Annotated in this window: 42 protein-coding genes (2 of these 42 running past the window's edge); 26 read left to right on the plus strand and 16 right to left on the minus strand. The window is 42.9% G+C overall.

Annotated elements, in window-relative coordinates; translation table 11 throughout:
- Positions 1–343 carry the 5' portion of a DUF4924 family protein gene (locus BGP76_RS19845; protein ID WP_119845946.1) on the minus strand. The gene continues 170 nt to the left of window position 1, outside the view, so only the first 343 of its 513 coding nucleotides appear in the window; its start codon is at positions 341–343; the stop codon falls past the left edge of the window.
- A 246-nt stretch (positions 344–589) separates the two neighbouring features.
- On the opposite strand from BGP76_RS19845, the gene lepA reads away from it, so the two are divergent.
- The 10 genes from lepA to BGP76_RS19895 all read left to right on the plus strand — a co-directional run bounded on the left by lepA (position 590) and on the right by BGP76_RS19895 (position 16,184).
- A complete protein-coding gene (gene lepA / locus BGP76_RS19850) occupies positions 590–2,377 on the plus strand; it encodes a translation elongation factor 4 (RefSeq protein WP_119845947.1) in 1,788 nt (595 codons plus the stop codon).
- A gap of 4 nt (positions 2,378–2,381) precedes the next feature.
- Entirely contained in the window at positions 2,382–3,254 is an 873-nt protein-coding gene (locus BGP76_RS19855; RefSeq protein ID WP_073122668.1) for a bifunctional 5,10-methylenetetrahydrofolate dehydrogenase/5,10-methenyltetrahydrofolate cyclohydrolase, read from the plus strand.
- Between the two features lie 40 nt (positions 3,255–3,294).
- Positions 3,295–3,876, plus strand: a complete 582-nt coding sequence (locus tag BGP76_RS19860) for a 7-carboxy-7-deazaguanine synthase QueE (protein WP_119845948.1) — start codon at positions 3,295–3,297, stop codon at positions 3,874–3,876.
- A 109-nt stretch (positions 3,877–3,985) separates the two neighbouring features.
- Positions 3,986–5,920, plus strand: coding sequence for an OmpA family protein (locus tag BGP76_RS19865; protein WP_119845949.1), 1,935 nt, complete (start codon positions 3,986–3,988; stop codon positions 5,918–5,920).
- 257 nt (positions 5,921–6,177) lie between these two features.
- Positions 6,178–9,321, plus strand: a complete 3,144-nt coding sequence (locus BGP76_RS19870) for a SusC/RagA family TonB-linked outer membrane protein (protein ID WP_084190519.1) — start codon at positions 6,178–6,180, stop codon at positions 9,319–9,321.
- 12 nt (positions 9,322–9,333) lie between these two features.
- Complete coding sequence (locus tag BGP76_RS19875) at positions 9,334–10,824, plus strand: SusD/RagB family nutrient-binding outer membrane lipoprotein (protein ID WP_119845950.1); 1,491 nt, start codon at positions 9,334–9,336, stop codon at positions 10,822–10,824.
- Positions 10,825–10,835: 11 nt separating this feature from the next.
- The gene (locus BGP76_RS19880; RefSeq protein WP_119845951.1) at positions 10,836–11,672 is read left to right on the plus strand and encodes a hypothetical protein; all 837 of its coding nucleotides are present in this window, start codon (positions 10,836–10,838) and stop codon (positions 11,670–11,672) included.
- Between the two features lie 23 nt (positions 11,673–11,695).
- Positions 11,696–12,562: a hypothetical protein gene (locus BGP76_RS19885; protein WP_119845952.1), complete on the plus strand. Its 867-nt coding sequence runs from the start codon at positions 11,696–11,698 to the stop codon at positions 12,560–12,562.
- Between the two features lie 118 nt (positions 12,563–12,680).
- The gene (locus BGP76_RS19890; RefSeq protein WP_119845953.1) at positions 12,681–15,095 is read left to right on the plus strand and encodes a TonB-dependent receptor; all 2,415 of its coding nucleotides are present in this window, start codon (positions 12,681–12,683) and stop codon (positions 15,093–15,095) included.
- A 12-nt stretch (positions 15,096–15,107) separates the two neighbouring features.
- A complete protein-coding gene (locus tag BGP76_RS19895) occupies positions 15,108–16,184 on the plus strand; it encodes a DUF4249 domain-containing protein (RefSeq protein WP_119845954.1) in 1,077 nt (358 codons plus the stop codon).
- Between the two features lie 130 nt (positions 16,185–16,314).
- On the opposite strand, the gene BGP76_RS19900 is transcribed toward BGP76_RS19895, so the two are convergent.
- The 6 genes from BGP76_RS19900 to BGP76_RS19925 form a co-directional block, all read right to left on the minus strand.
- Complete coding sequence (locus BGP76_RS19900) at positions 16,315–17,229, minus strand: ribonuclease Z (protein WP_119845955.1); 915 nt, start codon at positions 17,227–17,229, stop codon at positions 16,315–16,317.
- Positions 17,230–17,259: 30 nt separating this feature from the next.
- Entirely contained in the window at positions 17,260–17,637 is a 378-nt protein-coding gene (locus BGP76_RS19905; protein WP_073122641.1) for an STAS domain-containing protein, read from the minus strand.
- Between the two features lie 18 nt (positions 17,638–17,655).
- Entirely contained in the window at positions 17,656–18,600 is a 945-nt protein-coding gene (locus BGP76_RS19910) for a phosphoribosylaminoimidazolesuccinocarboxamide synthase (protein ID WP_119845956.1), read from the minus strand.
- A gap of 66 nt (positions 18,601–18,666) precedes the next feature.
- Positions 18,667–19,989: a toxin-antitoxin system YwqK family antitoxin gene (locus tag BGP76_RS19915; protein ID WP_119845957.1), complete on the minus strand. Its 1,323-nt coding sequence runs from the start codon at positions 19,987–19,989 to the stop codon at positions 18,667–18,669.
- Positions 19,990–20,099: 110 nt separating this feature from the next.
- Entirely contained in the window at positions 20,100–21,278 is a 1,179-nt protein-coding gene (locus BGP76_RS19920) for an acetyl-CoA C-acyltransferase (RefSeq protein WP_119845958.1), read from the minus strand.
- Positions 21,279–21,324: 46 nt separating this feature from the next.
- Positions 21,325–22,872, minus strand: coding sequence for a hypothetical protein (locus tag BGP76_RS19925; protein ID WP_073122631.1), 1,548 nt, complete (start codon positions 22,870–22,872; stop codon positions 21,325–21,327).
- Positions 22,873–23,017: 145 nt separating this feature from the next.
- On the opposite strand from BGP76_RS19925, the gene BGP76_RS19930 reads away from it, so the two are divergent.
- From BGP76_RS19930 to thrC, 12 genes are all read left to right on the plus strand, one after another.
- Positions 23,018–24,175 (plus strand): 2-isopropylmalate synthase, encoded by a 1,158-nt coding sequence (locus BGP76_RS19930; protein ID WP_073122629.1) that lies wholly within the window; start codon positions 23,018–23,020, stop codon positions 24,173–24,175.
- A 692-nt stretch (positions 24,176–24,867) separates the two neighbouring features.
- Complete coding sequence (locus tag BGP76_RS19935) at positions 24,868–25,758, plus strand: branched-chain amino acid transaminase (RefSeq protein ID WP_119845959.1); 891 nt, start codon at positions 24,868–24,870, stop codon at positions 25,756–25,758.
- A gap of 30 nt (positions 25,759–25,788) precedes the next feature.
- Positions 25,789–27,459: a dihydroxy-acid dehydratase gene (gene ilvD / locus BGP76_RS19940; protein ID WP_073122626.1), complete on the plus strand. Its 1,671-nt coding sequence runs from the start codon at positions 25,789–25,791 to the stop codon at positions 27,457–27,459.
- A gap of 12 nt (positions 27,460–27,471) precedes the next feature.
- Positions 27,472–29,205 carry a biosynthetic-type acetolactate synthase large subunit gene (ilvB, locus tag BGP76_RS19945; protein ID WP_119845960.1) on the plus strand — a complete coding sequence of 578 codons (1,734 nt, stop codon included), beginning with the start codon at positions 27,472–27,474 and terminating at the stop codon, positions 29,203–29,205.
- 14 nt (positions 29,206–29,219) lie between these two features.
- Positions 29,220–29,774, plus strand: a complete 555-nt coding sequence (gene ilvN, locus BGP76_RS19950; RefSeq protein ID WP_073122622.1) for an acetolactate synthase small subunit — start codon at positions 29,220–29,222, stop codon at positions 29,772–29,774.
- Positions 29,775–29,855: 81 nt separating this feature from the next.
- On the plus strand, positions 29,856–31,190 hold the full coding sequence (locus BGP76_RS19955; protein WP_073122621.1) for a pyridoxal phosphate-dependent aminotransferase: 1,335 nt from the start codon (positions 29,856–29,858) through the stop codon (positions 31,188–31,190).
- Positions 31,191–31,193: 3 nt separating this feature from the next.
- Positions 31,194–32,459: a threonine ammonia-lyase IlvA gene (gene ilvA, locus BGP76_RS19960; RefSeq protein ID WP_119845961.1), complete on the plus strand. Its 1,266-nt coding sequence runs from the start codon at positions 31,194–31,196 to the stop codon at positions 32,457–32,459.
- Positions 32,459–33,058, plus strand: a complete 600-nt coding sequence (locus tag BGP76_RS19965; protein WP_119845962.1) for a hypothetical protein — start codon at positions 32,459–32,461, stop codon at positions 33,056–33,058. The genes ilvA and BGP76_RS19965 overlap by 1 nt, the downstream gene beginning before the upstream one ends.
- A gap of 120 nt (positions 33,059–33,178) precedes the next feature.
- On the plus strand, positions 33,179–33,547 hold the full coding sequence (locus tag BGP76_RS19970; RefSeq protein WP_073122617.1) for a four helix bundle protein: 369 nt from the start codon (positions 33,179–33,181) through the stop codon (positions 33,545–33,547).
- Positions 33,548–34,496: 949 nt separating this feature from the next.
- Positions 34,497–36,941 carry a bifunctional aspartate kinase/homoserine dehydrogenase I gene (gene thrA, locus BGP76_RS19975; protein ID WP_119845963.1) on the plus strand — a complete coding sequence of 815 codons (2,445 nt, stop codon included), beginning with the start codon at positions 34,497–34,499 and terminating at the stop codon, positions 36,939–36,941.
- An 18-nt stretch (positions 36,942–36,959) separates the two neighbouring features.
- On the plus strand, positions 36,960–37,883 hold the full coding sequence (locus tag BGP76_RS19980; protein ID WP_073122614.1) for a homoserine kinase: 924 nt from the start codon (positions 36,960–36,962) through the stop codon (positions 37,881–37,883).
- Between the two features lie 33 nt (positions 37,884–37,916).
- Positions 37,917–39,212, plus strand: coding sequence for a threonine synthase (thrC, locus tag BGP76_RS19985; RefSeq protein ID WP_119845964.1), 1,296 nt, complete (start codon positions 37,917–37,919; stop codon positions 39,210–39,212).
- A gap of 741 nt (positions 39,213–39,953) precedes the next feature.
- On the opposite strand, the gene BGP76_RS19990 is transcribed toward thrC, so the two are convergent.
- Positions 39,954–40,769, minus strand: coding sequence for a hypothetical protein (locus BGP76_RS19990; RefSeq protein ID WP_119845965.1), 816 nt, complete (start codon positions 40,767–40,769; stop codon positions 39,954–39,956).
- A complete protein-coding gene (locus BGP76_RS19995; RefSeq protein WP_099597369.1) occupies positions 40,769–41,665 on the minus strand; it encodes a DUF488 family protein in 897 nt (298 codons plus the stop codon). The genes BGP76_RS19990 and BGP76_RS19995 overlap by 1 nt, the downstream gene beginning before the upstream one ends.
- Before the next feature lie 837 nt (positions 41,666–42,502).
- Between BGP76_RS19995 and BGP76_RS20000 the strand changes: the two genes are divergently transcribed.
- Positions 42,503–43,087: a hypothetical protein gene (locus BGP76_RS20000; protein WP_147407529.1), complete on the plus strand. Its 585-nt coding sequence runs from the start codon at positions 42,503–42,505 to the stop codon at positions 43,085–43,087.
- Between the two features lie 59 nt (positions 43,088–43,146).
- Entirely contained in the window at positions 43,147–44,385 is a 1,239-nt protein-coding gene (locus tag BGP76_RS20005; RefSeq protein WP_119845967.1) for a DEAD/DEAH box helicase, read from the plus strand.
- Position 44,386: 1 nt separating this feature from the next.
- On the opposite strand, the gene BGP76_RS20010 is transcribed toward BGP76_RS20005, so the two are convergent.
- Entirely contained in the window at positions 44,387–47,737 is a 3,351-nt protein-coding gene (locus BGP76_RS20010; RefSeq protein ID WP_119845968.1) for a two-component regulator propeller domain-containing protein, read from the minus strand.
- A 315-nt stretch (positions 47,738–48,052) separates the two neighbouring features.
- Positions 48,053–50,287 (minus strand): TonB-dependent receptor, encoded by a 2,235-nt coding sequence (locus BGP76_RS20015; RefSeq protein WP_119845969.1) that lies wholly within the window; start codon positions 50,285–50,287, stop codon positions 48,053–48,055.
- Positions 50,288–50,517: 230 nt separating this feature from the next.
- Here BGP76_RS20015 and BGP76_RS20020 point away from each other — a divergent pair, with 230 nt between their 5' ends.
- Entirely contained in the window at positions 50,518–51,393 is an 876-nt protein-coding gene (locus BGP76_RS20020; RefSeq protein WP_139280986.1) for a PstS family phosphate ABC transporter substrate-binding protein, read from the plus strand.
- Between the two features lie 58 nt (positions 51,394–51,451).
- Here BGP76_RS20020 and BGP76_RS20025 read toward each other — a convergent pair whose 3' ends face one another.
- Together BGP76_RS20025 and BGP76_RS20030 are read right to left on the minus strand one after the other, a co-directional pair.
- The gene (locus BGP76_RS20025; RefSeq protein ID WP_073122602.1) at positions 51,452–51,826 is read right to left on the minus strand and encodes a DoxX family protein; all 375 of its coding nucleotides are present in this window, start codon (positions 51,824–51,826) and stop codon (positions 51,452–51,454) included.
- A gap of 125 nt (positions 51,827–51,951) precedes the next feature.
- On the minus strand, positions 51,952–52,437 hold the full coding sequence (locus BGP76_RS20030) for a hypothetical protein (protein WP_073122600.1): 486 nt from the start codon (positions 52,435–52,437) through the stop codon (positions 51,952–51,954).
- Positions 52,438–52,840: 403 nt separating this feature from the next.
- Here BGP76_RS20030 and BGP76_RS20035 point away from each other — a divergent pair, with 403 nt between their 5' ends.
- Positions 52,841–53,602, plus strand: a complete 762-nt coding sequence (locus tag BGP76_RS20035; RefSeq protein ID WP_119845970.1) for a peroxiredoxin-like family protein — start codon at positions 52,841–52,843, stop codon at positions 53,600–53,602.
- Positions 53,603–53,701: 99 nt separating this feature from the next.
- Here BGP76_RS20035 and BGP76_RS20040 read toward each other — a convergent pair whose 3' ends face one another.
- The 3 genes from BGP76_RS20040 to BGP76_RS20050 all read right to left on the minus strand — a co-directional run.
- The gene (locus BGP76_RS20040; RefSeq protein ID WP_119845971.1) at positions 53,702–56,062 is read right to left on the minus strand and encodes a TonB-dependent siderophore receptor; all 2,361 of its coding nucleotides are present in this window, start codon (positions 56,060–56,062) and stop codon (positions 53,702–53,704) included.
- A 119-nt stretch (positions 56,063–56,181) separates the two neighbouring features.
- Positions 56,182–56,679: a YfiR family protein gene (locus BGP76_RS20045; RefSeq protein WP_073122597.1), complete on the minus strand. Its 498-nt coding sequence runs from the start codon at positions 56,677–56,679 to the stop codon at positions 56,182–56,184.
- 41 nt (positions 56,680–56,720) lie between these two features.
- On the minus strand, positions 56,721–57,671 hold the end of the coding sequence (locus BGP76_RS20050) for a methyl-accepting chemotaxis protein (protein WP_073122595.1). 1,200 nt of this gene lie beyond the right edge of the window; 951 of the gene's 2,151 nt are visible here — the last part of the coding sequence; the start codon falls outside the window, past its right edge — the gene reads right to left on this strand; the stop codon is at positions 56,721–56,723.

Consider the following 57,671-nt stretch of genomic DNA (forward strand, 5'->3'; position numbering starts at 1 on the left):
CATTGGCTACTTGCATGTTTTCGTTGATGTAGGGCTTGGCTTTGAGGTAGACATGGTTGTAGTTTTCGTCAGAGGATTTGAGCTCCTCGTGCAGCTGATCTAGTTGTGCTACGATCTCATTGACCTCAGCGAGGTGGCCCGACTCTTGGATGCCTTGCTCGGTCATTTTCTTCATGAAAGCCTCGTAGTGGTTGACCTCAGCGAGTTTTTCTTTGGGTGTGATGGGAAAGAAGTTAATGACCTGCGTCCCGAACTTCTCCAAATCAAATTTGTAGGCACGCATCAAGTCTTCTTTGCGGTAGATCTCAATGATATATTCTGTGATGTTTTTGTTTTGATCCATAGTTTTTCGATTCAATTTTTTGTGATGAAGTCATCAGGTCATCGCTATAGTGCTACTTTTTCTTTGTCCAGATCTTTTTAATGGCTCACCGCTACTCCTTTTTTTTACTTTGTCTCACAGGTTACGCACCGTATTTCCTTTCTCAATACACAATACTCGACACTAAATATCAAGGGCGTAATCCCTCTTGAACTTTTTGCAAATGTGAAATTTTATTTATCTATTTTTGCCTTCTTTTTAAGAAAAATGGATCATCTAAGGAATTTTTGCATCATAGCGCACATCGATCACGGCAAGTCTACACTGGCCGATCGTTTGCTTCAGAATACAGGTACGGTTACAGGGAGAGACATGCAGGCACAGTTGCTGGATGACATGGATCTAGAGCGTGAGCGTGGGATTACCATCAAGAGTCATGCGATTCAGATGGCCTACAAGCACGAGGGCAAAGACTATACGCTCAACCTCATCGATACCCCAGGTCACGTGGATTTCTCATACGAAGTGTCCCGCTCGATTGCGGCCTGTGAGGGCGCACTACTCATCGTGGACGCCTCTCAAGGTATCGAAGCGCAGACGATCTCCAACTTGTACCTCGCACTGGAGCACGATCTGGAAATCATCCCTGTATTGAATAAAATCGATTTACCCGGTGCACGACCTGAGGAGGTCTCTGAGGAGATTATCGATTTGATCGGTTGTGATATGGAGGACATCATCCATGCGAGTGGGAAGACAGGTTTCGGCGTAGACAATATCCTCGATGCGATCATTAAGCGAGTCCCTGCGCCTAAGGGCAAGCCAGATGAGCCGCTACAGGCGATGATTTTTGATTCGCAGTTCAATTCATTCAGAGGAATCGAAGTGATTTTCCGCGTATTCAATGGTTCGATCAAAAAAGGAGATAAGATTAAATTCGTCGCGACAGGCAAGACCTATGAAGCAGACGAAATCGGGACGCTGGGACTACAGCAGCATCCACAGAAAGAAATTAAAACCGGAGATGTAGGCTACCTTATCTCGGGTATCAAAGTGGCCAAGGAGGTCAAAGTAGGGGATACGATTACGGCTATAGATCGACCTACTACAGAAATGATCAAAGGTTTTGAGGAGGTCAAACCGATGGTATTTGCGGGGATTTACCCTGTAGATACGCAAGATTACGAAGAGCTGCGCGCCTCGATGGAGAAGCTACAGCTCAACGATGCTTCGTTGGTCTGGGAGCCGGAGACTTCTGCAGCACTAGGATTTGGGTTCCGATGTGGATTTCTTGGGATGTTGCACATGGAGATCATACAGGAGCGATTAGAGCGCGAGTTTGACATGACTGTGATCACCACCGTACCATCGGTGCAGTTCAAGGCTTTTATGACGGATGGATCGGTACAGGACATCAATGCCCCATCTGAGATGCCAGATCCGAGTAGGGTCAAGCATGTAGAAGAGCCGTTCATCAAAGCACAGATCATCAGCAAGGCAGACTATGTCGGTCCGATCATTTCGTTATGTATGGACAAGCGTGGGACGATCCAAAATCAAGTCTATTTGACGGCAGATCGCGTGGAGTTGACTTTTGATATTCCCTTGTCGGAAATCGTGTTTGATTTCTTTGACAAACTGAAAACAATCTCTAGAGGTTATGCTTCGCTTGATTATGAGTTGACAGGGTTGAAACAATCCAACATGGTCAAACTTGATATCATGCTCAATGGCGAAGCGGTGGATGCTTTGTCCGCGATCGTACACAGAGACAAAGCCTACGAGTGGGGCAAGCGTCTATGTGAGAAATTGAAAGAATTGATCCCAAGACAGATGTTTGAGATTCCGATCCAAGCCTCTATAGGAAATAAAATCATCTCCAGAGAAACGGTGAAGGCGATGCGCAAAAACGTATTGGCGAAGTGTTATGGTGGAGATATTTCGCGTAAGCGTAAACTGCTCGACAAGCAGAAAAAAGGAAAGAAACGTATGCGTCAGGTGGGGAACGTAGAGATTCCGCAGGATGCATTTATGGCTGTGTTAAAACTGGATTAAGAAAATGCCTACAATCATAGACGGTAAGAAGGTGTCTGGAGACATCAAAGACGAAATCAAACTACAGGTAGAAGCGATGAAGAATGAGGGCAAGCGCGCACCTCATTTGGCGATCATTATCGTCGGAGATGATGGAGCCAGTCATACCTATGTAGGTGGAAAAATTACATCTTGTAAGGCAGTAGGCTTTGATTATACGTTGATGCAGTTTGCAGGGACGATCTCTGAGGACAAGCTGCTCAAACATGTCGATCAACTCAACGCGGATGAGGATATCGATGGATTTATCGTACAGCTGCCCTTGCCAGAGCATATCTCTGTAGAGAAAGTGACCGCTAGCATCTCACCAGAGAAAGATGTGGATGGATTCACGAACGAGAATTTCGGCAGTATCACTTCCAAAGCACCGCTATTGATGCCAGCTACTCCGCTAGGGATCATGGAGCTGATCAAGCGTTATGAGATCGAGACCAAAGGTAAAAACTGCGTGATTATCGGAGCGAGCCGCCTAGTAGGAGCACCTCTTGCACTCATGATGTCCAATGATGCCAATGCTACCGTGACGCTTTGCCATAAATACACCGAGGATCTAGCCGCTCATACGAGACAGGCGGACATCCTCGTGGTAGCAGTAGGCAAGCCCGGTCTGGTGAGCAAAGATATGGTCAAAGAAGGTGCTGTGATCATCGACGTAGGAACCACTCGTGTAGAGGATAAGACGAAGAAGTCAGGTTTTAAACTGTCCGGAGATGTGGAGTATGCCGAAGTAGCACCCATCGCCAGTTATATCACGCCTGTCCCTGGTGGTGTAGGGCCGATGACGATCGCGTCATTACTTATCAATACACTGCAAGCCGCTAAGAACAACCTGAAGTAGTTTGAGTTACGTCCCCAAAATATCTGAGAAGCTCCCCATTATGGAGATTTTCTATTCCATCCAAGGAGAAGGGTACTATGCGGGGACACCAGCGATATTTATCCGTCTAGGAGGCTGTGATGTGGGCTGTGTATGGTGTGACGTCAAAGAGTCTTGGGACGAGAAAGATCATCCGTTTTTTACTATCAAGGAGATCATCGAACAGATCCAGGATTATCCCTGCAAGACGATCATTGTCACAGGTGGAGAACCACTGATGTATGACATGACGGAGTTGACCACTGCGCTCAAGGAGAAAGGGTATCAACTGAATATAGAAACCTCGGGAGCTTATCCTATGTCTGGTGTGTGGGACTGGGTATGTTTCTCCCCGAAAAAGTTTAAAGCGCCAGACCAGTCGGTCTACGCTGCAGCAAGCGAACTCAAAGCCATTGCCTTCAATAAATCTGATTTCAAATTTGCTGAAGAGCACGCGGAGCAAGTCAATGACAGATGCAAACTCTATCTACAGCCCGAGTGGTCCAAGGCTGATAAGATGACTCCAGAGATCATCGAATATGTCAAAGCGCATTCCCAGTGGAATATTTCGCTGCAGACACACAAGTATCTCGATATCCGATAAAATTTTCTTGGTACTTTTGTTTCAGAGGTCAAATGACAAAGGTGCTGACTCCTGAAAGGGTAAGTTGTCTTTAGGTCAGTTTGGCTATCCTAAAAGATACCTGTTCGAAATGCGCTACACACTTCTATTTCTCTTTGTTTTTATTTTTGTTGACTCACACGCCCAGTACACTTCGTATCATTCGGAGGACAAAAAGGCACTTCGAGACTATGAGGAAGCACGGCAGTTGCTCAAGAGAGTACAGTTCCGTGAAGCCATGGAGCCGATGCTGGATGCGGTAGAGCGAGATCCGGACTTTATCGAGGTGTGGTTGGCGCTTGGTAGCGCTAGCAATCGTTTGGGTTGGGATAGTTTGTCTTTTGTGTATTTTAAAAAGGCGATTCGAATTGATCCCGATTATCCCAAATCGAAGTATGCCTATCATGCTATTGGGGAGCAGTTTTATAAGGACGCGGTATATGATAGTGCAGAGGCTTATTTGGAGCATTATATCCGAACCATTCCCAATGATCCAGTCAAAGAAACTGTTGCGAAATCTATGATTATGGACTGTAGGTTTGCACAGCAGGCTCTTCTTAATCCTTTCGAATACAATATTAGGCAGTTGGCAGATCATGCCAACTCTTTTCAACTACAGTATTTTCCCGCACTATCCGTCGATCAGCAGAAGCTTTATTTCACACGTCGCGTAGGGATGAACAACTATGACGATGAGGATATTTATTTCTGCGAATATGACTCTGCTAGTCAGATGTGGTCAGTGCCTGCTTCGGTTTCTGATCAAATCAATTCGGAGTTCAATGAAGGAGCGGCATCCATGTCCGCTGACGAAAGGACGCTTGTGTTCACGTCATGTGATGGTAGACGTGGCTATGGTAGTTGTGACATATATATCGCCCAGAAAGTAGGAGATGATTGGAGCAAGCCAGAGAATATAGGCAAGGCTGTTAATTCTGCTGCATGGGAGGCACAGCCATCTCTGTCTGCTGATGGGCGTACGATCCTTTTTGTGTCCAATCGCCGAGGTGGGTATGGAGGAAAGGATATCTGGATGTCTACCAAAAATCGTCGCGGAGAGTGGCAGTCGGCTATCAATCTCGGAAAACGCATCAATAGTAACAAAGATGAGATTAGTCCTTTTATTCATGCCAACGGCGAGACGATTTATTTCTCTTCTAATGGACACGAAGGGTTGGGAGGTCTAGATATCTACATGAGTGAGATTGAGCGAGATTCTTTGTGGAAGTTCCCCGTCAATCTAGGGTATCCGCTCAACGATGAACATGATCAGGTATCGCTGTATATCGCTTCGGATAGCAAAACAGGCGTGTACACTATTGAGAAACTTACCAAAACAGGATTTCAGAGTAAGCTCTATGCTTTTGATTTGCCTGACAGGTTTCAGGTTACGAACCAGAGTGCCTATCTAAAGGGGCGCGTAGTTGATGCGGATAACCATTCTCCTATAACTGCGGAGATACAGGTGTATCACTTGTCGAATAATCATTTTTACTCTGAACTAACCTCGGATGCCAAGACGGGGGCTTATACATTGGTGCTAACGGAGGGGAATCGCTACGGTATATACGTGACGAGTCCTGGGTATATGTTCGTTGACTTTTCGTTCACGCTAGAGGATCTAAAATCCTTCGATCAAAACCTGTTGGATATTGAACTACAACCCATTAAGGTTGGTGCGTCCAGTACTTTGGGCAATGTATTTTTCGATCATGATGATGCAAGCCTGAAACCTGAATCTATGTCGGAGCTTCGTGTTGTGTATTACTTCCTACGGCAGAACCCAAAATTGAAGATGGAGATCGCAGGGCATAGTGATAGTGAAGGTTCCGAATCCTATAATTTAGAGCTATCCATGCGACGAGCCAAAACTGTCCATGATTTCTTAATATCAAAGGGGATTAGCCCTTCTCAATTGAGTTACAAAGGCTATGGTGAAAGTCGTTTACTTTACACAGGAGAAAACCCCCATCTTCTCGCAGAAAACAGGAGAATTGAGTTCTTAGTGAGTGAAATTGGCGAGTAGCCTTACGCACGACATTTGATGCCCCTTCCAAAGATTAGTTTTAATACTCTGTTAATATTGGTTAAAAAAGTATTTTATTCTGAATCTCCCACTGATTGTGAAACAAGATTTTACCTACAGGTAAAAACCTGTAAAAAAACAGTATGCATGCCAACTAATAATTGTTAGTTAGTTTTAGTGAAAGTGTTCTAAAAAGCATAAGTTTGGAATTATTAAACATATTATTTAAACATTTATTAACAATTAAAACATACGATATGAAGAGGATTCTACTTATTTGTTTCATGTTGTTGTCTGCACTCGTGACAGAGTCGTGGGCACAAGATCGTACTGTATCTGGTAAAGTAACAGATGATACAGGCGAAGGATTACCAGGGGTAAACGTTGTACTAAAAGGTACGACGGTTGGATCTACTTCTGATATTGAAGGTAACTGGAAAGTGAGTGTTCCTTCGGACGGAGGAGTTTTGGTTTTCTCATTTGTAGGGATGACTGCTCAGGAAGTTGCGATTGGTTCTAGATCGGTAATCGATATTACGATGAAGGCAGATGCACAGCAGTTGTCTGAATTAGTAATTACGAGTTATGGTATTGCTAGAGCCAAGGATGAGTTGACATACGCTACGCAGAAAATTGAATCAAAGGACCTTGTTGCAGCAGAGCAACCTCAGGCAGGTATTGGTCTTGTAGGTAAAGTTGCAGGTATGCAAGTCAACGTACAGAACAATGGTGTGAAACCAGATGTTCAAATTGTCCTTAGAGGTTTGAACTCTATATCTAAAAGTAATGCCGCTTTGATTGTAATTGACGGGATTATTGCCACATCTTCTGCTTTTGGAGATTTGAACCCACATGATATAGAGAGCATTAACGTATTGAAAGGTGCTAATGCTGCAGCCCTGTATGGAGCGGACGCTGTAAATGGTGCATTGATTGTGACAACTAAGAGAGGTACTGGCAATGCAGATAAATTTACTGTGGGTATCAATACGTCTGTGACATTTGAAGAGGTCGCATATATGCCTGATTTTCAAAGTGAATATGGTATTGGTTGGGATGGACATTATGACCCCATTGAGAATACAAACTGGGGGCCAAGGTATGATGGTGTGACCAGACAAATAGGACCTACATTTCCCGACGGTTATGTGTTGGAGACGCAAGAGGTTCCATATGCTCCAATTCAGGATAACCTACTTGATTTTTATGATAGAGGTGTGACCAATATGAACACGGTTTATGCTGCAGGTGGAGATGAAACAGGTTCATTCTATATGTCTTTTGGTAATCAAACGACTACTGGTATTGTGCCTGACGATGAATTTGAAAGAACAACGTTCAGAGTAAATGCTACTAAGCAAATAGGGAAATTAAAGTTGGGCGTGTACGGTGGTTACTACCAAGATAAAACTAACGTAGTGGGTGATCAAATTGGTGATCAAGACAGGCCGTTGTATTGGTTTATCCTTAATACACAATCAAATATTCCTCTAACTAGTTACAAGGATTATGACAATCCTGCGAGCTATGGATATGCAGACAACTATTATAACGCCTATTATCAAAACCCATATTGGGCGATAGGTACTAATAGAGACGAGGATAAAACTTCGAGATTGTACTCAGTGATGTCGGCATCTTATGATATCTTGGATAACCTCAAATTTGTAGGTAATGTAGGTGTGAACTCAAGACAAGGTTCTGGTAAAAACCATAGAGATCGTCAAGAGTATAGTGATGAACTTCAGCCAGCTCACTCTACAGTATCTTCTTTTGTAGAGGATTTTGAATTTACGGACGTTCGTTACAATGGTAACTTCACATTCCAAGGGAGTTTTGATATTGGCGAAACATTTAATATCACTCCTATTGTAGGTATGTCATTTAAGAATGATACTTATAGAGAAAGTACTATTCGTTCGAATAATTTAAGTATACCAGGCTTCTATGATGTGAATAGTGGGGTGATAGGTAGTACTGATGTAGATGAGTGGACCAAACGTCAAATTGGTGTGTTTGCAGATGTGACATTTGGATACGATAACTGGGTGTTTTTGAATGCAACGGGTCGTCAAGATTGGACGTCTACTTTGCCATTAGATGACAATACATATTTTTATCCTTCAGTTGGTTTGTCTGTAGTGTTGACGGAAGGAATTAGTGCATTGAAGGATAACGATATCTTGTCTTATGCTAAGCTTAGTGTAAGTAACGCGACTGTATATAACGACCTTCCTGTTTTCTTGATTAATGAGACTTATCGTCAACAAAATACAAGAGACCTAACGGGTGGATTTGAAAACTATCCAGCTTTTCCTCTCGCAGGCCAAAACGGATATTATCTCAGTACCACGACTGTTGACGCTAATATATCTAAGGAAAAACTAAACACAACGGAGTTTGGTGCTACTTTAGGTTTCTTAAGAGGACGTATCAATCTGGATGGAGCTTATTTTATTACTACCACGACGGATTTGATTACAGGTACTACACCATCTAGGGCTTCTGGAGCATCATATTTCTATACTAATATTGGAGAGTTGCAGACAAAAGGTCTAGAGTTGGCATTGGGAGCAACGATTCTTGAAATTGGAGATTTTTCATGGAAAGCCAATATCAACTACACTTCTTATGAGTCTGTCGTAAAAGAGATCAAGGAAGGTTTAGATGAGATAGGATTGGATGTGTATACTGCTGGATATGGTACTTATGCAGTGAAAGGTGAGGCTTTTCCTCAAATCAAAGCTGCAGGTTATTTGAGAAATGATAATGGTCAAGTTATTATTGATTCTAATGGTAACCCACAGGTGGGTGACGTTATTTCTCAAGGCAAAACTACGCCAGATTACATTTTGGGAGGGACATCAAGGTTTGAATACAAAGGCTTGTCTCTTTCTGCTACTATGGATTACAGAACAGGGCACGTTTATTATGAACAGGGTTCAGACGCGATGGAGTTCACAGGAAGGTCTGTTGCCAGTGTTTCTTCAAATCGACAAGATTTCGTTTGGCCTAATTCAGTAATTGACAATGGTGATGGTACTTACACTGATAATACCAATATTCCAATTACTGGTGGTGTTATGGGATTTTGGAAGGATAGATATAATGAGATTAAGGAGAATTACGTAAAGGATGCAACAGCCTTGAAATTGCGTGAGGTGACTTTGAGATATGCTATCCCTTCTGATATTTTGGAAAAAACCAAAGTTATTAGCAGAATGTCCGTAGGTGTGTTTGGAAGAAATTTGGTTACATGGTTGCCTGAGGAGAATAGATTTTCTGATCCAGAATTTAAGAATACTAGAGCTACTGATGATGCCAATGGAGTGGGTATTGGTGGTTACTTTACATCGCCTCCTACGAGAACATATGGATTTAACTTGAATATTGAATTTTAAGCAAAATCAAAGATGAAAAATAACAAAATATATACATACATACTGGCAAGTGTGGTTCTTTTATTTGGAGCTACATCTTGTGATGATTTTTTGGACGTCAATACTGATCCCAATAATCCAACAGAAGTAACAGTTGATCTGATACTCCCGGTTGCACAAGTTTATACCGCAACTCAAATGCATGCTGATCGTCGTATCAACCATTTAGGAAGTATGATGATGTACAACTGGAGTGAATCTCAGGGTTTTTCTTGGTATGATAACGAATTTCAGTACTTGGTAAACTCTACTTTCTATGCTTCTATTTTTGATGAAGGGTATAGAGACCCATTGAAACAATATAATCTATTGACCGAATTAGGTGAAGGGTATGATAATTATGAGGCAATTGGTCTTATTATGAAAGCATATCATTATCAGTTGATGGTAGATTTTTATGGTGATATTCCATATTCTGAAGCGTTGCAGCGTAGTGAAAATGCAACCCCTGTTTATGATAGTGGTAGCGATGTTTACACTAGTTTGATGGTAGACCTCACAGCAGCTATTGATTTAATCAATGTTGCTGCAGGAAGTGGTGTCGCTGTTGAACCAGGAAGTGACGATGTGATGTTTGGTGGTGATATGACTATGTGGAAGCAATTTGCTAACACTTTAAAAGTTCGTATTCTTACCAGACTTTCTGATATGACTTCTATGCAGGGGTATATCCAGACTGAATTCGATGCAATTACAGCTGAGGGGTCTGGTTTTATTACAGCTAATGTAGTAGTCGACCCTGGCTATGAAGTGTCTGAGGGAAAGCAAAATCCTTATTGGGATGAAATGGGATTCACCCCTACTGGGGACGAGCAGCTAAACTATAGAGCTACTTGTGCAACGCAGTATATTTTAGATTATCTGGCAAGCACTAATGATCCGAGAATCAGCTTTTTGTATGAAGAGCCAGATACAGGACATCTAGGTGTTAATCAAGGACTAGAAGTAGATGAAAATTATGCGCCTGAGTTGGTTTCTAATATAGGACCTGGGATTTTGAAAAGTGCTACGATGGGTGACATCATATTTACTCTTGCAGAGAGTAATTTTAACAGAGCTGAACTCGCACTCAAAGGATTTGGTGGAGATCCACAGACTCTTTACGAAGCAGGTATTTCTGCGGCTTTTGTGACTTTATCACATGGAGCAGCAGTTTTAACGTCTGCAGACGCTATAGCATATTATTCTCAAAATATTAATAATGTGAATTATGCAGGGTCAGCGAATAAATTAGAAGCGATTATTACGCAGAAGTGGCTAGCAGTAAATGGACTTACTGCAGAGCAATCATGGTTCGATTATAGCCGAACTGGGTTTCCTTCTAATCTGCCTATATCTGCGCAGGCATCATCTTCTGATAGACCTGTTAGGTTGTATTATCCGGCTAGTGAGTCTGCAAGTAATGCGGATAACATTCCTGCTCAGCCAGATGCTTTTACAGGTAAGATTTTTTGGGCAAACTAAAATAGAACAAAATGAAGAATTTTATTTATATAATATTAGTGACAATTGTTGCAGGGAATTTGGTTTCCTGTGTCGATTCGACAGCTCCAGAGGATGAGTTTGGAAGTGGGGCTAGTGCAGTTAATTTTGCTGGGTTTACCCAAAGTTCTCAGGCACTCAGTGCGGTGGTATATGACGATGAAAGGTCATACGACAGTAATATCGCTTTTGAAGTCAAAGGACCATCGATGGAGAGTACGACTGGTGATGTTGCCGTTAGTATAGCAATAGATGAGTCATCTACTGCTGTAGAAGGTACACACTTTACACTGGATGAAAAATCTATAGTACTGTCTGAAGATGGTGATTATAGAGGATTGTTGCCTATTACTGTTCTGACAGCGGGTATAGAGCCACCTAATACGTTTGATTTAATTCTTAAAATATCGAGTGTAGATGGAAAGGGTGTAGTAGCTAATGGTAAGACGATAGCAGTTAAAATGGTTTACCAGTGTTATTCTGATCTTTCAGGTACCTACTTGGTTCAAAATGATGCGAATTGCGGTACAGCTGTATTGACCACTATTGTCAAAAATGATGATGGCTCATGGCATATTGGCATAGGTGATGGAGGTTTCTTAGGTCACGGATGTACTGGAAACCCAGGTCTAGACAACTGGTCAAATATTGTTGAATTGTGTGGGGAAATTCTACCTTCGGATGATTTAGAGTATGCAGACTGTTGTACAATTGGCAATATTCAAGGAGGTACTTGGGATGCTGATAATGGTATTTTGACCATGGAGCACACTCAGGCTTTTACGGGTAACTGGGCAGGGGCTTGGGTCTCAACTTACACCAGACAGTAATTTTAACTTAAAAGTGAAAAGATATGTTTAAAAGTATAAATGGAATATTGGTAGTTACACTTGTAGCGAGTGTAATGCTGATTAGTTCATGCCAAGAAGAGGAGGTCGCTGGAATAGTGTCTCCTGAGGACAATGCCGTTGCTACAATAGAAGCGTTAAATACAATAACTGCTATGACTGAGGGCGATGATACGCTTTGGTATTCAATTACTGTTGACAAAATGCTGAAGCAAGATGTTAAGTTTTCTCCTGTTTTTGTGGGGGAATCTACTGTAGATCTAAGTGATTTAGTAATAATAGGAGGTGTTTTGAAAGCTTCGACTAGTTCAGTTAAACTGGGTATAGTAATGGCGCCAGATGAACTTGCTGAATCTAAGGAGGTTTTTGAAATGGAAATAAGTGCTAAATCAGACCTCTCTTATAATTTCCAATTAAACATGGATAAATCTAATGTTGTCATTTCTGCTGGTGAGGTTAGTGATTATGACATGAATTTGGATTGGAACACAGTGACTTATGATCTTGTTGAAGATGGTGAGGTAGAGACTTTGGATATGTGTGAATTGGAAGTTGATTTTGATATCTTAATTGAAGGAGCTAATGGTTCTAATTATGGAGGTGCTACTGGGGATTGTCCAGAAACTACAGATTTTAGAGATCTTCCTGTAGGCTCTTATGATATTACAATTGATTTTTACGGTGTAGGTGATGATTTTCCAGCTGATGTAGGTTTGGATATTCCATATAGTGTAGCGATTGCTAACAATACAGGAGATGTTTATCAATATGAAGGTTCTTTTAATAGTAATGATGCAGGGAATGTATCTAAAGTTATAGGACAATTGGTAATGGCTAGTGACGGTTCGTTTAGCGTAACACTTGCAGAGTAATAAAGTTTAGACATAAAAAAAGGCTACATATTGTAGCCTTTTTTTATGTCTAAACTTTATTACTCTACTAAAAGATGTTAATGTATTTTAAGTTAATTCAGGTTTTTGAAAATTATAAATGTTAGTAGAAAGCAATAAAACAGTTGCCATAAAAAAAGTAATGTTTCAGGTGGTAATCTGGGGAGTGTTTTTATTCACAAGTACAAGTGTTTATTCGCAATCGGGTGATCCTTATAAAGCCACACTATCAGGACATATTAAAAGTGCTTATACAGGACTAGATGTTATAGGAGCGACGGTGTATTTAGAGAGTGTCCAAAAGGGAACTGCTACTGATGTAGAGGGTAATTTTAAAATTATTGTTCCCAAAGGACTATTTAAAGTTCGCTTTAGCAGTGTCAATATGAAGACCCAGATCATAGAGATTGATTTGATTGAGGATGTTAACATTGAAGTTGAGCTTCGTGAAGAGATTCTCAATCTTAATGAAGTGACAGTTTTTGCAGAGAAGCAAGATGCTAATGTCAAAAGCCTAGATGTAGGTAAGAACGAGTTAGATATTAACAAGATTAATTCTATGCCGGCATTTATGGGTGAACCTGATGTGGTGAAGTCGTTGATGCTTTTGCCAGGTGTTAGTACAGTGGGCGAAGGTGCATCTGGTTTCAATGTACGAGGTGGAGGAGTAGATCAAAACTTGATTCTACAGGATGGAGCCCTCATTTTTAACCCTTCGCATGTATTCGGGTTCTTTTCTGTGTTTAATCCCGCAGTAGTTAAAAGTGCGTCTCTGTATAAAAATGGTATGCCAGCACAATACGGAGGCCGCCTTTCGTCTGTACTGGATGTAGAACTGCAAGAAGGAGATTTTAATGAATACAAAGGAGAAGTTGGATTAGGATTGGTGGCGAGTAAGTTAGCCATACAAGGACCTATTGTTAAACAAAAAGTATCATTTTTGATTGGAGGCAGAGCCTCTTACTCTGATTGGTTGCTCAATAAGGCTAAAGATTTAGAGCTGCGCCAGAGCAGTGCTATGTTTCAAGATATGAATGCAAAGTTGGCCTATATGGTCAACGATAAGAATAAAGTGAGTTATTCAGGCTACTACAGTCGTGATGGGTTCAAATTTGCAGCAGAGTCTGATTTTGAATGGTCTATGATGAATCATGTGGTGAAATGGAGTCATATTTTTTCTGATAGATCAGATTTAGATGTCAATTTAGTAGTAGGGAACTATACTTCACTGGTAAAGGAAGATGATCAGGGTATTCGATATGATGTGACTTCTGTTATTGACTATCAAAAAATGAGTGTTAGGTATTCATATGTTGTAAATGAAAAACACAATATAAATGCTGGGTTGGAATCAACTTATTATCAGTTTCAACCAGGGAATAGAGATGTGATAACTGAAAATACAAGTCTTACTGATTTGAATATTGAGAAGGAAAAGTCTATTGAAACGGGAATCTATCTAGAAGATGATTTTACAGTTAATTCCTCATTGTCTATACGGGCTGGATTGAGATTTAGTCACTTTGTTAATCTGGGGCCGGGTACGGATTATTTGTATGGACCGAATGATTCGAGAAAAGCAAATAATATCACGGATACCATTTACTATGATAATGGTGAACCAATAGTCTCTTATCAAGGCTTAGAGCCTCGGGTGACAATTAATTATGAATTGACCTCAACGAGTTCAATGAAGCTTGGGTATAACCGGACCAGACAGTATCTTCATATGATTTCTAATACCGCCGCAGTATCTCCATACGATATTTGGAAAACAAGTAACTATTATGTTCCACCAGAAATAGGAGATCAAATTTCCTTAGGGTATTTCCGGAATTTTAGAGAAAATCAATATGAAACTTCTGTAGAGGTCTATTATAAGCATGGTACAGATGTGACGGATTTTAAGAATGGGAAGGATTTGTTTATGAATTCAAATTTGGAGGCGGATTTATTGACAGGAGAGTCTAATTCTTATGGAATTGAATTTTTTGTTAATAAGAAAATGGGGAAGCTTACAGGTTGGATGAGTTACACATATTCCAGATCATTTAGAAAAGTAGAGGGTGAAAATGAGGATGAAACAATAAGTAATGGAGATTGGTATCCGTCCAATTATGATAAACCACATGATTTCACTACGGCTATCAATTACCAGTCGACCCCACTGGTTAGTTTTGGAGTGAATTTCACCTATAGTACTGGACGTCCAGTTACTGCACCAGAGCTTAATTACAATGTAGGTAATTTGACCTATGTTAATAGTTATTCATTGCGTAATGAACTTAGAATTCCAGATTACCATAGGTTAGATATTTCAATGAATCTTAAAACCAAACCGAAGGTAGAAAGGTGGTGGAGAGCAAGTTGGACTTTTGCTGTATACAATGTATATGGTCGAAAGAATGCTTTTTCAGTGTATTATAAGAATGAAGTTGGTAGTCCACCGAGTGCCTATAAATTATCTGTTTTGGGTAGTGCGTTTCCTTCCATTATGTTAAATATTGAGTTTTAAGAGGAGTTAGAGATGAAGAGAGTTTTATTTTATTTGTTATTTATAGTGGTTGCTTCTTCTTGCATTGAAAATCTAGGGGTTTTTAAAGGAAGAAATGGAGATATAGTTATTGAAGGGGTTATAACCAATGAATTTGGTCCTCATATTGTGAAATTAGCAACAACTAAAGAGTTCGGTGCCCCTACAGACTACTACCTAGTACAAGGAGCAAATGTAACTATTGAGGATAATCTGGGAGGTGTAATTGATTTGGAAAATATAGGAGAAGGTAAGTATCAGACACCAGAAAATTTTCGAGCAGAACTTGGAGGAAGTTATAGGTTAAGGGTTGTTTTGAGGTCAGGTGAGGAGTTTGAGTCATCTTTTGAGTCACTGAATGAAGTGCCAACGATAGATAAGGTTTATCATCGGATAGAACAGCGTAGTGTACTGAGTAGCTCTGATGTACTTACGGAGGAGTCAGTAGTAGTGTTTTATGCTGATTTCAATAATCCAAAGGACGTTGACAATTTTTATAGATGGAGGTATAAAGAAACCTATCAGGTGTTTTCACCTTTGGCGGGGAACAGAGAAGGAGATGTTTTGCAGTCTAGAGGGTGTACAATGGCTATTTCACATAGGGATTGTTGGGTTGATAAGTTTGATACGGAGTTTCTTAATATTACGAATGATGGATACTATGATGGTTTAGAGCAGTTAGGTCATGAAGTGTTTTTTACGGATATAGATAAGAAGTTTGCGATTGGATATAGTGCAAATATTCAATTGTACAGTTTGAGTGAACAAGCGTATGAATACTGGGCTGCTATTGAAAAACAAGCTGAAAATAGCGGGTCTATTTTTGATACGAGTAATTTTCAGATCAAAGGAAATGTTAGTTCTATAGATGACCCAGAGCAATTGGTGCTGGGTTATTTTGGGGTGTCAGGAGTTGCTAGCCAACGGGTCATGTTAATAAATTATGAGGTGCCATATACGCATACTTACGTCTGTGAAGCAAACAATAGTGGCTGTTACCCTGTGAATTGCATAGACTGTACAGCATACGGAGCTAGTTCGCGAACAACTAAACCAGATTATTGGAAGTAGTATGAAATGAATGATCAGTTGAAGAGTGACAGTTACTTTTTAGCTATCCTACTGATAGATAGTTGTTTCATGAAGTTTAAAGTGAAGAAGAAGGGGTGGCATGTTTGTGCTAACCCTTTTTTGGTACTTATCAATCAATACTGAACTCATACCCTTCTAGTGCTAGTTCTGTATTTTCAAAGATAGTTTTGGTCTCGGCGAGCATAGGGAGTAGCTCTTTGTAACGCGTAGAAAAATGGCCGATGAGTAGTTTGTTTACCTGCGCTTTTTGAGCGATGAGTCCAGCTTCTATGGTTGTAGTATGGTGGGTTTGTGCGGCACGGTCCGTCATGTTGTCCATGAAGGTAGCTTCGTGGTAGAGTATGTCCACACCATGTATGTATGGGATGATTGCTTCGTCATATTTCGTGTCAGAGCAGAAAGCATAGGCACGTGATGGAGCAGGATCTAGGGTGTAGTCTTCGTTCTTATATTGAAGATTTCCATCTTGGTCGAATACGTCATTTCCGTTTTTGAGCGAAATGATTTTAGATGGAGGGATGTCTGCAATTACTTTTGATCGGTCTATTCTTCTCTTTTTAGGTTTTTCTCGGAAGATAAATCCAGAACAGGGAATTCGATGATTGAGTGGAAAAGAGTGTACAGTGATGTTCTGCGTCTCCATTAGTAGCTGTTGCTCTCCGTAAATCCATTCGGTCAGATTGATTTTGTAGTTTAGTGCAGTTTGCGAATGCTTGAGATTGATAGCTAAAATTTCTTTCAACCCAGGAGGGCCATAGATGTTTAGGTCTTTTTTTCGTCCATAGAGGTGTAAAGAAGAGATCAGTCCAATAAGTCCATAGTAATGATCTCCATGTAGATGACTGATGAAAATGTAGTCTATCTTCTGGGCTTTGATTTTGTTCTTTTTGAGTTGAACCTGTGTGCCTTCTCCACAATCGATAAGAAAAGGCACTTGCATCATCGTCAGCAGTTGTGATGTTTGATTCCTGTTATGAGCAGGTACCGATGCATTGGATCCGAGTATTTTGACGCTAAATGACAAATGTTAGGGGCTGAAAAACTAAGGAGAAGACTATTCTTCTCCCTCTTTTAATCCTTTCTCTAGCTCGTTCATGAAAACGAGATCAACTGACTCTTCTACTGTAGGTAGGATTTCGAGTACTTTATCGAGTTGCGAGATTTTAATGAGTTTCATGGCGTGATCAGATACACCACTGAGGATGAATGTCCCTCCAGCCTCAGTAAACACCCTATTGCCTACGAGAAGAGCGCTGAGTCCTGATGAGTCGATATATTTGACCTCAGATAAGTCTACAATCATATTAGCAACTCCCTGCCCCTGAAAAGCCAAAAACTCGGTTTTTAGCTCTGCCGAAATGGTAGCGTCTAGTTTCTCTTCGTTGAACTTTATTGTATTGTATTTTTCTTGTCTATCTAGTGTGAATTTCATATTGTGTTTTCTCCTCGTCTATTGTAAATTAATCGAATTTTCGATGTTTCCTTTGATTCTGTTGTAAATATCTGAAGTGTCTACTCGATCAAACGTGTCACCGATGATCTTTTCGTATAGCTCTATGTAGCGATCAGAAATAGACTTGATTTTTTCCTCAGACATATCAGGAATCTTTTGTCCGTCCTTGCCTTGAAACCCTTCAGAGATTAACCATTGACGTACAAACTCCTTAGAAAGTTGTCGTTGCGGTTCGTCTTTTGCTTGTAAATCTGCATAAGTGTCCGCATAAAAGTAGCGTGACGAATCAGGGGTGTGGATTTCATCGATCAAAATTATTTCTCCATTGTAGAGGCCAAATTCATATTTGGTATCTACCAAAATCAACCCACGCTCTGCAGCCATCTCTGTTCCCCGTTGGAATAGTGCTTGGGTATATTCCTCCAATTGGATGTACAATGATTCTTCGACGATTCCTTGTTTTAGGATTTCCTCTCTAGAAATATCTTCGTCATGTCCTTCTGAGGCTTTTGTCGTAGGGGTGATGATAGGGGTAGGGAGCTTGTCGTTTTCTTTCAATCCGTCAGGTAAGTTCACCCCACAAAGAATACGCTTTCCGGCTTTATATTCGCGAGCCGCATGTCCAGCTAAATAGCCACGGATAACCATTTCTACTTTGAAGGGGTCACATTTCTTGCCGACGGTGACGTTAGGGTCAGGTACAGATTCTACCCAGTTGGGTACGATATCGGCGGTTGCTGCTAAGAATCTAGCAGCGATTTGATTGAGCACTTGTCCCTTGTAGGGAATGGGGTCTGGGAGCACCACATCAAAAGCAGAAATCCTATCGCTAGCGACCATGACCAGTGCATGGTCGAATTCATAAACGTCACGCACTTTGCCAGTGTATTTCTTCGTTTGTCCAGCAAAGTGATAATCAGTAGACTTTAAACCTGTATTCATAGGGGCAAATCTAAAGCATCACAGCTAATTAGTAGATATAAAAAGCAGACAGGATTTGAATTCATGCTAGGGCTGGGTGATCAGCCGCCCAAATTTATAGCTTTCCTCTTTGATAATATTACCTCTCTTGTCATAGTATATCCACCGTCCATCTTTTTCATTGCGGTTGTACTGACCTTGAATTTCAGGGTCACCAGATTTGAAATACTGTGTGTAAGCTCCATCTAGTCGATCGAATTTGTAGTTTTTACTTCCCAGTATTTTGCCATTGGGATAGTATGCGAGACTCTCCCCATGTTTCTTCCCTTTAATATATGCTTCTTCGGTAAGTACATTGCCTTTGTTATCATAGATGATGCGTTTTCCTTCTAGTTTTCCTTGGTTGTATCTCTCGATTATATGTAAATCGCCTTTCTCATTAAAATACTTCCATGTTCCAGTTTTGAAATCATCCTTGAATTTGCGAGTAGCGATTAAAATGCCTGATTCGTCGAACTCATCTATGTTGCTATCTTTTTCATAGTTGGAGTAGTTGCCTTTGGTTTTGATCTGACCGTTGGGATGGTAGACGATGTTGGTTCCAGATCTTTTACCGTTTGCTAGGTTGAGTTCCTGCTTGACTGCTCCGTCAGGATAGTAAGAAATGATCGCCCCGTTGAGCTGTCCATGCTCGTAGTTGCCAGCAGTTTCTAGCTGACCATTTTCATAGTACTTCTTGAAACTTCCTTCGTTAGACCCATTTTTTTGGAATGTTTCGGTACTGACCTGTCCGCTAGGGTAGTAGCTGAGTAGCTGTCCATCGATTACGCCATTTTTATAATTGATGGAGGACTTGATGATACCAGTGTCGTAGTAGGTCTTGTTAGGGCCGTGTTGTTTACCTCCTAAGTAGCTGATTTCTTCTTTGATCTTTCCGTTTGTCCAGTATTCTTTGACTAGTCCGTCTGGTTTACCTTTTTTGAATTCTGTTTCATTTTTGATCGTACCGTCTGGGTAGTAGGATTTGAGTATGCCAATCAAGCTATCGTTTTGAAATGTGCCTGACTGGATTAGGTGTCCAGCATCGTCGAAGACTTTGGTGTCTCCCTGCCTTTTTCCTCTGAGATAGAAAGTGCTGCGTTGTATCTGCCCGTCTTCGTAGTAATTGAGAAACTCCCCCTCACGATTGCCCCGATGATAGTATCCTGTTACTATTACTGCTCCATCATAACTATACTTTTTGTATTCACCATGTAGTACGGTGGTTGTATCCACTTTTATCGTGGTGTAAGTCTCTCTGATTGGATAGGCTCCGTTTCGCTCCTGATCGTAGCGTTTGGTTACTTTGGTCTGTGCGAATAGCGATACAGAAGGGATAGAAAGAAGCAAAAGGACTAATATTTTTCTCATATCTAGGGGTGAAAAAGACTTTACACTTGTATCAGTTCGCAAATGTAAAGTCTTTGAAGAAATAACGGTTTATTGGCTCATTCGTTTGCATGAGCATTATTGGGTTGATATTAACACTTTTCTATAACGATGGCAGATGCGCCACCTCCTCCGTTACAGATGCCTGCTACACCGATTTTACCTTTTTTCTGATCGAGTACAGAGGTTAGTGTTGTGATAATGCGTGCACCTGATGCACCGAGTGGATGCCCTAGTGCTACTGCTCCACCGAGGACATTGACTGTGTCTGGCTTGAGGCCGAGTGCTTGTATGTTGGCGAGTGCGACGACTGAGAACGCTTCATTAATCTCATAGAAATCTACGTCTTTGGGCGTTAATCCAGCGTGTTTTATCGCTTTTGGGATTGCCAGCGATGGAGCAGTGGTGAACCAGATAGGTTCCTGTGCGGCATCTGCAAACCCCAATATTTTTGCGATGGGTTTTAGTTCCAATTCTTCCATTTTTCGCTTGCTCATTACCACTAGGGCGGAAGCTCCGTCGTTGATGGTGGACGCATTGGCTGCCGTGACAGAGCCATCAGCGTTGAAGACGGGACGTAACGATGGGATTTTGTCGAATTTGACCTTGCGGAATTCTTCGTCTTCATTTACTACGACGGGCTCTCCTTTTCTTTGTGGTACTTCTACGGGTACGATTTCGTTTTTGAAAGAACCAGCTTCGGTAGATGTAGCTGTTTTTTGGTAAGAAGCAATAGCGTATTCGTCCTGCGCTTCGCGGCTGATGTTCATTTCCTTGGCAGTGTTGTCTGCGCAGCTACCCATGGGGAATTTATGATATGGCTCCCAGAGCCCGTCATGTAGCAATCCATCGAGCATTTGTCCATGTCCATAACCGAGACCGTAGCGTGCTTTTGGTACGTAATATGGGATATTGGACATGCTTTCCATGCCACCAGCGACTACCACGTCGTTTTGTCCAAGCATGATGGATTGAGCAGCGAGCATGACGGACTTCATGCCAGAGGCACAGACTTTATTGACCGTAGTGCACGGGACGTTGTAGCCTATGCCAGCTCCGATCGCTGCTTGGCGTGCGGGTGCTTGTCCTAATCCTGCTGATACGACATTGCCCATGAATACTTCGTCTACATTTTCGGTTTGTATTCCTGCTTTGTTGAGCGCGCCTTGGATAGCAATAGAACCAAGTTGGACCGCTGAGAGAGAGGATAAACTACCGCCAAAACTTCCTATTGGTGTGCGGACGGCAGATACCAGATATACTTCTTCCATAATGATTTTGTTTTTGGGTTGTTATATACCAAATGTAATCAATGACCTAGGCGTTCGTCAAGCGAACAGCCGCTTTTTCTTGGATGATATTCTGTACGGGACGCTTTTCGATTTTGGATTCTAGCCACGAGATGATATCGAAGTACAAGAAAGCTCTTTTTTCGTAAGGATCTTTGGATAGCAAGAGGAGATTATTACGCAGTGTTTCGAATCGTTTTTCTAGCTCTTTTTCCGTGATGTTTGTCTTTAGTCTTACGAGGAAGTTGAGGATGTATTTTTGAAACTGATGGAGGTCTTCTTTCTTCAGAAGAAAACGATAGGTGGATCGTACGTAGTACTCGATCAACTCCATGTTGCCTAGTTCATAGTGGCTGATCAGGTTAACTATCCGTGCAAAACCGTGAATGTCCTCTCTCAAATCCACTTCGTGCGAGTTGATGATTTTGTTGAGCCAGATAATGGCAGTTTTGTGGTCGTCATTTCCAAAGTATAGACAGGCGGTTTTGAAGTACATGATGACTCGAGAGTGTGGGTCAAGCTGTAGAGCAAAGGGTTCGATTCCTGGCATGATCCGTTCTATTAGGTTAACACCTCTCCTAAAATCTCCTTTCATAAAGAGTCGATTAAACTCGTGGACGAAGGTGTATTTCTGCAGCTTTAGCTTGATGTTTTCGTTGAGGTGAGCAGAAGGCAGGGTGTATAATGCACGGAGCTCACGTGTGGTGTTTTGAAATTCACGGTATTTCAGGAGTTTGTTTTGAGCGATTAGTAGATAGTTCAGACTAGAGATGTAAGCTTCCAGCCTTGATTGGATTAGTGTTTTTTGTCCCGAAAAGAGCTCGACGAGCCGTTTGGCGTACTGATACCCTTTTTTGAAATCCTGAATAAAAAAATAGTAACCTATATACAGAGTATACAAACTGATTTTTTCACTGACAGAAAAAGTCGCTTCATTGAATAATGGCAAGTTGGAGTTGAAAACCTGATTGATGTCCTTGTAGTCACTTTCATTTCGGATGAACCCAATTTTTTTGTACATCGCTTGTAGTTTGAACTGGAGGTTGGAGAAAGAGTTGATATGGTTGATGCGTGTGGTGGTTTCCTCTATCTCTCGTATCACTTTGTTGGTTCGCTCTAGACTGTCACGGACCGTATGTCGTGTGAGCATTTGTTTCTCCCATTTTAAAATCTCCAATTGCATCTCAAGGTTGTCACTCTTGATGGCCATCTTTTTTGCTTTTTTGATTACCTCAGCACATTGGGTATAGAGACTTTTGTTGAATAGAATCTCGGCGTGATCCACCATGTCCCGGATACGGATGTTGGGGAGTGTACTAGAATTGTAGTCTCGCAGTGATTCGAGTACTTTGGTGTAGAGGTGAGCTTTGAGATTAGAGAGTTGTTGTGCCTTGATTATGGGCGCTTTGATCAATATTTCATCGTCATCGAATTTCTTCTGCTTGTCAATAACGCTAAATAGATGGGTGTATTTGGCGTTTTCTGTGCCACTATTCGATAGGTTGAAATAGCGCTTTTCACTTTTCTTGAGTGACTTGATCAAAAGAAATAGAGAGTCGGATCTTTCTTTAGACATTGTATTTAAAGTTTGTTCTATTTACGTTAATTGGAGTATTTGGTTCGATTATGACTTGTTAGAGATCGTAAATAAATAAAACAATGGTATTTTTTAGCGATAATTCGCTAATTACTTTTGGAGTGTAAGAAATAGAAACAGAACTATGGAAAATCGCATACACATATTCGATACGACGCTTAGAGATGGAGAACAAGTACCTGGGTGCAGGTTGAATACCAAAGATAAGTTGCTGATAGCGGAAGAACTAGAGCTGTTGGGGGTTGATATTATCGAAGCGGGCTTTCCGGTTTCCAGCCCTGGAGACTTTGAGTCTGTGTCTGAGATAGCCAAATTGGTTAAAAATGCTACTGTGTGTGGATTGACGCGTGCAGTACAAAAAGATATAGAAGTAGCTGCCGAAGCATTGAAACATGCGAAGCACCCAAGAATCCATACAGGGATCGGGACATCGGATCAGCACGTGTTTACTAAAATTAAAACTACTAGAGAAGATATCCTAGTGAGAAGTAAGCAGGCTGTCAAGTGGGCAAAAAAATATGTGGAAGACGTGGAGTTCTATGCGGAGGATGCGGGACGTACCGAGAATGCCTTCTTGGCGCAAGTCGTAGAAGCGGTCATTGCAGAAGGAGCCACAGTGATTAATATCCCGGATACCACAGGGTATTGTCTGCCAGAAGAGTATGGGGCTAAAATCAAATACCTCAAAGAAAACGTCAAAGGAATTGAGAAAGCGATCTTGTCGACGCACTGTCACAACGACTTAGGTTTGGCAACTGCCAACTCTATCGCTGGGGTACAAAATGGAGCGAGACAAATCGAATGTACTATCAATGGAATTGGAGAGCGTGCAGGAAATACATCACTCGAAGAGGTTGTGATGATCATGCGCAAGCACAGCTGGTTGAAAAGTGATACGCGGATAGATGCTAGACGCCTCAACGCCATGAGCCGATTGGTCTCTGAAAAAATGAGAATGCCTGTACAGCCAAACAAGGCGATCGTAGGATCGAATGCCTTTGCACACTCATCGGGGATACACCAAGACGGTGTGATTAAGAATCGGGACAACTACGAGATTATCGATCCAGCGGAAGTCGGCGTGAACGAGTCATCTATCATTCTGACAGCCCGTAGTGGTAGGGCAGCATTGAGCTACCGATTGGAAAAAATCGGTTTCAAGCTAGCCAAAGAAGAGTTGGATGTAGCGTACAAGCAGTTTTTGTCTGTAGCAGACAAGCATAATGTGGTAGAGGAGGAGCAATTGAAAGAGCTCATGAATGCACTAGCAATTAGTGCCTAAGCATAAGATATGAAGAATCGAAACACAAATAAAGCAGAGTACGCATCAGCAACTGTCAAAAGTAGTAAGCGGACTCCAAAACAGCATGACGAAAAATTGACTGGCCGTATGTTCTTAGGGTCTAGTCAGTGTAGAGGCACTAGGACTAACTACCTGTATGCCTTTGGGGCTGAATGATTGTTTTTCGAATAAGGTAAGTTAAGTCGAAATCGCAGTAGGTGGTTTCTTTGGGTAGGAGAAAAGTGAAATTTCAATTCTTCCTGAGCTAAGTATTGTTTAGTAGGCTACAAGCGAGTGTATTTTATTTTTGTCAAAAACCCGACTGTTTGTTTGGAACTGAAAATTAAAATGAGCTATTTTGGCATTAATTAAAAGAAAGAAATGATAGCAATTATTGTCATAGCATTAACGATTGTAGCAGTGGTCACCGTGATCACAGGCCGGGAATGATATATCAATAATTCTAAAAAAATATTTGAAGCGTCATTCCCCCAAAGGATGACGCTTTTTTATTGCCCAAAAACAACAGATAAAAGTGATAACGATTATTGACATATTAGCTATTGTCACTGTGACTGCCGTGTACGGTTACTGAGAAAGCTGCGTATATCTAAAAATATCCGAAAGCCTTTCTCTTTACAGTGAAGGGCTTTTTTTATGTCTATTGCTAAATAACTTAAAGAGATTAGACCATGTATTACAACGAAAATTCGATTCTTTACCTAGACGGCCAGTGGCTCAAGGCTTCTGAGGCTAAAGTCAATTTGTATAGCCAAACCATGCATCATGGCAATGGCGTGTTCGAAGGAATACGGTCTTATGGTAGTGCTGCAGGACCAAATATTTTCAAGGCTAAGCAGCACTTTGAACGCTTGAAGTTTTCGGCAGAGCGAATGGCAATTAAGTTTCCCTACTCGGTGGACGAACTCGTCAAGATTTCTTATGAGTTGATAGAAAAGAATAATTTGGAGAATGCCTACATCAGGCCATTGATATATCTCGGCGCTAACATGAAGCTGATTACCTGTGGTGAGACACATATCATGATGGCGGCTTGGGAGTGGCCTCCATACCTCGGAGACGAGTCACTCAAAGTGATGATTTCATCCTACCAGCGTCCAAACCCAAAGTCAATTCCGATCGAAGCGAAGGTGACTGGCAACTATACCAACTCTATTTTGGCAACCAATGAAGCCAAGCGAGAGGGGTACGATGAGGCTTTGTTGTTGGATTCGGACGGTTATGTGTCGGAGGGCTCGGGACAGAACTTTTTCTTTGTCAAAGACGGTGTGATCTATACGCCTCCATTGGGCAATATCCTGCCAGGTATCACGAGAGCAACCATCATTGAGTACGCCATGGAGCTCGGCTATCCTGTCGTGGAAAAGCTGTTCGTGCCAGAGGATATGAGAGGAGGGGAAGTTGCTTTTTTCACAGGTACGGCGACAGAGGTTGCGAGTATTTCCTCGATAGGAGATATTGAGTTCAAAAAAGATTGGAAAGAAACAGTGGCCTACGAGCTGTTTCAGATGTATAGAGCCAGAGTCACCAACGAAGAGTTGAGTGAGTCGGCGGTAGGATAACAAGAGAAGATTAGAAATATTAGAATATAAATGGAACTTAACAAACACAGTAAGACGATCACGCAAGATCCTTCGCAACCTGGTTCACAGGCACAATTGTACGCGACTGGATTGACAGAAGCCGACATGAGCAAAGCACAAGTAGGTATAGTCAGTACCGGTTTTGAAGGAAACCCATGTAACATGCACCTCAATATTTTGGCTCACCAAGTCAAAAAAGGGGTCAAAGAAGCTGATCTAGTCGGTTTGATTTTCCATACTATAGGAGTCTCCGACGGGATATCCAATGGTACAGTTGGGATGAAATATTCATTGGTGTCTCGTGACATTATCGCAGATTCCATCGAGACAGTGGTCAATGCACAGTTTTACGATGCAGTAGTTCCAGTCGTAGGGTGTGACAAGAACATGCCTGGCGCTATCATGGCTTTGGGACGATTGAACAGACCGGGACTCATGGTCTACGGCGGCTCGGTCAAGCCTGGGAAATGGAAGGGCGAAGACCTCAACATTGTATCGGCTTTCGAGGCGTACGGCCAAAAACTAGGAAATAATATTTCTGACGAGGATTTCAAAGGAATCATCAAAAATGCAATCCCAGGCCCAGGGGCATGTGGAGGGATGTATACCGCGAATACGCTAGCATCTGCTATCGAGGCAATGGGGATGAGTTTGCCTTCTTCTTCTTCCAATCCTGCCGAAAGCGAGGACAAGAAGCAAGAGACCTATAGAGTAGGGCAGGCGGTGAGACATTTGCTGACCGAGGATATTCGTCCGAGCGACATCATGACCAAAGAGGCGTTCGAAAATGCGATTCGATTGGTGATGATTACAGGAGGCTCTACCAATGCGGTGCTTCACTTGATCGCCATGGCCAAGTCTGTCGATGTGCCGATCGGGCTGGATGATTTCCAAAGATTGTCAGATACGACTCCTTTCTTAGCGGATTTGAAACCAAGTGGAAAGTACCTCATGGAGGATCTTCACAACGTGGGAGGTATCCCAGGTGTGATGAAAGTCTTGTTGAAAGAAGGGTATCTACACGGTGATTGTATGACTGTGACGGGTAAGACTTTGGCACAAAACATAGAAGAAGGACCTTCTTTGAAAGCGAAGCAGGATGTGATTCACTCCTTTGGAGATCCGATCAAAAAGTCGGGACACTTGCAGATTCTGTATGGAAACCTCGCACCGACTGGTGCGGTAGCGAAGATTACAGGCAAAGAAGGCGAGTACTTCGAAGGGCCAGCGAGATGCTACGACGATGAGTTCGCGGCGATCAAAGGAATCGGCGAAGAGGTGCAAAAAGGAGAAGTGATTGTGATCCGATACTCTGGGCCAAAAGGTGGGCCAGGGATGCCAGAGATGCTCAAGCCTACAGGTGCTGTGATGGGCGCAGGATTAGGCAAAGACGTGGCATTGATCACGGACGGTCGATTCTCTGGTGGTTCGCATGGTTTCGTGGTGGGGCACATCACTCCAGAAGCGCAAGAAGGTGGGCCGCTAGGATTGGTGAAAGATGGAGACATCATCGCCATCGATGCAGTCAACAACAAACTCGAACTGAAGATCAGTGACGAGGAGATGGAGAAAAGAAAGAAAGAATGGGTACAGCCTCCTTACAAAGCAACCAAAGGCATACTCAAGAAATATATTAATCAAGTAAAGTCTGCATCCGAAGGGTGTGTGACCGACGAATAAATATTAGGAGAAATGGAGACTTCTACATTAGAACAAGAAAAGAAAGCTATGGCCAAAACCGAAAGAATGACTGGCTCTGAGGCACTCCTCAGATGTCTACTCGAGGAGGATGTCGATACCATATTTGGCTATCCTGGTGGAGCCATCATGCCTATCTATGACTTGCTATACAAGTACATGGACAGACTCAATCACATACTCGTACGTCACGAGCAGGGTGCCGCGCATGCCGCACAGGGTTATGCTCGTGTCAACGGCAAAACAGGTGTCTGCTTTGCGACTTCTGGGCCAGGTGCAACCAACTTGATCACAGGGATCGCGGATGCACAGATCGACTCTACGCCGATGGTATGTATCACAGGGCAGGTCGCTTCGCACTTGCTGGGGACGGATGCTTTTCAGGAGACGGATGTCGTGGGTATCTCTATGCCTGTCACCAAGTGGAATATCCAGGTGACCAAAGCATCGGAGATTCCTGAGGCGGTGGCCAAGGCCTTTTATATCGCCAATACGGGTCGTCCAGGTCCGGTATTGATCGATATCACCAAGGATGCACAGTTTGAGGAGTTTGATTTTTCTTATCAGAAATGTGAAAGAATCCGTAGCTATCACCCGTATCCAATTTTGGATGAGTCCAAAGTAGATGCTGCGGCCAAACTGATCGATGAGGCGAAGAAACCGATGATCCTCGTAGGACATGGTGTCATCATCTCACAGGCACAGCGTGAGCTTTTGGCATTCGCCGAAAAAACGGGCATACCGATGGCATCTACGCTGCTGGGACTGTCAGCCGTACCTACTGCTCACCCATTGTACATGGGCTACCTCGGGATGCACGGCAACTACGGCCCCAACGTCAAGACCAACGAATGTGATCTTTTGATAGCAATCGGGATGAGGTTCGATGACAGGGTGACAGGAGATTTGAATACCTATGCCAAGCAGGCCAAGGTGATACATATCGAGATCGATCCAGCGGAAGTAGACAAGAACGTGAAGACAGAAGTCGCGATCGTATCGGATGCCAAAGCGGCATTGTTGAACTTGGTACCGAAAGTAAAAGAGAACAAGCACGAATCATGGATTGAAGAGTTCAAGGCGTGTGACAAAATTGAATATGACAAGGTTATCGAAGGTGATTTTTTTCCGAAGGGAGAAGAGTTGAAAATGTCTGAGGTTATCAAAGCGATCTCTGACAAGACCGAAGGAAAAGCCATCCTAGTAACTGATGTAGGACAACACCAGATGATTGCGACGAGGTATTACGAGTTTAGCGATACGAGGTTGAATGTGACCTCTGGCGGTTTAGGAACCATGGGGTTTGCCCTGCCAGCGGCGATGGGTGCCAAGATGGGACGACCAGAGAAGGAGGTCATCGCAGTGATTGGGGACGGTGGATTCCAGATGACAATTCAGGAGTTGGGTACGATCTTCCAGAGCAAGATCGGGGTGAAAATTTTGATCTTGAACAACAACTTTCTCGGCATGGTGCGTCAGTGGCAGCAGTTGTTCTTCGATAGTCGATACTCCTTTACTGAGATGGTCAATCCGGATTTTCAGAAGATCTCCGAAGGCTATGGTATCCCATGTAGTCGCGTCGATAAGCGAGAAAATCTCGACGATGCGCTCAAGACGTTCTTGGATCACGAAGGGCCTTATTTGCTCGAAGTGATGGTTGAAAAAGAAGGAAATGTATTTCCAATGATTCCAACAGGAGCTTCGGTTTCGGAAATGAGGTTGGACTAAAAAATTAGATTAAAGTGGATAAGCAACATACATTATCGGTACTGACCGAAGATAAAGCAGGTTTGTTGAATCAAATCACGATCATCTTTACGAGAAGGAAGATCAATATAGATAGTTTGAACGTGTCTTCTACGGAGGTGGCAGGTATCAGCCGATTCACCATCGTGGTAACGTGTACGCAGGACGAAGCAGAAAAAACCGTCAAGCAAATCCGCAAGATTGTGGATGTATTGGGGGCCTTTTTGTACAACGAGGATCAGATCTATTACCAAGAGATCGCTCTATATAAGGTGCCTACGTCGGTGTTTTTGAACGGTCAAAGTATCGAGAAGCTCGTCCGTGAAAACGGTGCGCGGATTTTGGTGATCGAAGAGGATCACATTATCCTAGAGAAGACAGGACTCAAGGACGAAACACACGATCTATACGAAAAACTCGTGCCGTTAGGGCTTTTGGAGTTTGTGCGTTCGGGGCGTGTGGCACTTTCTAAGTCCAAGCGCAAGACGGAGGAGTATATCAAGGAACTAGAGAACTCCAAGGATAACCTGTTGGACATCCGAAATTTTTAAGAACAGACACTAGATATTAGCACCTAGGCTCTTGGCGTCAAAGTCTTGAATCTAGGTGCTAAGAATCTAACATCTAATACAATGAGACAAGTACTACTTCATGAGGGTTCGAGACAGCTTGACTATGAGATCAGAGATATCGTCAAGAAAGCAGAGGCTTTGCAAGCACTCGGACAAAAAATCTATTGGGAAAACATCGGAGACCCTATCCTCAAGCATGCGGTAGTACCCGCCTGGATCAAAGAAATCTTGACCACTCTGGTCAATGAAAACTCGACCTACGGTTACTGCCACTCCAAAGGAGAACTCGAAACGCGCAAATACGTCGCGGGTAAAAACAACGAAAAAGGCGGTGCACAAATCACTGCAGACGATGTCTTGTTTTTCAACGGGCTGGGAGATGCGATAGGCAAGCTCTACCAGTTTTTGAATCCCTACTCGCGTGTGATAGGTCCCTCGCCAGCCTACTCGACACACTCTGCACTGGAGGCGGCACACTCCAACAAGGAACCACTGACCTACAACCTTGATCCAGAGAACAACTGGTATCCAGATTTGGCAGATCTCCGATTAAAGGTCAAATACAACCCCAACATCGTAGGGATATTGATTATCAATCCAGACAACCCAACCGGGATGGTCTATCCTGTGGAGATTTTAGAGGAGATCGTGGAGATTGCTCGGGAGTTCAACTTGTTTTTGGTAAGTGACGAAATCTATACCAACATCATCTACAATGGTGTAGAGACCAAATCTCTCGCCGAAGTACTCGGTGATGTACCTGGGATTGCCATGAAGGGGATATCCAAAGATACTCCATGGCCAGGGTCTCGGTGTGGTTGGATGGAATTCTACAACCGCAAGGTGGACGAGCAGTTCGATCAGTACTGTTCGACGCTGGAAAATGCCAAGATGGTAGAGGTATGTTCGACGACTTTGCCGCAAAAGGCATTGCCTATCATCCAAGAACACCCGAAGTTCAAGGAGTATTTGCGTGAACGTAGAAAAGAAATTGAGGAGCGAAGTGAGATCATTTCACAGTATCTCCATGAGATTCCTTACATCACTTTCAACAAGACCAATGGGGCGTTTTACAACACCATTGTATTCAAAGACGGATCTATCAATGACAAGCAGTTTTTGAAGATCGAGGACGAGCAAATCCAAGCCCTAGCGGAAGACTGGGTGGAGAAAATTGGAGAGCCAGACAAGCGCTTCGTCTATTACTTGTTAGCTGCCAAAGGCGTGTGTGTAGTGCCTTTGTCTTCGTTTCAGTCCGAACTGAGAGGGTTTAGAATCACGCTACTCGAAGAGAACCAAGAGGTGTTGAAGCAGACTTTTAGCAAAATCGCTGAAGCAATCTATGAGTTCTGTACCTCAGATGTCGACGAATCAGTAGAGGCAACACTGTCCTAAACTATGGAGTCGGCAGTCAAATCCAATAAACCTACACTGGTAGGTGTGATGAAAGCGAGCAAGGGGCTGGAAGGCGTGGCGGTGCATACTCCGCTCATGCCCAATCTCAACTACTCCGAGCGCTACGATGCGGAGGTGGAGTTCAAGCGTGAAGACCTACAGGTCGTACGTTCGTACAAGCTCCGTGGAGCCTACAACAAAATCGCAAGCCTCAGCAAAGCCCAACAAGACAATGGAATCGTCTGTGCCAGTGCTGGAAACCATGCTCAAGGCGTAGCATATTCCTGTCAGAAGCTAGGTATACACGGCACGATATTCATGCCGAGTGTCACACCCAAGCAGAAGATCCGGCAGGTTAAGATGTTTGGCAAGGACAAGGTAGAAGTCGTACTGACAGGCGACACCTTCGATGACGCTTATAAGCAGGCACAGCGCTATTGCGAAGAAAACCAATCGACGTTTGTACATCCGTTTGACGATCAGAAAATCATCGAAGGACAAGGAACAGTAGGACTAGAGATCGCCAATGATACTGGTGCGCCCATTGACTATTTGTTTGTACCGATCGGGGGTGGAGGTCTGGCCTCTGGCATCATCACGGTGTTCAAAGAACTGTCGCCAGCGACCAAAATCATCGGGGTAGAACCTGCTGGAGCACCGGCCATGCGTGACTCCATCGCTGCAGGGGAGAATGTGACCCTCGACGAGATCGATACTTTCGTAGATGGTGCGGCAGTGCGAGCCGTGGGGACTCAGACTTTGGAGATTTGCCAAGACGGGCTGGAGGAGATCATTCTCGTGCCAGAGGGCAAGATCTGTACGACGATTCTACAGCTGTACAACGAGGAAGCCATCGTGGTAGAACCTGCAGGCGCCTTGACGCTGACCGCTCTGGACTTCTACAAGGAGCAAATCAAAGGCAAGCATGTCGTCTGCGTGATCAGCGGTAGCAACAACGATATCACCCGTACCGAAGAAATCAAGGAACGTTCGTTGCTCTACGAGGGGTTCAAGCATTATTTCATCTTGCGATTTCCACAACGAGCGGGGGCACTCAAGGAGTTCGTCTCGGAGATACTATCTCCCGGAGATGATATCGTGCACTTCGAGTATTCGAAAAAGCACAGCCGCGAAAAAGGTCCCGCTTTGATCGGAATCGAGTTGCAAAACAAAGACAACTTACAAGGGCTGCTGGACCGCATGACTGCCAAGAATTTTGTCTACGAGTACCTCAACGACAAGCCGGACTTGTTGCAGTATTTGGTGTAGTGAAGAAAGTTCAGAACATAGCACTGTGGGTACTGGCTGTAGTGGTCGGTGAGATGGTTTTGTTCTGGGGAGTGGGGCAGTTTTTCGCGGACAAAGCGATCCAATATCAACTCACAGCAAGGTACTCAGCGAGAGTGTCACTGGGGTTGTTCTCAGGACTCTATCTATGGGTCGGACTGGAGGGGTGGAAGACAATATACGCTTCTAATCAGAAGCAAACAGTCGCATGGACGGTGTGGCTTGTATTGGCTGTTAATCATGCCGTACATTTTTACTTCTTGGCGATGACGCACCACCTGTTGGGGTGGGAGTTGTGGACTGGAAAAAGTCTAGGAGGAGCCATCGGGTACGTGATTATTCTGATCATGCCATTGATCCTATGGGATAAAAAAGAGCTCACTCGTGGCGTATATGCCATGTTGCTGTTCGCTTTTGTGTACCTAGAGATGATCTTTTTTGTGAGTTATTTGGGCAGGTGGAACAGAGACTTGACACTGGCTTCATCACCAGTAGTGTATCAGGCGTGTGCGCTGTGGGTCGTGCTTTTGTTTTTGCTGAACCTGCGAAGGGTATGGCTGGATAGAGGCAAAAGTTGGTAGACGATCAATAGATTGAATGAAATATATACGAACTTCGGAATTCAACATTCCATGTTTGATATTTTGAACATCGAATAAAGAATGACGAATATTGAAGTGAGTGACTAGAACCAACCAAGTATGAAGTACAATTATGATTTAGAAGAAAGACTAATTGAATTTTCAGTCTCGATCATTGATGTTGTGGACAAAATGCCTAGTTCAAAAGCAGGAAATCATTTGGCTGGGCAATTGGTTCGGTCTGGGACTTCAGTAGCATTGAATTATGGAGAGGCTCAGGCAGGGGAATCCAGACGGGATTTTATTCATAAACTGAAAGTAGTATTGAAAGAATTGAGAGAGTCTTATATCAATCTTCAAATTATTAAGCGAGCCAAATTGTTTGACCACATGGAATTGATCGAAAAGATTTTGGATGAGAATAATCAGTTGATTTCAATCTTTGTAAAAAGTGTAGTCACTGCAGAAGGAAATCAGAAGAAGGTGTAGGCGATAACTTCGCCATTCACTATTCAACATTCCTTGTTCGATATTTTGAACATCGAATAAAGAACAAGGAATGACGAATATTGAAGTGATTCTACTCTTCATAGCGTTGAAGTGTAGTCACTGCAGAAGGAAATCAGAAGAAGGTGTAAGCGATAACTTCGCCATTCACTACTCAACATTCCTTGTTCGATATTTTGAACATCGAATAAAGAACAATGAATGACGAATATTGAAGTGATTCTACTCTTCATAGCGTTGAAGTGTAGTCACTGCAGAAGTGAAATCAGAAGAAGGGATAAACGAAAACTTCGCTACTCTCTATTCAACATTCCTTATTCGATATTTTGAACATCGAATAAAGAACAAGGAATGACGAATATTGAAGTGATTCTACTCTTCATAGCGTTGAAGTGTAGTCACTGCAGAAGGAAATCAGAAGAAGGAATAAACGAGAACTTCGCCATTCACTACTCAACATTCCTTGTTCGATATTGTTAATAACGAATGGCGAGTATTGAATACAGAATATTGAATTGGTCTATCGAAAGGTAGGTTGTGAAGTGATTCTACTCTTCATAGCGTTGAAGTGTAGTGACTGCAGAAGTGAAATCAGAAGAAGGGATAAACGATAACTTCGCCATTCACTATTCAACATTCCTTGTTCGATATTGTTAATAACGAATGTCGAATATTGAATACAGAATATTGAATTGGTCTATCGAAAGGTAGGTTGTGAAGTGATTCTACTCTTCATAGCGTTGAAGTGTAGTCACTGCAGAAGGAAATCAGAAGAAGGGATAAACGAAAACTTCGCTATTCACTATTCAACATTCCTTGTTCGATATTGTTAATAATGAATATTGAAGTGTTTGTTACATACAAGAATATAAATTGACGAGAGTCAACGTGCCTGTCGATGGCAGGCATTAAACTTTGAACTTAAAAATAAATGAAAGTATTAAAATTTGGAGGTACATCCGTAGGTACCCCAGACAACTTGAGAAAAGTAAAGGATATCCTAGCAGCAGGTCAGCCTGAGAAAACCGTTTGTGTGGTTTCGGCTCTAGGCGGAGTGACCAATCTGCTACACGCATGCAGCGATCTCGCAGCAGTGGGTGACGAGTCCTACGAAGCGTCGTTGGCACAGATCGAAGCGAGACACCTCGATACGATCAAGGAATTGATTCCGGTCAAAAGTCAATCGGTGACCTTTAGCAAGATCAGAATCCTGCTCAATGATCTCGAAGACATCATGAAGGGGATTTACCTGATTCGTGAGCTTTCGCCAAAGACCTTGGACAAGGTGCTTAGCTTTGGGGAGATACTTTCATCCAATATCATCGTGGACTTCCTCAACGCAGAAGGGTTGAAAACCGACCTTGGTGACTCACGCGTATTGATCAAAACCGACAATATCCACAACAATGCCAACGTGGATTTTGCCTCGACCAACAAGAACATCACAGACTATATTCCTACAGCGGCCAATTTGGTGGTTTGTCCAGGATTTGTGTCGTCCAATGCAGAGGGCGTGACGACTACCTTGGGTAGAGGAGGGTCTGACTATACAGCGGCTATTTTCGCGGCGGCCTTGGATGCAGATTCGTTTGAAATCTGGACTGACGTGAGCGGCATGATGACTTCTGATCCGCGTCAGGTTGCGGCGGCTCATCCGATCGAGAAGCTGTCGTTTCAGGAGGCATTAGAGCTCTCGCACTTTGGGGCGAAGGTGATCTATCCACCGACGATCCAGCCCGTGTTGGACAAGAAGATTCCAATAAAAATCAAAAATACATTTGCGCCGGAGGACGCGGGGACTACCATCTGCGAAGATGCCAATGGCGACAAGCAGTTCGTCAAGGGACTATCCAGTGTCAGCGATATCGCGCTGCTCAACTTGACAGGAAGTGGCATGGTCGGTGTGCCGAAGTTCTCCTTCAGATTGTTCAAAGCACTGTCAGAAGCCAAAGTTAATGTTATCATCATCACGCAGGCTTCTTCGGAGCACTCGATCTGTGTGGGCATAGACAAGAAAGACATCGAGATATCCCAAGCAGCCATTGCGGAGGAGTTTCAGCTCGAACTGAGCCTGCGCAAAATCGATCCGCTAGAGGTCGAGACAGGCATGGCCATCGTGGCACTCGTCGGTGACAAGATGCGTGAGCACGTCGGGATCGGTGGGCAGATGTTTTCTGCACTAGGCGAAAACGGGATCAGTATCAAAGCCATCGCGCAGGGATCATCCGAAAGAAACATCACCGTGGTGCTCGAAGAGAAGCACCTCAGCAAGGCACTTAACGTATTGCATGAGAGCTTTTTCCTATCCCAGCGCAAGCGCATGAACTTGTTCATGATCGGGATCGGCAATGTCGGCGGTACCTTCATCGAGCAAATCAAGAAGCAGTACAACTATTTGGATGAGTTCGAAAATGTCGACCTACGCATCGTGGGGATTGCCAACAGCCGTCAGATGCTCTTCGATATAGACGGGATCGATCTCGCCGATTGGAAAGGGCAACTGGAGTCCAAAGGAGAGAAAATGGCTCCACAGGTATTCGTAGACAAGATGGTCGAGTCGAACCTGCGCAACAGTATCTTCGTGGACAATACCGCCAATGCAGAGATTGCAGGACTCTACGAAGGCATCTTGCGCAAGAGTATTTCGGTCGTCACGCCCAACAAGATCGCTTGTGCATCCGACTATGATACCTACGTCAACCTTAAAAGCACCGCCAGAGAATACCAGGCCAAATTCTACTACGAGACCAACGTCGGTGCAGGGCTACCTGTCTTGACGACCCTAGGGGATTTGATCAAGAGCGGGGACAAAATCCAAAAGATACAAGCCGTCCTTTCGGGTAGTTTGAACTTCATCTTCAACTCCTTCAAACCAGGGGTGAAATTCGTGGATGTGGTCAAGCAAGCGGGGGTAGAAGGCTACACCGAGCCCGATCCGAAAATCGACCTCAGCGGGGTAGACGTGATGCGCAAGATTTTGATTTTGATCCGCGAGAGTGGGTTGAAATTCGAACTGGACGATATCGTCAGCGAATCCTTCATCCCAGCGGCGTGTATGGATACGAAAACCAACGACGAGTTCTATGCCAGCCTAGAACAACACGACGAGGTGTTCCAGAAACTGGTGAGCGATGCAGAAGCCAAAAACTGCCGCCTCAAGGTCGTAGCGACCTTTGACAAGGGCAAAGCATCTGTGGGCTTGCAGGAGATTCCGAAAGACCACCCGTTCTATATCTTGGAAGGAAAAGACAACATCGTACTCTTCTATACCAACCGATACCAGGATCAGCCTTTGGTGATAAAAGGCGCCGGAGCGGGTGCAGAAGTGACAGCTTCGGGTATATTTGCGGACGTAATGCGCATCGCAAATAGCTAACAAAAACCGAGTCAAGCCATGTCTAATTCAATCAAAGTTTTTTCACCCTCTACAGTCGCCAATGTAGGCTGTGGATATGACGTTTTGGGGTTCGCTCTCGATGGCATAGGCGAAGAAATGGTCGTGACCGAATTGTCAGATGACAAGATGGTCATCCTCGAAAATGACAAGTTTGATCTGCCGCTCAAGCCTGACAAAAACGTCGCATCGGTGGCCGCTCAGGCGCTACTCGATGCAGCAGGTATCAAGAAGGGCTACAGCTTCGCGTTTGACAAGCAGATCCATCCCGGTAGTGGGATGGGGACGAGTGCTTCGAGCTCGGCAGGCGCTGTGTTTGCGGTCAATGAACTGATCGGCCGACCTTTCAATACGCATCAGCTCGTGGAGTTCGCGATGGAAGGAGAAAGAATGCTCTCAGGCAAGGCACATGCAGACAACGTCGCGCCCAACCTGCTCGGCGGTTTTACGCTCGTGCGTGCCTATGGGCCACTCGACGTGCTGCAGTTGCCCACACCGGACAACATGTACGTGGCGATCGTCCACCCACAGGTGGTGGTCAAGACCACAGATGCCAAGCGTATGCTCAAGCAGACGGTCAAGCTCGACCAAGCAGTCGCCCAATGGGGCAATGTCGGTGGGCTCGTGTCGGGACTGTACGAATCGGACTTTGGGCTGATTGGTCGCTCGATGGAGGACCATATCGTCGAGCCGGTACGCAAGTTGCTGATTCCGCTCTATGACGAAGTGAAGGCCAAAGCGCTCGAAGAAGGTGCCATCGGATGCAGCATCGCTGGGTCAGGCCCTTCGATATTCGCATTTGCCGAGGGCAAAGCAACCGCAGAAAAAATCAAGGCCAGCATGCAAGCCATCTACGACGAAGTAGGCATACTGGCTTATACTTACTTATCCAAAATCGGCACAGAAGGCGTGAGAGTTCTTTAAGTCACAATACTCCATACACAAGAGAAGAATACCATGAGATATTACAGCACGAACAGACAAGTCCCAGAGGTGAGTTATGAGGACGCGATTTTCAACGGGTTGCCGGATGACAATGGCCTGTACATGCCTGACCATATCCCGACGCTATCGGCAGAGTTTTTCGAGAATATCGGGGACATGAAACTGCACGATATCGCCTACGAGGTGGCGAGTCAGTTCATCGGGGAGGAGATCCCAGAGGCAGACCTGAGACGGATCGTCGAGGAGACTTTGAGCTTTGAGTTGCCTGTGGTAGAGGTGGAGGACAAGGTCTATTCGCTGGAGCTGTACCACGGCCCTACCTGTGCGTTCAAGGACGTGGGGGCGAGGTTTTTGGCGAGATGCCTGAGCTACTTCTCTGCCAAGAGCGACAAGAAATCTACCATACTCGTGGCGACCTCTGGCGATACAGGGGCAGCCGTAGGGAGTGGGTTCTTTGGGGTGGAAAACATCGATGTGATCATCCTTTACCCGAAAGGGAAGATCTCCAAAATACAGGAGCAACAGCTCACGACTTTTGGGCAAAACATCCAAGCACTCGAAGTGCGTGGGACTTTTGACGACTGTCAAAAAATGGTCAAAGACGCTTTCCTCAACAAAGAACTGAAGGAGAAATACAACCTGACCTCTGCCAACTCGATCAATATGGCGCGCTTGATTCCTCAGTCGTTTTACTACTTCTGGACCTATGCCTTGCTCAAGGATCAGGGTGATCTGGTGGTGTCTGTGCCGAGCGGCAACTTTGGCAACCTGACAGCTGGTCTGCTGGCGCAAAAGATGGGACTGCCTGTCAAGCAATTCGTCGCATCGACCAATGTCAATGATATCGTGCCGTCGTATTTGACGACTGGTGAGTTCACACCGCGCCCGTCTACCTCGACCATCTCCAACGCCATGGATGTCGGCAACCCGAGCAACTTCTACCGTATGAAAGAGGTCTTCGGTTCGTCATGGGAGGCGATGAAAGAAGGCGTGAAAGGCTATGCCTACGACGACAAACAAACCGCTGAGACTGTGAAGCAGGTCTATCAAGCGACCGATTATCTACTCGACCCACATGGCGCAGTAGGCTACCTCGGTCTCAAAGAATACATGAAGGATCACAAGGGGAGTGTAGGGGTCTTCTTGGAGACGGCGCATCCCGCCAAGTTTGGCGATGTGGTCGAACCCATCATCCAGCAGCCTGTAGAGATGCCCGAGCGCCTAGCGGAGTTTGCCAAGCGCACCAAAGTCGCCACCGAGATCGATGCTACCCAAGAGGAATTGATCAAGATCTTAGAAAAAGCCTAACAAAACCCCTCCATGCCTGCCATGGAGGGGTATAAGTCTCCCGGGAAGGGTCAGAAACCTCCCGGGACGCCCTCTAGGTCTCCCGGGAAAGGGTAAAAGTCATCCGGGACGACCCCTAACCGTTCCGGGGAATATAAAAGCCCTACATGACGAAATAAAATTTGTCAGGAGTGGTTTTTGTGTGTTTTTTTCGAAATACTATATTGTTTTATAGATAAGCAAGTTGCCTATTTTCCCGATGACGTGACCAGGAACAAATAAAAGTCTCGGAACCAATGGACTCGCATCCCTATGATACTACAAAATCGATGAATTAAGCCCTTTAGATCATCGGTTTGTTCGAGAAGTGAAAAAAAACCTTCTTGATTTTGGACATTGAGCTCCTTTAGTACCACCTCCCAATCAGCCCTCGCTGTTTCAAGTGTTCCGTTAGGATCACTTGAAACTTACTGATAAAACGCAAGTCTTCAGACTTGTTGATCTATAAAAAATGAACTTCCACCAAGCCTTTTCTTCTGCATACTGTCGTCGGGTAAAAAACATCTATCCATTCTACGACTGCAAATGTGATGAAATAAATCCCCTGATGAACGCATGGTTATGGCTGTGTATTGAGCCAGTGAAGATAGGACTAAGCAAGTCTGGAGACTTGCCCTGTATATATGCTTTTAAGTCTCTCTTTGCGCTAAGGCTTAAAAGAGCGGGGGTAGGTCTATGCGATCTGACAATGTGTGTGGCTGCTCAGAATATCGAAATCTGAGTAGTTGGCTTGGGGTGAAAAGTTCCAATTATCACAAAAGGATTGGGGGCAGTATTGTGGTGAAGTTTAGTTGTTCCCAAAAAAAGATGCAAGTCCTTAGTCCTTGCGAAATCGTCTATATACTTCTTTCTAACATCTTCGCAAGCTAGCTTTTCATCTCCAGCATGCCTTCTTAGTGAGTTCCAAAAAAGTTGACCAATCTCCCAATCTTCAATCATCATAGTACTTTCTGTACCTTCATTGTCTGACAGTCTGTAAGAAAATTTGTATGGTAGCTTCTTCACTACCTCAAACTCTCCTTTATTCTCAGATTCAAAAAGGTTGAGTTGGCTCATCTGTTCAAGTTTCTTTTTGCTCCATTCTCTATCGACCTCCTTAATCTCAAGCTTATGAATTTTAGAGGGCTTGAAAACAGCAAGAGAGGTTCCGATTTTCTTGTCTTTGGCCTCTGCGAAAAGTGTTTTAAGATTAGTATAAACTTTATTTAAAACGATTTTCCTTCTTTCCCTCCAATCGTCTCCATCAGGTTTGATTTCTCCAATAATTTTGATCTCGGTCTCATGACTATAAGGACGATAACTTTCCTTTCTGAAGTCACTTGTATTTTTTACAAGATCAATCTCAATCCATTGGTACTTAGAATACTGTTGATTGTAAGTTTTCTTTCTAAATTGAACAGGGTAAATCCTTACCCATGAACCATCTTCCCTAAATCCAGCAGTACAAACAAGTTCATCATATTTCTCGGAGATAGAAGGGTAGGTTTTTACAGTTATTAAGACTTTCTCCTTAGGCATTACAAATTCTTCTGTTCAATATCCCATGCAGGAAGCTTTTTAAGTGAGTTAGCAACTCTACTTCTATGGCACATGCATGGTTCTTTTTCGAAACAAGTTATTGCAATTCTTTGAAATGAATTAGTTAGGTCTAATATTTTTTCGAGTTGGTCGTTATTTTCAACAAGTGTTGTTTTTTCATACTCATCAAAAAGTCTATTGTAGTCATTAATTGATTTCAAATCAGCTCTTTTATTTGATTCGATTCCCAATTCGGGGATGTGCATGTAATTGATTCCTATGCTTTCACAAGCATGTTTTAGTTGGTTTTTTGAAAACCCATACTTCATACTCAAAGGGTTTTTACGGACATCACAAAGCAAGCGCACACCATTAATAATCAGTTTGTTCAAGTATTTCTCAAGGCTAATCCCTTCATAGCCAATTGTGAAAAAAGCCTGCTCTTTGAATTCTCTTTTTTGGAGTGCCACTTTCTCAAGTTCTTCGTTGGTTAGTAATTCAGAAGCTATTTGACTGTTAATGGCAAAATATGGGTATTTACGATATGTGTATCTCACCATTTCTTTTTGAGTTAACCCATCTACTTCCTTTATCGTCTGTTTGATTGCTGCTTGGTCTTCTTTTTTCAATGCATGGAAGTAGTTGTCGCTGCTTTCGAAAACCCAATTAGAAGTCTTGTTGGATATTTGATTACTCAAAAAGCCCCTTTTAGTTAGTGTTAATAAGTCTTGATTGGCCTGAAATGAGAAACTACCGAATTTATACGGTACAAAATCAAATGATTTTTCGGCCTGCTTACGAGTTACAAGAAAAAGTATCTTTTGAAGCTTTGTATGGGACAAAGTTCCTTCAAATGCTTCAAGTATCGCAAACAATATTTTCCTCCTGTAGTACATTTTGCAAAGTTACGAAATCTAAGATCAGGATTCCATTTTTGATCGTTTTAAGCACATTTGCAAGTTTTGGTTTTGGGAGGGTTGCGCGACTTGCATATGTGCTTATTGCAGAATATTTCTTTGGCGGGCACTTAAATCTAACATTCGTGTAAAGTACACAGTGCACTATAATGCGCACTGCATCAAATGTATAATAGACCCGTTTGCACGTGTTTATATACGTTAAAAAAATGTTTTCTCTTCTCGAATGATGCTGCGGGAAGCCGACTGCTGATCGGCTTGGTGAGACCAAACTAGTATTTCCTGTTGATATATCCCAAGGCTATAGGCAAATCCCTTGGCATATCACAACACGCGATGAGATGGGTGCTATATTTTGGGTTGGGAGGGGGATGAGACCGGACCTGTCCAACCTAAGCTTAGTTCGGCTCCCATGTTGCCTTACCTCAGGGTCGAGGTAAGCTTAGTTCCTCCCTGTGGTAAGCTTAGGTTCACCCTGTGGTAAGCTTAGGTCGGGGCTCTGGTAAGCTTAGCTTCAGCTACAGATGGGTTTACGAATTTTTACTCAATGTCAGACATAGAGTCGATTGAACATCAAGTTGATTATATAGCGGCCAATGCTCGGTGTTGTAAGAAGGAAGATGGCCTAGATTTCAAATACGCAATTGATAGTAGTTTGCTAATTAGAATCTTCGGAGTGGCTAGTGATTTGTATTCATAATTCTCTGTTAGAATATTGTCTAGGGGTGACAATATTTTCATAATTCAATGGATCGCATCAGGGAAAGAAAATATTGCATTAATTTTGGGGGATTACTGTATGATAAACCCCTAGATATGTTTCGAAATATTGCTGCCCTATGTATGTTAATGTTCTTCACTTGCCACTTTGCAGTCGGGCAAGAAACGATTGATGATCAGTTTCAAAAATTCTATGAAAACAACACCTCTTCGTGGCAGGAGTATAAGCTGGTAAAGACACCTAAATTACAAGAGTTTTGGAAGATAGCAAGTGATACAGTTCGGGTGAAAAATGAAGAAATTGCTTCACTAAAATCAGAGATCACATCTCTAAATGGCCAAATCTCTTCGTTAACAGCTAAACTAGCTACGATAGAAGGAGAGTTAACATTGAGTGAGACACTCAATGAGAGTATTACCTTCATCGGGATCGAAATGAACAAGGCTTCATACAATGTCATCGTATGGTTGATCATTTTTATTCTGGCTGTCGCTGTAGGTGTGTGCTATTATATGTACACGAGAAGTAACCGAGTAACGACTCTTTCACGAGCGTCTTTGGATGCGCTAGACGAAGAGTTTAAGGAGCATAAAGATAATGCTAGAGAGATACAGGTTAAGCTAAAACGAGAACTTCAAACTGCACTGAATACGATTCACGAGAACCGCCTCAATCACTAATTATACTTATTGGGTAGGATTTAATCCTTAGCTTTGCATCAGCTATTAAGATATGCAAAATGAAGTTCGAGGATTATAATATTGCCGATGAAATAAAGTCGAATTTGACCAAAATGGGTCTACTTCGACCAACCGATATCCAGTTCAAGTCCATCCCCGCTATACTAAAAGGGGAGGATGTTTTGGCCATTGCTCAAACGGGCACTGGAAAAACGGCTGCATTTGCTATCCCTGTAATCGAACGCATACAAAGGTCCCGCAATGCCAAGCGAGAAGATGGTATACGGTGCGTGGTAATGGTGCCTACTCGTGAGTTGGCCATTCAGATTTCTCAAGCCTTTGAGCGTATCTCCAAAGGGACCAAGGTTAAAATTTTCGGGTTGTATGGTGGAGTAGATCAGGATGCCCAGATACAGAAGTTGTCGAAGCAAGTCGATGTATTGGTGTCCACACCGGGGCGAATGTTTGATTTGGCGAGTCAGGGCTATATCCATTTTAATCGCGTAGAGCAACTCATCTTAGACGAGGCGGATCACATGTTGGCATTGGGATTCATCAAGGATATTCAGGATCTTATCAAAATGCTACCAAAGAAGCGACAAACACTTTTCTTTTCTGCTACGATAGATGAGAAGATCAAAAAGGTAGCTTATTCTCTGGTCAATAAGCCCATTAGAATTCAAATCTCACCAAAAGACCCTGTATCTAAGAATGTAGAGCATTTTGTAGCGTTTGTAGAAATGGATGACAAGCGTTTTTTCCTCGAAAGGGTAGTGGATGAAAACCCTGATAAAAAGATACTAGTATTCGTCAGGACTAAGGTGAGAGCTGAACGTGTGCTAGCGGCTATGCAGCGGGTGGATATCAAAGCGGACACTATACACAGTGGCAAGGAGCAGAGCCAAAGAAATACAGTGATGTCTGATTTTAGGTCTGGGAAGAACAATCTTTTGATTGCTACTGACGTGACTGCAAGGGGTATTGATATACCCAATGTTGACTATGTGGTCAATTATGATCTGCCAGAGGATCCTGAGTTTTATGTCCACCGTGTAGGTAGAACAGGGCGTGGCAAGAACAAGGGACAGGCCATGTCGTTTTGTAGTACTGAAGAAAAAGAACTCCTCAAAGAAATTGAAACGTATGTCTCGAAACCTATCCGTGTATTGGAAATCGATAAAGTAGCCTATGCCGATACGGTAGAACTGAGTGCGAGTCAGGAGAGAGACTGGAAGAGCTTGATTGTCAACGAAGAAACTCGACCAAAACCAGCCAAAAAGAAGAAAAAGAAGAAGTGAATTAGGTGAGTTCGGCCTGAATAGGAAATGTGATGATGAATTCTGTCCCATGACCGAGTTCACTTTTTACCTCAATCTCTCCGTTAAGTTTATGGACTAAAGCCTTAACGATCGAAAGCCCCAGTCCGCTGGATCCTTCGCCTGCAGTGGGCTTTGCAGAGAGCTTTTGAAACATCTCAAACATGATTTTTTGGTCTTCTGGACTAATTCCTGGTCCTTGGTCTTTGATGCTAATACAGAAGTGCTTATCGGATGATTGAAGGGATAGAAAGATGCTAGTCCCAGGCTGAGCAAACTTCATGGCATTGGTGAATATATTGTCTAATATCCGTGTGAGTACGTCCTTGTCCGACTTAATCTCTAGCTGTTGTAGATCGTTAGTGAGCACTAGCGTTTGCTCTTTCTTTGCCAAGTCATTTTGATAATTTTCTATCCAGGTATTGATGAACTCATTTAGGTTGAATTCTATCGTTTTCAATTTGATATCGAACTGTTTCATCCCATTGACATAGAGCAAGTCACTGATGAGTAGATCGCCTTGATTGATAAGTCGCCTTATCAGTTGAATGTATTTCTTTTGTTCTTCGTTAGTTTCACCGGACTTTGTGACCAGATGGATCAGTCCTTTAATGTTGTTTAACGGAGCACGGAGGTCATGAGCTACTACGCCTATCATTCCGTCTTTTTGTCGATGGAGATCTTCTAAAAGATTGTTTTTGGTCAAAATATCTTGGTTGTATTGGGTTAGCATTTGGGCTTGTAGTTCCAATTCTTCTTTTTGTTTGACTACTTCTGCTGTGCGGTACTTTACTTCTTCTTCGAGTGCTCTTTTCTGATTATAGATTAATTTCATCCTGAGTTGGTAGATGAAATAGATCAAGGTCAGACCTGCTAAAAGAACGTAGAGCTTGAACCACCAAGTATTATACCACGGCGGGAGAATAATGACTCTTAGTTTGGTAATGGTGTCAGACCATTGGCCTTCGCTGTCCGATGCCTTGATACTCAAAAGGTATTCTCCTGGCGTAATGTTGGTATAGGTGACGAACCTACGTTTGGCGTCTGTCTCTATCCAGTCCTGTTCGAAGTTGTATAAGCGATAGGCGTACTTAACTTGGTCTGGATCTATGTAGTTGAGCGATGAAAATTCGAAACTAAAAACGGACTGTTCATCTGTTAGTTTAATCGTAGGAATATCATCTGAACTTTCTGTTGTATAGTTTTCTAGCGGAACAGTTTTGTTGAATATTTGAAAGTTGGTAATAGCAACTCTAGCGTTTTGGCGCGAGTCAATGATGCTGTCTGGGTGAAAGGAATTGTACCCATTGGTTCCACCAAAGTGCATTTTTCCGTCATGAGTCTTGATGCATGATTCTAAGTTGAATTGATTGGTTCTTAGCCCCGTACTGAAGTTTCGTATTGCTCTGGTCTCTGGGTCGAATTTACTGATTCCTTCGTTGGTACTAATCCATAGATTGCCATGGTCATCCTCGAGAATACTCGAAATATTCTCATTCGCTAAACCATCAATTGCTGCGAAATGGGAGAAGTTTTCTTTTTCAGGGTTGAATAGGTTAAGCCCACCACCTTGGGTGCCAACCCACATCCTATCTTTTGAGTCTTGAAAAATTGTATGAATCGCATTGTTAGAGATGCTTGTACTGTCGCTTTCGTCATGAAGAAATCGCTTAAACTCCCCCGTATTTCTATTCATTCTATTTAGTCCATGGCTAGTGGCTAACCAGAGTGTGTTTTCATTTTCTATAAAAATAGACCAGATGTTTTCGTTGCTAAGTGCAGATGGATCTTCGTAGTTCCACCCAAAACTGATGAACTTATCTTCGTTGCGGATATATTTATTGAGCCCACCACCAATAGTTCCTATCCATAGGTCGCCTTTCTCATCTTCTTCGATAGACCATACATTGCCATTGTTTAGCTTTCCTTGATCAGAGTAGCTGGCAAAATATTTTTTGATTTCGTTGGTTTTCGGGTCTAGTCGGTTCAATCCTTGGTTGTAGATACCCAACCAAACGTACTCATGGGAATCAATGAATACTTCCATGACGGAGACACCACTCAAGCTATTGGGATCATTGATGTCCGCAGTGTAATGGGTATATTCGTGCGTAGCAGGGTCATATCGATCCAGTCCACTGTGATCTACAGCAATCCATAGTTTATTGTCTTGATCTTGAGCAAATGAGGTAATGTTGTTGCCTTGAATTCCTTGTTGATCGAGTGGGTTATAGGTGATGTGTTTGAACGAAGTATAGCTAGGGTGAAAATAGCTAACGCCTCCACTATAAGTGCCAATCCATATGGTGCCATTGTGATCTTCGTAGATGCACCAAGCTTCATCACTGCTAATCGATAGCCCATTGATATCATCATGTTTAAAATGTGAAAAACTATCGTCAGTAGGGTTGTAGAGGTTTAACCCGAATTGAGAGCCTACCCAAAGATTATTTTTCGAATCAAAACAAAGTGATCTTATCTGTCCTTGGCTAATACCGTTCTTTTCATCTGGGGAGTAAGTATAATTAGTGATTTTCTGCGTGCTTTTTTCAAGTTTACTCAGTCCACCCTCAGTCCCTATCCAGATATTGCCATTTTTGTCTTCTGTAATGTCCCAAACACTACTATTAATCTGATCCCCATCTTGTAGTATGATCCTCTCGAAATGGTCATGAGTTGGGTTGTAACGGTTGATGTATTGCCCAACTGTACCTATCCATAGCGAGCCTTCTTGGTCTTCGTAGATGTTCATTACCCAGTCTTTTGATAGACTAGTGGAGTCTCGGGGGGAATTTTGATATCGAGTAATCTTTAGGTCGGGGAATTGATCGAGGTTTTCTATCTTATTGAGTCCACCACCAAATGTCCCTGCCCAGATGTTGCCATTTTGATCTTCCAGAAGCGACCAGACTGAATTGTTGCTGATACTATTGGTGTTTTCAGTACTGTGCATAACACGGTCGAATTGCCCTGTTTTTTTATCGAACCGGTTGATACCATAGCTAGTTGCCACCCATAGATATCCTTGCCGATCTTCTATTATATCTGTGATGAAATTGGATGAGATGGATTTGGGGTGATAATGGTCGTTGTTATAGGTAGTGATTTGGTATCCATCATATTTATTGAGTCCATCGAAGGTGCCAATCCATATGTAGCCTTCGCTGTCTTGTAGGATCGTTTTGACATTGGCATGTGAAAGCCCTTGGGATATACCCAAATGATTGAACCAGATATTGTCGTGAGTACCATTAGCGATTGTCCTATAGTGTATGGACAAACACATAGTGACTATTGCCAATATGTACTTGATATGTTTAGGTTTGAAAATCATCTCATTGGTCTACAGTCAACTCTGTTAGGATATTAATTAGTCTAACAGTGTTGACTTTGAAATAAGATAATACGGATGGACAGTGAATCTAATTGGTTAAATGTTGTTAAAAATTGTTTTACGGGTTCTGTAATATAATAATCAAAGTATAAAAGTTCGGTTCTTATATAGGATTATTTTTTGAAAACAGCTGTCTGTTAAATTTTACTTCTATGCGTGTCAATGATGGTTAAGTAATTGTATATGAATATTTTATGAGTTACTGGTAGTGTCAATGTTTTAGACGTTAGATAATGAGACACTCATTGGAATAAATTACTTAAACAACGCATAGCGCACTCCAGCAAAACCTCTGATCCCTTGATTGGGAGCATATACATAGGATGGGTCGAAAGTTAGGTTGTTAGGGTTGTCTATCGGATCATTTACATTTTCGTCAAATGGATCGTGTGCTCTGGCGATACTGTTGGCTGGAGGAGTGAAATTGAGTAGGTTTTTGATACCACCATATATCTCAAGTCCGTTGATGAATTTCTTCGTGATTTGAATGTTTTGAATACTGTACCAAGGAGAGTAAGCTGGACGGTCGTCCTCTGGGCCTAAGAGAGGTAGTCTCATCGGTCCATATAGGTTGCCAGTATAGTCTATCGAAATTAATGAAGCACCAAAAGTATAACCGATGTTCCATACACCTGATACCTTTTCGGTCAGTAGTTGTCTTCTCTTCACGCCATCTTCTTCTATACTCACGTCTATGATGCTAGTCCCTACTAGTGCACTGAGTCCGCTATGCCATGATAGGTCAAGGTTGAGCGATACACCTTTAGATACTGCAGACCCATCTAAGTTTGCATAGCGAATTTCGTTGGGGTCAGATTCATAGTCGGGTACGATACGATTGTCAAAGTAGGTATAGAAAACACTCGCATCAACCCCAATGTAATTTTGGTGATTGGTGATGATTTTTTTGACAAAATTAAGGTTAACGTTCCAAGACTCCTCTGGTTTTAGCTCTTCTTCGAACACCACATCCCGAGCGCCTGTTAATGCCGCATGGTCTTCTGTGAACACATTTGCTACACGGTAACCATTTCCTAGACTGAGTCGCAGGATATTTTTTTTGTTGGTCGTGTTCCATTTGTAGTTGATGCGAGGAGACCAGATACCACCATGCAGAGAGTTGTAGTCGTAGCGGACTCCTAAGAGTATCTTATTTTGGTTATCGATCCTAAAGTCGTCTTGGAGGTATGCTCCTGGCAAGTGTGTGATGGATGGGCTGGTTGTTGCTACTGTATTGTCGTTGTAGTAGGTATATCGGTAGGCAGCACCCAAGAGGAACTCGTGACGCCCCACAGGTCTATGCCAGGTCAGTTGACCGAATCCAATGTTTTGCTGTGCCTGAAAGGAAAGGTCACCATAATAAGAATCTTGCTTGTGACCATTGGCACTGAATTGAAAATTGATAATTTCTTCCACAGGTAATTGGTATGTACCAAAGGTTTCCCATCGTTTAGTATAGATACTTTCGCCATAGACCGTGTCACCTCCTCGGTCTTCGGGTGTCCATTGCATTTCTCCTCCCCACCGATCTTCGTACACGTAGCGCCCCGCTAGAGAGAGCTGGCGGTTGTTTTTTCGTTTCATCGTCCATTTGTTGAATAGCGATATGCGATTTTGTAATGTTAAATCCGTGAAATTGTCCCCGTTGTTGTCAATGGGGTTTTGATAGTAGAAATAATTGATTCCTATCAGCGTGTGTGACTTGTCTCCCGTATTGAGTTTAAGCCCAATATCAGTATTGACCTCTCCCCAGCTAGTCGCAAATGCGTCCGTCGAAACGGTCGGCGTGTTTTCAGGGGTTTTGGTAATTAGATTGATCAAACCGCCAACAGCCTCAGACCCATAAAGTGTGGAGGCAGGACCTTTTACAATTTCTACTCTTTCTATCAACGACTGAGGTATTCCAGTCAGGCCATATACGGAGGACAAACCGCTAACCAAAGGCATACCATCGATGAGAACCATAGTATAGGGACCTTCCAAACCGTTGATATGGATATCACCAGTGTTGCACACGTTGCAATTGATCTGTGGTCGCACACCGTTGATATTTTGCATGGATTCAAAAACTGATGGAGTTGGATTGGCTTTGAAGAATTTAGGGGAGTAAACATCAATGGAAACCGCGCTCTCCATCTTGCTAATTTCGGTCATGGTACCAGAGACCACCACTTCATCCAATGCTGTCGCAGATTCTTCTAGATCAACGGTCAAAGTGCTCAGAGAGGCCTGATGTACTACCGTTACTTTTTCACTTTTGAATCCCATGATCGATACCAATATATCATAGCTGCCATAACTGAGGTCTGTGAGTCTTAGGATCCCTTTTGTATTGGTTGTACCACCTCGGTTTGTGCCTTTGATCCCTATGGAGGCAAACTCTACTGGCTGTCCCTCACTATACACCTTGATTTCTAATGTCCCTGCGGACTGTGCCCATATATAACATGGTACAAATATGAGTATCAGTAATATTAAGTAATGCTTCATGTTTCTATTTTTAGCTTTGCAAATATATTAATTTAGACATGGCTAAAAATATAATAATGTATAATTAAAATATTAATTAGTCTGGTGAAATACCTTAAACCAATAAGCAGGTTTAGGATGGTAATGATTTGTTCTTATTTTGATAACCTACTCATAGAATGGATTGTGATGTGGGATCGATTTTTTTGCGTCCTATTTACAATTAACAAATCATATTGATCATACAGCAAATGAGAATTATTAGGCTATTACCAGCAGTTATAATTATTCTTCAGTTTTCGTGCAGCAGCGTAACGAGGGAGAAACAAGTATTAAAAATAAAGGGGAGTGAGTCGATGCATGAGACTTTCGATGCATTGAAGCGAGATTTTGAAAAATTACAAGACACCCTATCTCTAGAGATAGAGGGGGGAGGGAGTCGTACGGGGTTGATGGCGATCAAAGATCATTCGGTGGACATAGGCTTGTCGTCTTATGCGTTTGATTTGGACTCTGTACTAGGAGCTAATCATGGTGTGAAAGAACAAATAGTCGCCTATGATGGGATCGTAATTATCAACAATGATCTCAATCCAATAGAGCAGTTGACTCGCGAACAAATCGGTGGAATCTATCGTGGAGAGATCGTAGACTGGAGTGAGCTAGGCGGAGAGCCTGGTAAGATTATGCCTGTTATGAGAGATCAAAACTCGGGAACACAGAAGTATTTCTCAGAATTTTTTGAACTGAGTACTATTTCGGAAGATGCAGTGATCGCATCAGAAAACAATGAAATCGTATCCAAAGTATATGAGGACAAGAGAGGAATCGGTTTTATTGGGTTTGCGTATGTAACACTCAATGTAAGAGAACTACAACTACCCTCTATCAAGGAGAAGGATACGTTTTTTATCGCGCCATCATTTAAGACGATTCGCCAGGGAGAATACCCGCTCCGTAGAGGACTTAGAATGTACTATGAGGATAAAGAGAATGCTAAAGTTACTTCCTTTTTATCCTATTTGTCCAGCGAACGAGCGCAGAACATCATAGAGGGAAATGGCTTGATCTCGAATGTGTCTGGCGAAGAACCGCTACTGACTGAAGAAGGGTTGACGATACTTTGATCTTTATGCAATAAACAATGACGTCCTCGCTTCGAGCGAGAACGTCATTGTATCAATCTCAACTAATCATCGGCATGTACTTGTCTTTATTGTCTAGGATCGCCCAGAGATTGATCGCTAGCATCACCAAGACAACTACCAATGTCGACGGATCATGTACAATGTGGTGGATCACGATCCCCACCATCACAGGTAATATCACTATCGCACCCAAAGCACGCAGCTTTGGTATCGCAATCAATATCCCTCCGACCACTTCGATGAATCCCACTAGAGGAAACAACCAACCGATCTTCGCAAATGCACCAAAAAGCGCCATTTGCTCCTCGCTCATCTCTGGCATAGGCATGTAGTTAAGAAATTTGTTCAAGCCTGAGTTGACCATCATCAACCCAAACAGTACCGTCAGTACCAATAGTATTTTACTTTTCATAGTTCAGTTTGTTTATGAATACATGCTAAACAGCATACACGTAAAAATGATCCAATGTTGGATAAAAAACAATAGAATAGTAGGGCATCTGTCACACGCTAAGGTAGTTACTATACCAGATGATATCAGCTTTTTTCTTTAACCGGACGGTAGATCATCACTTTACCTTTGGTGACTTGATCGAGGCGAAAGTTGCTCACACCGACTTTCTTGCCCCACTCTCCTGTGTTTTGATGTGCGATCTCGTAGTTCATGGGTTCGTTGACTTGATAGACGATGGCAGTGTGCTGCGCCATGGTCGCCGAATAGGTCGTATTTCCATCCTTCCATTTCATCTCCACATTCTCGAATTGGATCAGGTCTCCTGGCAGTATATCTTCCTTCTTTGGGTTCAGTTTTCTACCATAGATACTGATGGTTTTCATCGAGCTCCTGTCAAAATAAGCCCCAGAATACTTCAACGCACCAGCGGCCAGATCCCAGCATTCACCACGGTCAACCTTGGTTCCCATGACGCTATCCACATACTGGACGACCTTCTGGTTGAGCTCGGGTAGCTCGGTCTGGAGTGACAAACTAATGAGCAGTACAGACAAGACAGATTTGATCATAACAAATGTTGTTTTTGGTTCGGCTAGTCAAACGAAATAAGAACTGATGAGTTGTCTACTTCTGTGTTTCGTGAGGATACGAATATATGGCCAGTACTTTTGCTCTGCTTCGTGTCTCACAAGTCAAAGCTTTAATCTTATCAGATAAATAACAGGGAATCTGGGGCATGACTGATCGAGAGAATGCTCCTATGGTACATGGATTATAGCGTCCCCTATGACGCACCGGGAGTGTCATACAATATCGTATAAAGTCATTCTACGATTCTCACTGACAAATGTGGGGAAACCAATACAAACAGGTGAGGATGATCAAATGTTAGGGAATTAACAATATTCAAAAACCTTTTGATGGAGGATACGATTACCTTTATTAGAAATACATAACAATCAATTTTACAAAATGAGAAACATTGCTTTATTCAGTCTGTCATTGCTATTTACGGTATTGGTCAGCTGTACACCCAAAAAGAAAGAAACACCCATGGAAAACAAAACAGAGCTACCTGTAGAAGAAAGCTCACTTCAAGAAACACTCGATGCGAAAAAGGCGGATTTCAATGCGAAAGCCTCCGACGAGAAAAAGAAAATCTATGCAGAAGGCATCGCAGCTGTCTCGGAAAGTGGCGTACTTCAAAATGCTAAAAATGTGGGCGATCAGGCACCTGATTTTACGCTGAAAAATGCACTTGGAGATGAGGTTTCGCTCGGCGATTACCTCCAGAAAGGTCCCGTCGTACTCACATGGTATCGCGGAGGGTGGTGTCCTTATTGCAACCTGACTTTGAATAGTTTGCAGTCTGAGCTACCTAAGTTTCAGGCAGAAGGTGCGAATTTACTTGCTCTCACGCCTGAGCTACCAGACAAATCTATTTCAACGAAAGAAAAAAACGAATTGGAATTTGAAGTGCTCAGTGATATTAGCAACACGATCGGTAAAGAATACGGTATCGTTTATCAGCTGACAGATGAAGTTGCTGATAGCTACCAAAAAGGCTTTGATTTGCATGGCTATAACGGTGACGAGAGCGACGAGCTACCACTCGCAGCGACATACGTAATAGATACAGATGGTAAGATCACCTATGCATTCTTAGATGCTGAGTATCGCAACCGAGCGGAACCATCAGAGATCATCGCTGCATTACAAGCACTCAAGAAGTAGTGGATAGCTTTCACAGTACTTAAAAGGAGCTGGACTTAAAACAAGAAGGGTCGGAACACCTCTGTTCCGACCCTAAATCCAAACCACCTAACCTGATCTTTATTTCAGTCTATAGTTGAGACCAGCACCATACATGGCACCAATACGACTGAGAGTTGCTGCATTTCTTATATTGTCTGTATCAGAGACATTACCAGTATTGGTAATGTCATTGCCAAATACATAAAGGGATATCTTATCATTTAATAGCTTTTTTTCAAGTCTTAAGTTGACTATCGTTCGTCCACTATTTTTTGCTACTACAGTGGGAGAGGTTGTTGCTGGAGGCAATGACTCTTCAGTTAGCGTTGGATATCTCTCTGTGTCGTAATAGTAGTTGGACTCAGTCCAAAAAGCAGAAGTCTGAATTAAACTTGCCGTAACGTTGAAACCTTGACTGAACGAATAATCTGCTTTGAGTCTAAATACGTGCTTGGGCATGAAGGGGGTAGAGGGTGTCGGGTCTTCTGTGATACCGCTGATGTCAAAGTCTCTATTTTCTTGGTATTCCCATGTGGTCTCAGACCAAGCGTGAGAAGCTTCGAAAATTAACCCTTGCATTGGAAAAAACTTGATGACCGTTTCAGTACCGATACTTTCTCCACTCACATAGTTACCATAGAGATAATAGTCAGTGACTCGATCGTCTGTGATGGATTTTTGATCGATTAAAATAGCAGCCCCTGGGTTGGCAGAAACACCATCAGTAATGTAAGTCTTAAAGAAGGTCGCATTTAGCTGAACTTTGTCTCCTAGATGGCTTTTGATGCCAAATTCCCATGTTTGGAATTTGGAAGGAGAAGTTTCAGAACCATTTTTTGCAGCTAAATTTTGAACACCTTGATTACGGGTTTCAGCTTGAATAGCTGCTTGACCAGCCTCAGATGCAATAAATGCGTTTGCAGTAGCATCTGCCGTAGCATCATCGGCTCCTGCATTGATGGCTTGTTGATATGCTATGTCATAAACCTCTTTTGTGATGAGTTGTGTAACCGCAGTGGGGGTTTGTAGCAAGAATACGTTGACGTTGGTACTGTTGAAGCCTGGGGTAGTATAAGATTGGGTAAACCCTCCCCATAGTGTAATGTTTTTGTTAGCAATGAAAGAGGCTTTGGCCATAGGTGAGAAGTAGTACTTGTCGTTGACCAGAGAATAGTTCTCTGCTTTGATTCCAAGTACAAGATTTAGCTTTGCATCCAATAACTTGATTTTGTTTTGAACGAAGGCACCTTTGATGGATTCATTGGCTTGAGGGTCGACGTAGTTTATGTAATCTGTGGACTTGATATTATGTACGTCAAAATCTACAATACGGTAGTTGATACCCACACTGAGGTCGTTGTATTGTCCGAGAGAAAGGTTGTCTTGGATTTCAAAATCATAAATAGCATTAGAGATATTCATTCCTCCCCCTCCACGGTAAAAGTCGTTCTCAATGTTGGTAGATGCTCTGACAAATAAACTGTGTGTGTCATTGAACGAATGATCAAATCGTACATTGGCTACTGTACGGTTTGCACTCACCTCGGTGTATTGTAAATCATCGTCTCTTGTAAGTAAAAAACTCTGATCAAAGACGCTTGTATATACATTTTGTTGATAGCCATTGTGGTGTAGGCGAGCAGATATTTTTGATTTTTCGGTCAGGTCGAAATTTAATTTAGCTCCCCAACTGTAGTAATTGCTTTCGTCGTAATTTTCGGTAAAAGCAGTCGTGATACTTGTACTGTTACCGTCTTCGTCTTTTCCAGCCATAGATTCCCATCCAGAGAAGTATCGGTACTTAGCATAGCCAGAGACGGCTACTTTCTCCGAGATTTTTCCTCCAGCTCTAACAGATACAGCAGCATAGCCTGGTGCTGCACCTTCTGCTTTGATGTTAATGCCATCGTATTTTTCAGGATTTTTGGTGAATATGTTGACAACACCCGTTGCGGAGTTGGCACCATAGACCGTTCCACCAGAACCTTTGATCACTTCAATTCGGTCTATTTCATCTAATGGGATATCGAAGTTCTGAAAAGATAATACGGAACCCATTAAATCCTGAATTGGGGTGCCATCGAGTAGATATAGTACTGTTCCTGGGTCAGAATTCTCTGTAGTGGAATTGCGAATCGAAGAATATACGTTGCTGTATGAAGTTTGAACGCCCCAGTAGCCAGGTACATTTCTCAGTGCTTCGTGCAGGGTGGTCGCACCCGATTTCATGATGTCATCTGCGGTCAAAACATAAATGGATGATGCTACATCTTGTAGTCTTTCGGCTTTTTTGGAAACCGAAGTGACTTCCATGTTCATTAGGTCTTCGAGTGACATATCTAATATGTCTTCGTCGTTTTCTTGTGCCTGCGCTAAACCTATGCTCAGTACGAGCATAATTAGGGTTAGCAGATAGCGGGGTTTGTTTTGATTTTTCATTGTATTAAGTTTTAGGTGTTGGTAATTAGTTAATTACTAGACAGTCCTCTTCCGCCCTCAAATGCGATTTGAGAAAATCAGAGTTACTAGAATTTTGTTATCGTGTGTAAGTAAGGTACTTAGTTGATAGACTGACCGAGGGCTAGGAGTTTAGAACTCGGAACCATATTCTTAGATTCTATGTTGTTCTTGTCTATTTTGAAGCGCAGTTTTCCAGCTTCTAAGAAGAAACCAATATCTGCTCCTCTACCCACTTTAGAGCTATTGTCTGAAATGAGTAGGATGCTCTTTTTGTTAATGAATGAAGTATAGAGACTTAGGTTCTTTTCTTCTGATTCAGGTACGTAGAGCATTTGGCATTTTGCGGCATCAGATGCTGAGTTGATGGAGATGACCTGCATATTCCCTTTACTCGCAGCGAATGACTCCAGTTTATCCTTGACATCAGAGGTGCCTACTATACCTACTGTCATTGGGCTAGGTGTGGTAGACCACTGTACATATTCTGAGAATTTGTATATAAATAGAGCCTTGAACTTGCTCTCTTGCGCTTGAGCACTGTAGTTGATGACTAGGGTGCTGATGAGCAAAGCGGTTATTATGAATGTTTTTTTCATCATGGTATTCGTAAAATAGATGAGTTGATTATATGATTCTGTTATCTTAATGTAAACTGGCTAGCGAACTCTTTCAGTGAGGCAGCTACCTTGGTCAACCTTTCGGATTTTTCACTGTAGTTATTCATCCCAGATGAAAGTTCAGTCGCTGAACTAGCAATTTCTTCTGTACCTGCTGCGGTTTGCTCCGCGATGACTACCACCGATTCGGTAATAGACACCACTTGGCTAATATCCTGTCCTTGTGCTTTGGTTGCATTCACAATATCTTCAGAGAGCGCTAGCGATTGATTCGTGGACTCTGCTATGTCTTGGAAAGCAACGGATGCTTCCGTAGTGGCAGACGATCCTGTGCTTACACTCTTGTTCATGGTTTCCATGACTTTAGAGGCCTGCTGTGTATCTTTTTGTACGTCTTCTACTAGTTTTTCAATTTCTTGTGCGGAATTTCTAGAATCCTCTGCGAGTTTTCTAATCTCCTCGGCAACTACCGCAAAACCACGACCAGCATCACCTGCTTGAGCTGCTTCGATGGCAGCATTCAGTGCGAGTAGGTTGGTTTGTGAGGCGATATCTGTGATCACGCCCAGGACTCTGCTGATCTCCGCAGAACGCTGTGTGAGTACGTTGATCGAAGTGTAAGTTTCCTTGGCATAGGTGTCAATCTCACCCATGGCACTACCGATGTTCTCGATCATGGCTCTACCACGCTCACTTTTGAGCACCCCTGCTTTGGCAGCATCGTTGATAGATTCTGCTTTAGCTCCCATCTGTACCGATGAGCTGAGGATTCCTTCTACGAGCGTTGATGTTTCGTCGACCTTCACCACTTGGTTCTGAGCACCAGAACTCATCTGTGCGATGGCAGAAGCAATTTCGTCTGTGTTTGCATTCATTTCTACGCTGGCATTGAGCATTTCCACGGAGGATTCATCTACAATGTTGGCGTTGGATACGATATTAGAAATTAGTGTACTCAGGTTTACCAAAGC

The sequence above is a fragment of the Reichenbachiella sp. MSK19-1 genome, from assembly GCF_003590315.1.
GTDB classification, from domain to species: domain Bacteria; phylum Bacteroidota; class Bacteroidia; order Cytophagales; family Cyclobacteriaceae; genus Reichenbachiella; species Reichenbachiella agariperforans.

What these genes read in the sequence shown, in the direction of transcription:
- BGP76_RS19885 (WP_119845952.1), top strand. Translation starts at nt 11,696, where the DNA reads ATGTTTAAAAGTATAAATGGAATATTGGTAGTTACACTTGTAGCGAGT.
- BGP76_RS20040 (WP_119845971.1), bottom strand. Translation starts at nt 56,062, where the DNA reads ATGAAAAATCAAAACAAACCCCGCTATCTGCTAACCCTAATTATGCTC.
- BGP76_RS19995 (WP_099597369.1), bottom strand. Translation starts at nt 41,665, where the DNA reads ATGTACTACAGGAGGAAAATATTGTTTGCGATACTTGAAGCATTTGAA.
- BGP76_RS19915 (WP_119845957.1), bottom strand. Translation starts at nt 19,989, where the DNA reads ATGAGAAAAATATTAGTCCTTTTGCTTCTTTCTATCCCTTCTGTATCG.
- BGP76_RS19905 (WP_073122641.1), bottom strand. Translation starts at nt 17,637, where the DNA reads ATGAAATTCACACTAGATAGACAAGAAAAATACAATACAATAAAGTTC.
- BGP76_RS19855 (WP_073122668.1), top strand. Translation starts at nt 2,382, where the DNA reads ATGCCTACAATCATAGACGGTAAGAAGGTGTCTGGAGACATCAAAGAC.
- BGP76_RS20010 (WP_119845968.1), bottom strand. Translation starts at nt 47,737, where the DNA reads ATGATTTTCAAACCTAAACATATCAAGTACATATTGGCAATAGTCACT.
- BGP76_RS20045 (WP_073122597.1), bottom strand. Translation starts at nt 56,679, where the DNA reads ATGAAAAAAACATTCATAATAACCGCTTTGCTCATCAGCACCCTAGTC.
- BGP76_RS19925 (WP_073122631.1), bottom strand. Translation starts at nt 22,872, where the DNA reads ATGTCTAAAGAAAGATCCGACTCTCTATTTCTTTTGATCAAGTCACTC.
- BGP76_RS19880 (WP_119845951.1), top strand. Translation starts at nt 10,836, where the DNA reads ATGAAGAATTTTATTTATATAATATTAGTGACAATTGTTGCAGGGAAT.
- lepA (WP_119845947.1), top strand. Translation starts at nt 590, where the DNA reads ATGGATCATCTAAGGAATTTTTGCATCATAGCGCACATCGATCACGGC.
- BGP76_RS19920 (WP_119845958.1), bottom strand. Translation starts at nt 21,278, where the DNA reads ATGGAAGAAGTATATCTGGTATCTGCCGTCCGCACACCAATAGGAAGT.
- BGP76_RS19875 (WP_119845950.1), top strand. Translation starts at nt 9,334, where the DNA reads ATGAAAAATAACAAAATATATACATACATACTGGCAAGTGTGGTTCTT.
- BGP76_RS19865 (WP_119845949.1), top strand. Translation starts at nt 3,986, where the DNA reads ATGCGCTACACACTTCTATTTCTCTTTGTTTTTATTTTTGTTGACTCA.
- thrA (WP_119845963.1), top strand. Translation starts at nt 34,497, where the DNA reads ATGAAAGTATTAAAATTTGGAGGTACATCCGTAGGTACCCCAGACAAC.
- BGP76_RS20015 (WP_119845969.1), bottom strand. Translation starts at nt 50,287, where the DNA reads ATGAAGCATTACTTAATATTACTGATACTCATATTTGTACCATGTTAT.
- BGP76_RS19930 (WP_073122629.1), top strand. Translation starts at nt 23,018, where the DNA reads ATGGAAAATCGCATACACATATTCGATACGACGCTTAGAGATGGAGAA.
- ilvD (WP_073122626.1), top strand. Translation starts at nt 25,789, where the DNA reads ATGGAACTTAACAAACACAGTAAGACGATCACGCAAGATCCTTCGCAA.
- BGP76_RS20025 (WP_073122602.1), bottom strand. Translation starts at nt 51,826, where the DNA reads ATGAAAAGTAAAATACTATTGGTACTGACGGTACTGTTTGGGTTGATG.
- BGP76_RS20035 (WP_119845970.1), top strand. Translation starts at nt 52,841, where the DNA reads ATGAGAAACATTGCTTTATTCAGTCTGTCATTGCTATTTACGGTATTG.
- BGP76_RS19860 (WP_119845948.1), top strand. Translation starts at nt 3,295, where the DNA reads ATGGAGATTTTCTATTCCATCCAAGGAGAAGGGTACTATGCGGGGACA.
- BGP76_RS19935 (WP_119845959.1), top strand. Translation starts at nt 24,868, where the DNA reads ATGTATTACAACGAAAATTCGATTCTTTACCTAGACGGCCAGTGGCTC.
- BGP76_RS19870 (WP_084190519.1), top strand. Translation starts at nt 6,178, where the DNA reads ATGAAGAGGATTCTACTTATTTGTTTCATGTTGTTGTCTGCACTCGTG.
- thrC (WP_119845964.1), top strand. Translation starts at nt 37,917, where the DNA reads ATGAGATATTACAGCACGAACAGACAAGTCCCAGAGGTGAGTTATGAG.
- BGP76_RS19955 (WP_073122621.1), top strand. Translation starts at nt 29,856, where the DNA reads ATGAGACAAGTACTACTTCATGAGGGTTCGAGACAGCTTGACTATGAG.
- BGP76_RS19980 (WP_073122614.1), top strand. Translation starts at nt 36,960, where the DNA reads ATGTCTAATTCAATCAAAGTTTTTTCACCCTCTACAGTCGCCAATGTA.
- BGP76_RS20000 (WP_147407529.1), top strand. Translation starts at nt 42,503, where the DNA reads ATGTTTCGAAATATTGCTGCCCTATGTATGTTAATGTTCTTCACTTGC.
- BGP76_RS19970 (WP_073122617.1), top strand. Translation starts at nt 33,179, where the DNA reads ATGAAGTACAATTATGATTTAGAAGAAAGACTAATTGAATTTTCAGTC.
- ilvB (WP_119845960.1), top strand. Translation starts at nt 27,472, where the DNA reads ATGGAGACTTCTACATTAGAACAAGAAAAGAAAGCTATGGCCAAAACC.
- BGP76_RS20030 (WP_073122600.1), bottom strand. Translation starts at nt 52,437, where the DNA reads ATGATCAAATCTGTCTTGTCTGTACTGCTCATTAGTTTGTCACTCCAG.
- ilvA (WP_119845961.1), top strand. Translation starts at nt 31,194, where the DNA reads ATGGAGTCGGCAGTCAAATCCAATAAACCTACACTGGTAGGTGTGATG.
- BGP76_RS19990 (WP_119845965.1), bottom strand. Translation starts at nt 40,769, where the DNA reads ATGCCTAAGGAGAAAGTCTTAATAACTGTAAAAACCTACCCTTCTATC.
- BGP76_RS20005 (WP_119845967.1), top strand. Translation starts at nt 43,147, where the DNA reads ATGAAGTTCGAGGATTATAATATTGCCGATGAAATAAAGTCGAATTTG.
- BGP76_RS19890 (WP_119845953.1), top strand. Translation starts at nt 12,681, where the DNA reads ATGTTAGTAGAAAGCAATAAAACAGTTGCCATAAAAAAAGTAATGTTT.
- BGP76_RS19910 (WP_119845956.1), bottom strand. Translation starts at nt 18,600, where the DNA reads ATGAATACAGGTTTAAAGTCTACTGATTATCACTTTGCTGGACAAACG.
- BGP76_RS19895 (WP_119845954.1), top strand. Translation starts at nt 15,108, where the DNA reads ATGAAGAGAGTTTTATTTTATTTGTTATTTATAGTGGTTGCTTCTTCT.
- BGP76_RS20020 (WP_139280986.1), top strand. Translation starts at nt 50,518, where the DNA reads ATGAGAATTATTAGGCTATTACCAGCAGTTATAATTATTCTTCAGTTT.